The organism is Butyrivibrio sp. YAB3001 (genome assembly GCF_900112195.1).
Taxonomy (GTDB): Bacteria; Bacillota; Clostridia; order Lachnospirales; family Lachnospiraceae; genus Butyrivibrio.
In genome coordinates, this window is record NZ_FOKR01000010.1 from 1 (window position 1) to 57,671 (window position 57,671).

The window sequence follows — 57,671 nt, forward strand, 5'->3', positions numbered from 1 at the left end:
GTAAGTCTGCTATTTTCATTGATCTCTTTTAGCAGATCCAGATCTCTTAGTACAAGGTCTGACTTTGTGCAGATAAGTATGTCCGCACCACTGTCCTTTAGTTCTTCCAGAAGTCTTCTTGTATTTTTATATGTTTCCTCTAGCGGATTATAACCATCCGTAACTGTTCCAATGATCACCTTCTGGCCGGCATACTTCTTTGGATTCTTTATTTCAGGCCAGTCTTTCACATCCATGAAAGTTCCCCATTCCTCCGTATGCCCTGTAAAGCGTTTCATAAAAGATGCGTAGCAGTATTTACAGGCATGGGGACACCCCACATAGGGATTCACCGAATATCCTCCAATAGGAGTATTTGTGTCAAGCACACATATCATAACTTCCGATTTATCGTTCCAAATCATCAAGCCAATTAGGAGTAGAGCTTCCAAGGCAAATGCTGATTAAGCCATACACAGACTGGGATTATTGCAGCTGTTTTTCTTTGGATTCATCCGAAGCATAAATTGCTTTAAGTATTATTGGTGTCAGAATTGAACTCAGTATTATAAGGAGGATTACAGCGGTAAAGTATCTGCTGTCGATTATCTCAGCTTTAAGACCACGCTGTGCCACAATAAGGGCTACTTCGCCTCTTGTCATCATACCTACGCCAATCTTCAACGCATCAGAAGTGTTATATTTAAGGAGTTTTGCAACTAGACCACAGCCCACAACTTTTCCAAGCAGTCCAACAATTACAAAAGCTGCTGAGAATGCAAGAATTGTCATATCAACTGTCTTTAAGTTGGTCTGAAGACCAACACTTGCAAAGAATACTGGTCCAAAGATCATGTATGAGTTGATATCCATCTTTCTGTCAATATACTCGGAATTATCTAAGGAGCTTAAGATAATTCCGGCTACGTATGCGCCTGTGATATCTGCAACGCCAAAGTATTTATCAGCAACGTAAGACATCGCAAAAGCCAGAGCCAATCCCAGGATAGGGATTCTTCTGGTATGAGGCCATTTTATTTCTACTTTCTTCATAATCTTGAAAATGGCAATTCCTACTACAAAAGAAAGCACAAAGAAAGCAACCGTCTTGATAACAACCGTAATCAGATTGGCGCTTGGATCCTTAAGTCCAAGAACTGCAGTAAGAACAACGATTCCAATCACATCATCTATGATAGCGGCACTCATTATTGTTGTACCGACATCTGTAGAGATTTTTCCAAGCTCTTTTAACACCTGAACAGTAATGCTTACGGAGGTTGCAGTAAGGATTGTTCCTATGAAAAGAGCTTTAATAAATTCCATAGATCCGGGAGCGGCGAAGCCATAAAATGACATATAAAGTATGGCTCCAAAGACAAGAGGCACAGCAACACCGGTACATGCCAGTATTGTGGCCTTTACACCGGATTTCTTCAATTTATCTATATCTGTTTCAAGGCCTGCACTGAACATCAAAAGGATTACGCCAATTTCAGCCATACCGGAAAGAAAATCACCGGCTTCCACAAGATCAAACAGAGTGGGACCGATAATCAGCCCGGCAATTATTTCGCCTGCTACCTGAGGGGCGTGGAGTCGCCTTGCAATCAGGCCAAAGAGCTTGGCGCTGACAATTATTATCATAAGATCTCTAAGTATCTGAATTGTATCCATAGTATTTTTTACTCCTTTCGCTAAATGCTAATGAATGAGTATGCACCTTTTGACAGAGTCAGTCAAGTTTTTTTCTGTATGTTCTATCTGCCCTTATTAATCAAATCATCATTATCTTTTCTCTTTTTATGAAGTGGAATTAAATAGTCTTTATTGCATTTAGGACACATTACTTTTTCTCCATTCCAAAATTTTTTTTAGAAAACTTCTATCTATTTCCATGTATTCATCTCCTCGATAACTTACTATTTTATTTTGATTATTGGACCATCAATATTGGTTCTCAAATCCGTAGGACCAACAGCGAGGTAGACAGGACATGCAGTAGTCATTCTTAGCATAAGGCAGTTAACACCTCAAATGCATCTTTCAGGGTGCCTTTATCAAAGCCTTGATTTAACGCTATGGAACACCCTTTAATTTTAATTTCGATAGGTGAACTTGCAACTTTCATTGTAGAACTAGGCAATTCTTCTGGTGTTTGTATAAAAGTTACTTCATCGGTTGCGGCAGCTGCCTCAGCTTCTAAGACTTCTATAGGTACAAAATCAAATGTTTCAGTATCCTTATTATTAATCTCTACGCCATTAGAAGAGTTTTTTACTGAAATATTATCTTACAACCAGCCGATTCTTGTCTTAAGAATTCGTTTCCTTAAGCTGTTGTCTAAATAATATATGTTTTCTTTTTTCCTCATTTGCTACAATACAGCTATCATCCCATCCATATTTTCGACAAAGAGCCTTGTTAAATGCATAATGCGATACTGGTTTTTCCTCAGAAACATTAAGAATCCCGACATAATCATTTGTAGTCAGTTCAATAATTGCATCAGCCAATTCATTCACATCAACGATACTGAATTCAATATTATTGGCTCTGATATATATCTCTCCGGAGTCCACATGTTTTTTCAATGCAAGACTCCTATTATCCATTTCTCCAAAAGGATCAATGCCATAAATACTGCCAGGACGAACAATACAATAATTCGGCAACTTGCTGATAACTTGCTCAGACTTTATTTTTCCATTGAAGTAATGATGATTATAGCTTTCTTCCGTCCTAAGAAATGGTTCAACACTTTCAGACATGTTTTTCTCATAGGCAACTGAAGTAGACACAAAGATAAACCTTTTTGAACCTACGGCATCACAAAGGGCAGGCATCACTTTTTCAGCAATCTCTTCCTCACGTTCATGATTCATCACTGTCCAGATAATAACGTCAGGCTTATATTCCGTCACGAGAGCAGTCAGGCTGCTTATTTCGAAAACATCCAGTTTAATATAATCTCTATTTTTATTATTCTTGCTGTACGTTCCTAATACTTCATTACCACTATTCTTTATTTTCGAATAGATAGTGCCCCCAAGGAACCCACTAGCTCCCAAAATCAATACTTTCATACTTTCTCCATAAAACTAAATATAAAACTAATTTTATTTTGCCGTCTTGGCGTCAATCAACGAATAAAACCATTCTTTAAGATTATAAAATCTGTAACCAATTGATTCTGCTTTTTCAGTATAAAAGCTGAGCATATCTTCAATGCCATTTTCGTATCCATATCATCGATATTCATAGGTTTCTGATCAATCCCGCATTCGATTAGATATTTAACTATATCAACCTGTCCTAAATCTGCAGCTACTTAAAGCCAAGTTCCAAATGCAGTTTCGTAATATTATAACATGTTTCAAAAATGTCTCGAAAATCATTTGTTTTATGGAACAGCTGAAAAACAAGAAAATAGCCTATTCTGCTATAGTCATTATTTAGTAACTCTCTATTTCAAAAATAACAGACTCATTGCAATCCACACATTGGTATGGTCCTTTCTTCAAATCACCACCTCTTCTAAAAGCATAGATAAAAGGATATATTGCATTCATTGCAACCATGCACACATTATCGCTATTCTCCTTATCCAGCATACTTCCTTCAAAGCAAATCACATCGCCTACTTTATACTTGGGACATTTGCTTTCAATTACTGTAACTTTCACTTTATTATCTATGTATCCCATGCTAATTCCTCCTTCAATTGAAAAATTTTGCACCACCAATCTGCCTGTAATTACAATATTGTTGCGTCTCCTCTGCTCCACTTCTTTAATTGTCATACATGCACCTCCATTTTCAATTCATGAAGCAACTGTAGGCTATAAACAAGGTTTACAGTTAACAACTTTTTAAAAAAAACATGTGATTTCTTCTGCCGCAAATGATTACACGTGTTATTTAAGAAAACAAAGACTCTACCATTATACTGAATAGAAAATTTGCACACAATCATTATCGACTGTGTGCAAATAAGCTCGTAAAAACCAATCATGCTGATATTCGAGGGTTTTTATTCAGATATAAACGACTACCAATTATAAAAAGTCTACAACTAATATGCACTTTTTATGCATCTTCTTTATATTGCGCCCATTACTCACCAGTCTCGACTTCTTTTATAATAAGTATCTTTATCAGTTCTGTGAAGTCTGCTATTTCCTGGACAGTTGTGTATTCTTCAGTTGTATGTATGTTATGCATGGGACCGTATATATTTAGTCTGTCCATTCCGTGTTTTATCAAAGAATTTATATCACTTCCTCCAAAGGATTTCTTTGCCACGCCTCTCCTTCCCTGTTTCTCTAATGCTCTCTTATATCTATCCAAAGCACTTCCTTCTGCGGCTTCGGGATCTATCCTGTAAACGGTGATTCTTTCTTTTTTATCTATGCAAAGCTCTGCACCTGCTCTATTCGCTTCTTCTGAAAAAATGCTTTCTACTAAGTCTATTGTCCGATGTGCATCTTCATGGACACCGCTTCTTATCTCACCTTTTATAAAACAGTTTTCCGGAACAGCGTTGGTAATACTTCCGCCTTCTATTATTCCGATATTCAGCGTGGTGTGATCATCAGCCCACCCCTGCTTTATTCTGCTGATTGCAGCAGCTGCTACTGCTATTGCATTTATTCCCTTTTCAGGCTCATAACCAGCGTGGGAAGCCTTACCCTTTATATGTACTTCGAATGAAATGAGTGTCGGCTCGCAGGAGGAATAGACTCCATATTCTCCGCTGCAGTCGGGAGCAAAGGCTATCCTGGAGCGAATCCTTGAATAATCAAGAGCCGCACTTCCAAGGCCGTAAACCTCTTCTGCCACCGTAAACAGAAACTCTATTGGCGGATGATCCAGATTTTCCTCGATTACTCTGGTGTAAGCCTCGATAATTCCTGCTATGCCAACCCTGTCATCTGCTCCCAGGACAGTCGTATGATCGCTTGTGATTGTTCCGCCGTCATTTAATATGATCTTCTTATTGTTCCCCGGAGATACGGTGTCCATATGTGCACAGAACAGAATAGGCTCAGAGTCTGCATACTTTCCCCGCCCCTCTGCAAAGCCATACAGATTCCCACAGTTACCACCGATCTTACCGGCAATATCATCCTCGATAAGCTTTATTCCCAGCTTTTGGAACTCTGCTATAAGATAATCAGCGACAAGCCTCTCATTAAAGGATTCACCGTCTACCAGCGCAAGCTCTGTAAATCTGTCTACTACTCTCTTGTCATTTTCTCTCATAGAAAATTGCTCCTGCTTCTTCACAGTCATCTATCAAAATAATAGCCAATGATTGGACGGTCTAAAACACCATGTTTTTTAGTCATATCCGTTTTTTCCTTTCATACCTCTTTCACTGTTCTATCAAATCGTAATGGTTATAAAATTAACACCATAAATAAACGAGTATTTAATATCTTCAGCAAATGACTTCACTATCTTTATACCAATATTATCAAGACTATCCGACTCCTTGCTGTATTCGTATTTTGCAAAAGGATCTCGCTCTTTACTGCAGTCCTTTACTCTCATGATCATCTTATTATTCCCAAATAAGACAATATGTACATCAATGTTTGGGTTGTTTTCACCATTTGCCTGCTGGTAATCCAGAATATTGAAGACAATCTCTTCCAGAGCAAGACTGCAAGAACATGACTTCCTCTTTTCGGCAATGCCATTTTTGCAGATATCGCCAAACTCAGTTGATGCAGCCTTTGCATCTAAAGTTGACCCAATATGAAAATCATATGTTTCGTAATCCCTATCTTCTTCAGCAGGCATAACCAGAAGTTTATCAACAATACTTTTATTCTTCCGTCCCATAATCAGCGCGGCAAGGGAAATACATTCCATGGTTTTTGTATATGGATATACAATACCTATCGCCGCAAGCTCAGCTACTCCCAGTCCTCTTGATGCGATAACCCCATCACAAAGAGACCCTATAGAACCCGCCAGAAAGAGCAACAGGGCAATGACATATCCGCTGTTAAAAACACCGATAAGAACAGATTTGTTTCCGTCTTTTTCAATACCAGGCTTAATCATAATCCTTACTTTTCCCTATTCACAGCCTGTAAAAACGCTGTGCTCACAACCAGGTAAATAATGTAAGTGATCAGTGTTCCAAAGCATACATCAGAAAGAAAATGGTTTGTCATATGAATTCTGTTATAGCCGTAAAGCACAACAAAGCATGCTGCAATCACAAAACAGACAATATTCTTTTTCTCTGAACGTTTTTTAAGAACATCCGAGAGCATTGGCAGCGAAAACATCATGCTTGCTATTGTCATATTTCCGCTGGGCCAGCTCTTATAACTGTCATTTGATCCGGCGAGATTAGGAATCATCTGCCACCAGTTTCTGAACTCCGACATAGGGTCATCAAGGGTTATCAGGTACTTATATCTTGGTCTTGATGCTACCTGCTTGAGCCAGAGGTTTGTATTATCGGCTACAATCCCGGCTACCAGAATAGCTGCACCTGTCATTATCAACTTGTCCGGACTCACATCATCAAATACACGATAGCAGACAAATGGCACCCAGGCATACAGTACTACCCAGAATCCCCAGCTTACTACTGATAAAAGCGGTGATGCATCTCCCGCTGTATATCCAAACAGTTCTCTTACCTTTGATCCGTTGTAATTATTGCTGTAGTAAACAGCCATAAAGTATGAGATCAGCATTATTGTCCAAGCCAGCATTTTAAATCTGTCGCCCTTTTTCATGAGCCCCTTAAAGATACACATCCCAGCTGCAGGATATAAGCAATAGGAAAAATAAGAACCATAGGTAGCAAAAAAGGTTCCAATGTCAGTCTTGTTCGCCAGTGCTACGTTAATACTGTAATCAAAAATAGAGCCCACTATAATCCCTAAAATACAAATTACTATCACAAGATACGCACAAATCCTTGGAACAGCCATAACTTTCTTGTTATCCATTCGTCTTATCTCCTCCGATGCTTTATATACCTTCCCTCATTTTTCCTTCTCCGATTGAATTCAGTTGCTCCACTTGGTCTGCCATATATTCTCTATTGTTTCCTGTTTAGTCTTTCTGATAAGATAGCATCCTGCTCCAAGAAGCGTCACCGAAACCGCCAGTATAATCACATAATACGAAATACCGACATTCCCGCTATCAGAAACTACAACGCCCTTTTCATTGATGGTTGGATCTGTAACAAAATTGATAAAATCATACACAGCGTGAGCAATCATTCCCGGGATTACCGATCCGGTCCTCAGATATATTCCGGCGAGAACAAAACCGCCACAGGTTGCCATGAATGCTTGTATCAGAGTCATGACAGGATCTGCTCCTACGAATATATTTGTCAAATGGAGCGGTCCGAAGATGACAGATGAGATAATTACTGCTGCCACTGCCCTATTCTTCACCTTCAGATATCTCATTCCTATAGGAATAAGCATCGCCCTGAAAATGGTCTCCTCACTAATGCCAGCCATTAGTGCCAGGCACACGAAAGAAACTGATGGTTTGAAAGCAAGTCCACTATATACAGCATTTATGATTATGCATCCGATAATAAGGATTGCCATCGCAGAGGATACCATAAGTATCTCTTTTACCGGAACATGAGCCTTAAACACGCCATCAAATTCAGGCGAAAACCACTTATTATAAACGATCAGAAGAACCAGGGACAGAGCGGAGACAATAAGTGCGCTTACTACTCCCTGTGGCTGGCCGCTCAATTGAGTTAATAAACCCAGCGGAACTGTCAGTATCATTGCGATTACAGCATTTTTTTCACATAATGAATGTTTCCTTACTTTTTTTTTCATAACCAATTCTCCTTACCAAACGCTAATTCTATCTTCAGGAGCAAGATACATTCCGTCTCCTTCCTTAACGTCAAAGGCCTCATAAAACTCATCAAACTGCTGTACAACTACATTAACTCTCAGATAATACAGCGGGTGAGGGTTCTGGGTAAGTTGTGAATAGTCTGCTTCATAAGTGCAGATTTCTTTCCACATATTTGCGTAGCTTTCAAAAAACAGTTTGTAATTGAAATCTTCCTCCTTTGAAGCAAGGAGCAACATTGCCTTAAGCCCTGCTATATCCGCAACTGCCTCTCCCTGAACAATGCTGCCGTTTACTTTTTCATTTCCAAATGCGGTTATTCCGTTATAATAATCAATCAGCTTTTGTGCTTTTTTCTGAAATGCCGCGGTATCATCTTCGGTCCACCAATTATTATAGTTCCCGTCCTTATCAAACTGAGAACCACTTGGATCAAATGCATGACTAATCTCATGGGCAATAATAGTTCCAACTGAGGCATAAAGCTGCTCCTTTGACATATCTTCCCTGTAGAAATCACCATCAAGGATTCCAAGCAAAATATTTATTGAATTGTTTGTGGCATTGTAAAAAGCATTTGTTTTAAGTGTTGAGTTATCCCATAAATTTCTGTTTACTTCACCTCCGGTATTAGCAGCATTAAGCTTGTAATAGTAATCCTCCACAGCTATACTGGCTTCAAAATATGAAAGATTGTTAAGATCAAGATCGCTCAGGTCCTGATATTCTTTTGGCTCAATAACATTAATCCCGATGGCATCAAGCTTATCCATGGCATACTGCCTTGTTTCATCAGATAGCCATTCTTCATTTGAAAGCATCTCTCTGTAAATCGCACAAGTCTCTTTGCATATTTCCGTGATAGTATTCTTTGTTTCTGTGCAATCATACTTTTGTATATATATTTTTCCGATAGATTCAGGCAGGGACTGAAGTACACAGCGATATGCATATTGTTTATCAGCAAGTACACCTGCCACACCTTCTATTTTATTCGTCGCAGAAATGCTGGCATCAAAAGCCTGCTTGTCAAGATATTCCGCGCATTTAATAACTCCATGAACTATTAAGTATGCTTTGATATTCTCTGCATTTTCATCTGTATATAGCTCAGATATCTTTTTAATATTTTCCGGTAACATGCACCAAATTTTCTTTGTGCTGCCAAAGCCCCTTACTTTAATGAATTCTTCCATAGGAAAATTTGGTGTAAGACTATAAAGCTCTTCCGGATCATAGTAATTGAGTATCGTTTCATATATATCAGGTTGCTGAAGTTCAGCATTTGTTAAGATAGAATCTGCAAGTGCAGTTTCATATGCAATAGCATTATCATAAAGCGCATCAGCTTCTTCCCTGGAATACCCCATTCTTACATATATTTCTGAAAAAAGTTTCCTGTATTCCGTATCTGCTATTTCTCCTACTACACTTTTGTTTTTGTATTCAGCAGAATCATCTAAAATTAGGTCACCAAAATTAAGTGCCGTTACATACTTTGTAGAATCAATAAGATCAGCAGTGTTGACTATTTCAAAAATAGAAGGTAAAAATACAGACCTGTTGGGGTCGCAAAGATATTCTGAAATATCCCTGGTACCGGACAGGGCTTCAATCTCTTTCACAATGACTTCAAGAGGAGCAAGCGCTTCTTCATTCCTCTCATCCCAGTTAAGAAATCCCTGATATACAGCTCTGACCAATTCAGCATCGTGCCCTGTCAGAGTGTCATCATCCAAAGCTGCAATAGCTTTTTCCTCTACAATTTCGCCTATTTTCGTAAAAGAACTATATCTGCTGTATCCTTCAGGAATATCATGGCTAATTATCCAGTCATAATTAATTGCCACGTTAAAATCATCTTTTTCAGATAGCTTTCCGGTATTTATTACATTATCCTTAAGATTGGAATCTATCCATGGATCACCGCCATTTATAACATATGCTCCGCCATCCGATTCTTCGGCTGTTTCTTCGGATGTTTCTTGCACAGTTTCTTCAACTGGTAACTCATCACCTTCTTCAGTATAATGCTCATCTGATGTGCTTACATCTGCAGCAGAATCATCCTGCGATTTTTCATCAGAAATGGTGTCCGGAGTTTTTTCCCCACAGCCTGCAAGAAACATACTTCCAATCAGCAATATAACCAATATCTTCTTTGCCATCATAATCTCTCCTTACCATTCTCGTCTGATCTTTTCAAAATCAATAGTCTTACCGACTTTCTTCCACACAATAAACGTCAGAACTGCATTTATTGCAGCAATTATAAAGTATGTGATGAGGATTCTCACGCCATCTTCACCGGTATTAATATACGATGAACCCGAATCTCCAACCGGAACAAACAGGCCTTCTGTATAACCTGCAAAAAAATCAAACAGTCCGTGAGCCAGGCCGCAGGCCCAGATATTTCTTGTCTTCCAATACAGTATAAGGAGGGCCAGACCAAAAACGCCTGATTCCAGTGTTTTGGCGACCGCCTGTCCCCATGCAACAGGCGATGAGGGATCAAATCCCAAAACATGTGCAGCTCCGAATACCAGTGAGGAAACCACTGCACTCAGAACAAAGACATATTTCTTTTCCCTGAACTTATAGATAATCGCATCGTTTATAACTGCCCTGAAAGCCAGTTCCTCAAAAAGTCCCACAGAAATAAACATAAGAAATATAATGATAAATCCCAATATCGGATTTTCCTTCAGGGGTACCTTTTCTTCTATATTCGAAATCAGCAATACAGAGCCCATGATAAGGGACATCAATAAAAATCCAATGGCGTTCTTGATGACATATCCTGTAGAAACATAGCAGGAGGCAAGCGTCTTATCTCCGGATATCTGGTACAGGAAAAAGCACGACGCTCCGCAGAGCAAAGTCCTCACTATAAAAAACTGGAAATTTGTCTCTGTAGGTACCGTATTGAAACACACAACCACGTATACTATGCAGAGCGCAGCAGTTATCAGTGGCGATTTTTTCATAAATTCAATATACTTTTTAAGCATTGGTATTCTCCTGCTCTGTACTGTTTTCAGCAATGAAGGAAAGCGCTACAAGGTTTGCGGCATTTTTCTTAAGTCGTCTGAATATGTAGAACTGGAAAAAGAATATCGGAATTACCGCAATTAACACCATACCAGCACCAATATATGTTGTTCTTTGTATTTCCGCTGTCATAGTCTCTACATTATCCCCGGCATGTATGAGCATGTTTGCACCAAAAAAATCAAAAACAGTATGCCAAACCACAGGGACAAAAAAAGCAAGAAGATATTCTTTTAATACAGACCCTCTGCCTGTTACTTTGTTATATCTGGCAAGTCCAAGATGTCTTCCCATGGCAAGCCCCAGCATCATATGCACTGTTATACCCGGCAACCTCATCAAGAGAACAGGAAGACTGACACTATATACAAAGTCTTCTATAAGAATAAACCCGAATCCGACAGCACCTGCTATCAGCATATATTCATATACATTTCTAATTTTTTTCCTATAGATGCATAATACAATAAGCGTAATGATAAGTTTTGCCAATTCTTCATTCAGCGCTGCAGAAAAAAGCGCATGATTGAAACTGGCAAGTAATAGAGGTCCATCTGTAGGTACAAATCCGGTTACAGCCCTGAATGTAAGTCCGATTATCAGGAAAAAGACAAATGAAAGCGGCACTGATAATAGTCCAAGTAATACCGGCAATAATGCCTGTCCTCTTGAAATTCTGTAATCTCCTTTCCAGGCAATCATATTCTTATAAAGAATCCCCACAATAATCAAACTTAGAACAAAACTGATAATCGATGTCATATTTTTCTCCTTTCTTTGTTGGTTGCTATAACTTAATACAAATTATGGATATACTCAGTCAGAGCTTTTCTGCCAAAATAATGCTCCGGCTGATGGATCACCAGATCAAAAGCCTGTCTTCAGGAGCAAGGTACATATTATCGCCTTCTCTTACATCGTAGGTTTCATAAAACTCTTCAAACTGTTGAACAGGGACATTTGTTCTTAGATAGTCTCTTGGATGCTCATCCTGTAAAAGGTTAGTTAATTCAGAACTGTAAATAGCAAGATTAGCATTAATCTGAGCATACTTTGTAAAAAATTTATCATAGTTAAATCCATCTACTTTTGAAGCCATCCTAAGAGCACATTGAAGTCCGGTTATATCAGCCACCATTTCGGTATCAATATTCGTACCTATGCAATTGTAATCTCCAAAGACAACTATACTATCAAGGTAATCATCCAGCTTTTTTACACGTCTCATAAATTCTGCCTTATCATCTTCTGTCCACCAGTCTTTATATTTTCCTTCAGCATCAAACTGTGATCCATAGTTATCAAAAGCATGTGACACTTCATGTCCCACCCAGAATGCTCCAATTGAGGCGTACATCTCTTCCACGTCCATATCACTTGAATAGAAAGGTTCTCCCATCATTCCTATGATCATGTTAATAGTGTTGGCAGACGGATCATACCCGGCATTGCAGGTTAAAATATTAAAGCCTTCTGCCCACATGTCCTTATCAAGGTTTTGACCTAAACAACTCATATCATGCTTTGTCTCAGCCATCCAGATGCGCCTGGTAGCTTCAATAAGTGAACAATCAGAAATATCAATATCGGAAGTGTCTCTGAATTTATCCGGGTAAGCAGCATGAATGGCTATCTTATCCAGTTTTTCAATGGCTTTTTTCTTAACTTCATCCGAAGCCCAGCTATTCTCATTAAGCAGCTCTCTATAAGTATCGATAACCTGCTGACACAAATCTTCCATTCTCTTTTTGTCTTCTTCAGATCCGTACTTTGCAATGTATACTTTCTGCATTGATACCGGAAGTAAATCTGTGACAATATTATAAGCGTTCTCTTTATCGGATAATGTCCCACTTGTACCAAGATACTTGGCATTCAACTCATTTGTTTTATCGTAAGTTTCTTTATCGAGGTATTTTGCATACTTTGAAAAATAATTGAATAGCAAGATTCCCTTGATGCCATCCAAATTGTCATCTGTGTACACCTCATCAAGAGTTTTAAAATAATCAGGAGTAGTAACAAGATATATGCCATCATATTTATATCCGACCGCCTCAATAATGGCTGCTATAGGAAGCTTCACAGAAAGTGCAGCCAGTTCCTCAAAGCTCATCTCATTGTTTACCTTATCCAGATATCCTTCACCTTTCTTCTCCATTGTGGTATATATTGATCCTGAAAGCTTTCCTTCCAATTCAATCGCTGCATCAAAATACTTAACAGCATCCTCCGATGACATTCCCAGTTTCCCCGACATAAACGAAAACAATTCTTTTCCCGAATTATAATAAATATCTCCAATTTCTGTCCTATTAGAATACTCAGCAGAATCTTTCAGAATAAGCGTCGGTGTATCCACGCAAAGCAGGTATTTACTCGGATCATTAAGGCCGCTTCTTACAGCATATGCCATAAAATTGTAATACTCAAAAGCCGTATCTTTGTCCGTGATAAGTCCGCTTATGTCATCAACACTACTTGCTTCGAGAATTTTCTCATAGCCTTCTTTTATATCCGTATATCCGGCTTCATTTCTGGCATTCCAGTCTAAAAGCAGATTATTATATGTGCGGACTACTTCAGCATCATGGCCTTCTATGGTCTCATCTTTAAGCAGCTCCATGCATTGTTTTTTTATTTCAATTTCCCGCTCATGGTAATGAGACCATATCGTATATCCATCTGGGATATCATTCTCCAAAAGCCATCCTTTATTTACATAGAGATGAAAATCATCCTTAGGAGAAACCTCCATGTCAGGAGTAACATTCTCTTTTATGTCCGAGTTTATCCACGGATATCCTCCTGTCGTTACCGTCTCTTTTTCCTCTTCACCTGCCGGTGCGTCTGAATTTCCTTCACTGACGGACATATCTGTTTCTTCATTTTCAGTGCTTTCTTCCACCACTGATATTGCTTGCGGCGCTTCATCAACAACCTCCAAAGGAGCCGCGTTATTACCACAGGCCATAATAGTTTCTAACATAGCCATACATATAATTGATACCACTCTCTTTTTCATGCTAGAAATTCCTTTCTTCTCCACCTGTTAAAATCAGAAGTCCAGCTCTTTCTTCCTAAAGAGCAGATATGCCAGAATGATCGAAATTTCAGAAATCAGACAATCTTAAACACGATTTCTGACTCAATTTCCTGCTGATGATATTCCGCTAAGTTGCATAAATACTACATATTTATTGTAAATGATATTGTTTCATATAGTCTACTAACCGGAATATTGTTTTCCATTTTTAAGAGATTTTTTATATTTTATTTCGTTTTGTTTTGCTTTACACCTTCTGTAGAATGTGCTATGACTCATGCCTGCTGTCTGCCGAAATGAACTCCCTTCTCCTTGGCAATGGCTATAGATTCAGAAACTCACGCAAAATTAAAAGACCTGGCCGAATTGAGGGCAGGTCCATTAATGGTGAAATTGTATATTTAATTAGACAAGCTATTAAGAAGAAAGAGCAGGAATAAAGATAACTATATCCCAATCATTCTGTCCAATCCAGAACCATAAGAATCTTAAGCAGTTCTGCGAAGCTGACTATTTCCTGAACAGTTGTATCTTCCTCAGTTGTATGTATGTTATACATAGGACCGTATACATACTGTACAATCTATCTTTCCAACTCATATGAATCCTTTCTTCATTTCCCACCGCCAGCAGTCAGCCCTCTGACAAAAAATCTTCTAAAAAATGGGTAAACAATTATTATAGGCAGAATTATCAGACTGGCCAATGCCATTCTAAGTGACTGCGTAGGTACATCGCCCATAACAGCACCACTTATGTTCTCATTAGATGTAATGTAAGACGCACTCTTTTCCATGTTGTACAAAATGTACTGCAGCATATACAGCTCGCTGTGCGCTGAATCCGTATAGATGAGATTCTCGTACCAGCTATTCCAGTATGAAAAAGCTTCAAATATGCCAACGGTAAGTAATATAGGTCTCGACATTGGAAGAACAAACTGATAATACAGCCTGAATTCTGAAGCCCCTTCAAGTCTTGCAGCCTCCAAAATCTCCTCGGGAATATTCCTTAAGAAATACGTGCGCATGACGATGATATACCAGCTTGAACAGGCTATGGGAAGTATCAGAGCAAGATAAGAATTCTTCAGGCCAAATAGCTGAGTATTGACCGCATAAGATGCCGCCAGACCACCACTGAAAAACATAGGAATCATGACACCAACTGTCAAAATATTTCTGTGCCTGTAGTATCTGTTACTGATTACATATGCCATGGTGCTTATCAGAAACAGGGACAGTATCGTACCCACTATGGTAACTGCGAAAGTTACCCCAAAAGCTCTTAAAATATTACCTGCATTTTTAAAAATATACAGATAAGCGCCGGCTGACCACTCTGAGGGCAAAAAGCTATACCCTTTTTCTACTATGGATTTCTCCGACGAAACTGATATAACAAGTATTAGTACAACAGGTAAAATCATGCAGGTTGAAAGCAGCAGCACAAGAATGCTGAGGACTGCATTAGCTCTTTTTCCAAGCCCCTTTATATATCCTCCGGATGTACTTTTGTTCATATAGCGCCTCCCTCCGGACTGATAGCCTTAACCATGCGGTTAGCGACAATAAGCAGCAGACAGCCGATTCCATTCTGTATAAGACTGGCTGCTGCTGAAAACCCGTAATTTGACTGTTCCATAAGTGCTTTATAGACAAATACGTCGATTGTCTCTGTAGTACTTAAGATTGAACCGGCATTTCGGGTAACCTGGTAGAAAAGGCCGAAGTCTGTGGAAAGTATATGCCCCAGATTGAGGAGCATCAGAACAACAACCATCGGCTTAAGCTGCGGAAGGATAACATACCTGATAACCTGCCTTACTGTCGCTCCATCTATCGCAGCACAGTCAAATAGAACGGAATCTATAGCACAGATAGTCGCATAATAGATAAGCATGGAATAACCTGATGTTTTCCATAGCTGCACGAGAACAAGGATAAATGGCCATACCGCTGGTTTGAGATAGAAGTTTACCGACGACATTCCCAGATTTTCAAATACCGCATTTAACATCCCTTTGTCTGCCGAGAGAAAAGCATAGACAAAATAGCTGACTATGACCCAGGACATAAAATGCGGAAGAAGCATGCATATCTGGACAATGGATCTCACCATACCCGAATGAAGATAGGATAGGATCACTGCTATGGTAACAGGAACGACAATCCCCAAAATCAGAAATGCCAGGTTGTAAAGAAATGTATTTCGCACCACCCTCATCATCTGTGGATTCAGCATCAGAAAGCGGAAATTGGACAGCCCCACCCATTTGCTTCCAAAGAACAGGCTGTAGAAAAAGTTTCTCCCCGGAACAAGCTGATATCTCTTGAACGCAAGTACAATTCCAAATACCGGGAGATAGCAGAAGGCAATATACCAGATAATCGTAGGAAGGCAAAGAAGTGTAAGCTCAATATTTATTTTATTATTGCTTATCCTCTTTTTCATACAATTCCCTATACTGAGCGCAGCTCTTTAAAAGCTCATCATGAGTTCCTTCTGCCAGGATCTGTCCATCCTGCAGATACAGTGTCATATCCGAATCACGGATACTGTCCACGTAATGTAAGGTGTTAACATCGTTTTCTGACAGTGAGAAAATGCCCTTGCCTATGATAGACATATATTTTGCGAATAAAAAGCAGTCAACCATATCATAAGAGTCATACTCTGCAGGCATAATACGGAAGAACTTCTTTATGCGCTCAAATGGATTATATACTACATTCTGCTGATTAAACCACGTGAAGAAGCCCGCTTGAAAACAATCATATGTTTCCGGGCGTCGATCAACATACATTTTCGATATTATAGGCGTTTTATCTGCTTCTTTAGAAAGAATAGGTGAATAAAGATAACTTATATTTGAAGTGTACACTTTCCCATATTTTTCAAAAGATCTATTCTGCATTTACTCCACAAGCTGTGAATCTTCTGGCCCTGGCTGCAAGAAGCGATATATTTCGGATATAGAAAGGTCCTGTTTCAATATTCTTTTCGTTTCGGAATACAAAATTGACATCATTCTGTAAGCACCACGCCGACTGGCAGGCAACCTTCACATGATCCTTACTATCATCAGAACTGCAAAGATATGCAACACCTTGATATTCTTCTGTTCCGTCTTTATATTTTACCCATGCATTGAACAGAACCTTTGACTCCTTCCCTCCTATATAGACAGTGGTTTCCAAAGGATATTCACAGTACCACTCCACATCAGCTATCTTCTCGTCATCTGTAGACACCATCACAGCATCAAATAATTGACTATCCAGCGCCGCCTGAATTGAATATGCGATTATTGGCTTGCCGCAAAACTCTTTTATATTCTTGCCAGGAATCCTTTTGGAGCCGCCCCTTGCGGTAATAATAGCAACCGTTTTTACCATATCATCTCAGTCCCCATCAATAGTACATCTCAAACCATCTTTATCACTGCTGTTTCCGCATATGTAATCGGGTCAGAATGCATAAAGAACAGCGTACCTCTTCTTGGCGCGTACAATGTTTCCATTACTGAACCATCATAGGGATTTATGATCTCAGCAAGAGGAGTCCCCTCATCCACACTGTCTCCCACTTTTACAAGCGGCTCAAATATGCCTGATTTTGCAGTTCTGACACTAATCAGCTCCTTATCACTTATAACTATTGACGGGTGATCACCATTTTCCTGGTATTTTACAAATCCAACGCTTTTGCAGAATCTAAGAATAGACAGCACTGCCTGACCGGCACTCTTTTTATCAATCCTACTTGTTGTAGATGTATAGAGGCTGTAAGCTTTTGTGTTCCACACCTGCCAGTTATAGTTCAGCGTTGCCGTATCATACGGTCTGACAGTTCTTTTTACAACGTAAGGCATTCCAAACTTCATTGCCGTTATAACATCAGAATATCCTTCATCCATTAGTCTCACATGTGGTATAAACTCACCCGGCATGTAAAATGATGTAAACTGAATCCCATACTCGTAATCTTTTATCTGAGAAAAAATGCCGTCGGCAATTCTCTGGGTAGTCTCCCCTAGGTCATACCCTGGGAACATTCTGTTTATGTCAGTATTATCAATAGTCCAGAATCGCTTCTGCGTATTAATCGAATATGGGTTACAGCAGGGTATAATCAGAATTTTGACATCAGGACGAATTCGTCTTTCTTCCTCAAGCTGCCTGAATTTTTTAACAAGCTGGGAACAACAGTATAACTGCTGAACTTCATTTCCCCGCATGCTTCCGACAATGCAGAGAGACTTTTTGCCCTTTCCAAATTCAAAACCTGTTATTCTGAAACTGTCTCTGTACAGCCCTTTGATCTCATAAATAATCTTCTTTTTCATACAGCCATGACTTCCTTTTTAAGCAGTCTGCCAATGAGCGATCCTTCATCAACAATCGGGTATTCTCTTATGGTAAAAAGAATTCCGTCTACAGGACTTTCAACATTTTGTAAAACCTGCCCGGAAAGCGGATCAATAATCCTCCCAATCCTGTCGCCCTTACAAAGCTTCTCCCAGTGCTTCACATCAGGGATAAAAAGCCCACCTGATGCCGCATTGAGAAAACAGACATCTTCAGCATTCTCAGAAACAATAGGCTTTCTTGGTGCTTTCGTTTCTCCGGTCCACATTCCCATATAATGCATTAGCCCCAGTATCCCATCCACAAGCTGGTCACCGTACTCTTTTGTTATACGCATCCCAACGCCCATCTCAACAACAAGGCATGGTGTTCCCGCATGGTTTAGGCTGTATGCAAACGTAGACTCAAGAACAGTACTTGCTTCATGTATCCAGACAAAATCAACATTGCAATGCTTTGCAAGTGGAACAAGTTCTTCTTTATGGAGTCTGTTGATTCTTATTTGCGGAATCTCAGTAAGATAGATATTACTTGCATGTATATCCAGCACCACAGCGGATCCTGATACATCCTTTAAAATATTTGCAGCAAGTAATTCTGTCATATTGCCTTCTGTATTTCCCGGAAATATCCTGTTCATATCAAGGTCAAAAGCTGGTATCCCTCGGATCACCGAGTCTATCCCAAGTGGATTCATGGCAGGGTAGATGTCAACTATTCCCTTAAGGCACTTTTTGTTTTCCTCTATCTGCCTTGCAAGTTCAAAGCATACATACTGCCCTTCAAGCTCATCTCCGTGTATTCCTGTAACAATGCTTATTCGCTTCGGAACACTTTCAGAGCCATCCGGCAATATGCGTCTTTTTTTTATTCTTAAAACTTCATCAACTGGTAGTGCTACCTCTGCTACAGTTTTTATCATCAGAACAATGCTCCTCTGCTTATGATGCTCTGTCCGGGGCTTATCTCAGATACATTCACATATATATCCTGTGTCTGCTCTCCTCCCCCATGCATAATCCCTCTATTAATCTGGCACTCATTTGCATCCCTGCCACAGCCTATTTTTATGTGTGAGTCTTGCACCAGAATATTATTTGTCGGGTCAAGGCCATACCATTTTCCATCATCTATAACTTCCACCCATGCATGAGATTCACCCTCTCCTATGATGAGTCCGGTTACGTATCTGGCTGAACATCCTGACATATTAAGGAGTGAGATCATGATATGGGAATAATCCTGGCATACTCCCCTTCCAATCGAAAAAGCTTCCTCTGCCCCTGTATCGATTCCGGTACATCCTTTTTCATAAACCAGGTATTCATGAAGTTTTTCCATTATATGCTTTGCCTTATCAAGTGTTTTTTTCTCGTCAAAAGAAGGCATATCAGCCCTTATGGATTCCAAATATTCCCGTAGCCTTTCTCCTGGAACAGTAAGTCCATGACTATGCCTGTATATCATCTCTTCAGTTTCAGTTGAGGCAGATTCATGCGTCGCACATCCGCATTCTGCATCACCCTTAATGTGATATTTAAAATATGAATGCGGTATCTCATTGCTGCCATATATGTATCTGTTTCCGTGGGAATCGGTAGCCCATTCTGCTTTTGTTTCTGGTATCATATCGATCTTTATATTCGATATTTTCTGTCTGTCACTATCCTTTGGGATACACTTTATAGTGTAGCAGCACCATGAAACATCAGCAGAATAGCGGATTTCCATGCAATAATCAAAATGAAGTTTTTTCACGACATCACATCCTTAACCCTTAGGCAATCAACGTCTCTACCATTCTTATCACACCGTAATAATCTACTTCCTGTTCTTCCACAGCCTTGCGGATTTCCTCGAGTCTGTCTTTTTTTATGTCCATACCGCTCTTTTCAATCCTTGGAATCATTCTGTTTGCCTCTCTTACCAGCACCTCTCTTCCAAGCCCCAGCCTTGCATAAAGATCGAATCTTTCAATCCTTTTTCCGGACTTGATTATGTTCCTTACGTGATCATCATCCAGCTTGTCATCTATCATTCCCCAAAACGCCAAAATGTCATCTATTACAAGCTGAAGCTCAATGAGCGGTGCATCGCTAAGCTTTGCCTTGTTCATCTCATATATCGCAAGCTGTATATATGAAAGAGACTCTGAGCCAATGCTTTCCCTCAGCACAATGGCATTATCATAGGCTCTGATGAGATTACTGATAATTGAGTCAGGATTATTCTCATCAAAGGGATAAGACTCCATAAAATCCTGCTTGTCCTTGTAAATATCCGGTATATCAATCATCTGGCAAAAATCATGATAGCTGTCACGGATTTCATCAATCATGGTGTCATAGCTTTTGAAATAACACCTAACCAACGTGTACACCCGCTCTGCATATCTTCCCAGCCAGTATAATCTGTTTGTCTGTTCTACTGAGATAATACCCATGTATCCTTAAACCCTCCTCCCTGTGAAGAATTTACAATGAATGAGTCAGGATTCCTTGAAAAACGCGTAAGACCACTTTTCCATACAAGTGGCTCATCTGCCATCAGCACAAATGCCCTGAGGTCTGCTTTTCTTGGAACCATATCATCGCCTTCAAGAATATCCAGATCCTGGAAGTCGATGACTTCCTGTGCGATAAACCTTCTTGGCTCTGCCTTGAGAAGGCTTATAAAGCTCTCCTTCTGCTCCATTGTCATTGAACTGCCAAACACCACTCCATAGCCACCCGCTTCTGCCACATCCTTGAGTACCAAACTGTCAAACTTATCAAGCACATATTTCATATCTTCTTCATAGAAGGGCAGATATGTCGGTGCATTCTGGAGTATTGGCTCTTCGCCCAGATAATAGCTGATCATTTTGGGGACGAAATAGTAAATGCCTTTATCATCAGCAATACCATTGCCCGGTGCGTTTATCAGGGCAACGTTGCCTTTCCTGAAAACATCATAGATATGAGGAATTCCTATGACAGACTCGGGGTTGAAATTCATAGGATCAAGGTATTCATCAGAGATTCTTCTGTAAACAGCCCCGACTCTCTCATGCTTTCCATCAGCAGTTATAAAGTATAGCTTGTCATTTTCCACGATCAGCTCAGAACCGTTGGCAAGATGCGCTCCCGTCTGCTCAGCAAGATAAGAATGTTCAAAATATGCAGCATTATATCTTCCGGGTGTTAGGATAACTGTGTGTCCCCCGACATTCACATTATCCATAGTCCGCCTTAGGAGCTTTGCATAATTTCGGTTGTCTTCAAGCCTGACATCATTGAATGTTCCGGGTGAACTCCTTCTACAGAGCTCCCTGGCTATCATGGGATACGAAGCTCCTGAAGGAACACGCAGGTTGTCCTCCAATATATACCACTGCCCGTCTTTACCTTTTACAAGGTCGATTCCTGATATGTGGGAATAGATTCCTTTTACCGGGCAAACTCCCTCGCACTCAACCATATAACCACTGGAAGCAAAGATAAAATCCTCAGGCACAACGCCGTCCTTTACAATCTTCTTGCCACTGTATATATCCTTAAGAAAAAGATTCAATGCAGTAACACGCTGTTTTAGCCCCTTTTCAAGGTATTCAAATTCATCGTGTTCTATAACCCTTGGTATGGCGTCAAAGGGAAAAAGCTGCTCCTTAAACTCATTATTCTTATAGATTCCAAATTTCACTCCATACCTTGCCAGCAGTGCATTGACATCATCTGTATGTTTTAGCAGGTTTACATTGTTCATAGGCAGTTTCCTTTTTCTCTTCGATATTTTCTAACTCTTCCATTTTCTTCATATATCTGTAATTCAAAGCAAGTCCAAGCATAATTCCTATTAAGGTATCCAGAGATCTGTTAGCAACGAATATGTATGGGTTTTCATCCATAAGATGATTTACGACTATGCTCAGAAAAACAACACATGAAAAATATGATGCTTTCTTCTGCTTTATAACAACAGTTGTATATATTATGGGAATCAATGCTATTGATATGATGCAGTAATGAAGAAAGCTATCACCAAGTTGCGGGACTCTTTGTTTTATCAAGATATATATCAGCCCATATGCAGCTCCTATGCCCGTCCCAACTGTCCTTTGAAGCGCATTTTGAACTGTGTTTTTTGTCTGGTTCTGTATGCACCATAAAACTGCCAGTGCTGAATAAAACGGTGCTCCCTGTTTTCCCCTCATGAAATAAATAGCAAAGCAGATAAGCACTCCTAATGCTGATTTTATAATCCGCATCCCTATATGCGGAACATGTACCATGCCCTTTTCCATATATCAGTCAAAAACACTCCTCACAACTCCACACAGAATATCGGCGCTTGTATCAGCTCCAAACTTTCCGGAATCTATGCATATATCTCTGTTGTCAAAGATTCCTGCTATATCCTTACAATATTTACGCCTGTAATTCTCGCGGGCTTTATCGACATCCTGTATCATTCCCCTTGCAGTATGTTCAACAATATCCCTGTCATAAAATTCTATTCCCAGTTCAGCGGCCATCTTCTGAGCTATTGTTCTTCCCATCGCGCCAAACTGTCTGGAGATCGTAATTACATATTTATCCATTGTAGGCCCATCCTGTCTGCCTTCTCTCCTCCAAAACCGGAGTTTTTTTCACTTTTACAGTCATTTTCTTTTTCTGCAGATTCCTTACTGTCATGGAAATCGAAAAATTGATCACAAAGTAAATGGTTGCAGCAAGACCAAACAGTACAAATACGTCAGATACATTTATCGAATTAAGTCCGTTATACCTGTTAGCTGCTGACAAAACCTGCTTGGTCCTTGCCATAAGCTCAATAACTGCAACATTTGCAAGAAATGAGCTGTCCTTGATAGTTGTTATAACCTGGCTTAAAAGTGTAGGGACAATTGCTCTGAATGTCTGAGGCAGCACAATATACCACATGATCTGAAGCATGGAAAATCCCTGCGATTGCCCAGCTTCAATCTGTCCATGAGAAACGGAATTCAATCCGCCCCTCACTATTTCGGCAATAACACCTGATGTATATAAAATAAGCGCCACAGCAGCCTTAAACAAAAGCTTGTTGTTTACTGAAGAAAGACCGAACATCTGCCTGTCTACAAATCCCGGTGCAGGACAGAATACAACACATATGAAGATCCAGAATAACAACGGTGTGTTTCTGAACACTTCTATGTATATTACGGAAAGAGCCTTCAGTACTCCTGTCTGTTTACCTGTACAATAATTCCTCATAAGTGCCAGTACAGTTCCTATCACTATACTGAAAAGTACTGCAGCAACAGATATTATCAGTGTAAAGAGCACCCCCTGAAGTATGAATTTTATAATTGCCGGATTTCTCAGCATTGAAAGGCTGCCATCCAATGTGTTCATATCACGCCTCCTTTGGTGTGCCGTTCTGGAATACTTTCTGATCCCTCTTCTTTAATGATGTCTCCCACATCGATGCAAAGGATGAAAGAGGGAAACAGATCAGGAAGAATATTACTCCACATACGATATATGCTGGAGCATACGAGCCACCTGTGTTTTCTCCTGTAACAAAGCTATACGTAAGCGATAAAAGATCTGCTCCACCCACTATGTATAAACAGGAAGTATTTTTAATCATGTTCACAATTACATTTGTCATCGGTGGCAAAATCACTTTTATACTCTGTGGGATTATGATGTAAAACATCTGTCCTGCATACCCAAATCCCTGGGACTGGGCTGCTTCGAACTGGCCCTTCGGCACCGACTCTATCCCTGCCCTTATAACTTCTGCCATGTATGCTCCGGTATATATACCAAGTGCCAGGAATCCAGTGACTATAATTCCAGGACTGTGACCAGAAAAAGCCAGTGCATAGTATAGAAAGCACATCTGTAAAAGGACCGGTGTATTCTGAATCACCTCAACATACACTCTGCTGATACTCTTCAGTATTTTTCTATTACTTGTTGCCATAAGTCCAAATATGATTCCAAGCAAAAGAGCTATCAGGAGCGCCACCACGGCTGTTTTCAATGTATTTGCAAGCCCGAGGAGGAATGTCCCCCGATAAATCCATATTTTATTCCATGCTCTTGGTGAGAATAATCCAGACATTGCCGGTCCTCCGTTACTTAATCAAGTCCATTTTCTGAAACAAGTTTAGCAATTGTTCCGTTATCAAAGCTCTCGGTTACAAGATCCTCTGCAACCTTTGAAAGGCCTGATTCCTTCGTGGTTGCGATACCATAATTCTGTGGTGAGAACTCTGCATCGATATAAGATCTTCCCTCTGTCTTGTATATAGCAAGTATGGACTTATCGACACAGAACGCATCAACTTCACCGGCACTAAGTGCTGTAGAGATTGTTGGATAATCATCATACTGCTGGAACTTTATACCATCAGTCCAGGTGGCCGGATCAAAGCTTTCTTCATCAAAGCCATCACCACTTATAAGACCTTTTTCAATCATTGCTTTTACAAGAGCCTTAGCTGATGTTGATCCGGAAGAGACACCTACAGTTGCATCAGCCAAATCATCAAGTGTCTTAATTCCTTTTGAATCCTCAACAAGAACGCTTACATAATCTGTATAGTACGGTGTCGTAAAATCCCAGCTCTCTTTTCTTTCATCAGTGATTGTGAATGTAGCGAGTACACAATCAATATCTCCTGAATCAAGAAGCTCAGTTCTCGTTGCAGCTGTTACGGCTGTAAACTCCACATCAACTCCAAGCTTACCTGCCAGAGCTTTTGCAAGTTCAATTTCCATTCCTGTATACTCACCTGTCAGCGGATCTTCATAGCCGAAGCCAACTACCGCATTCTTAACGCCAACCTTCAGGACACCTCTATCAACAATTGCCTGTACATCCGCTGCCACACTTTCATCGGCTGGCGCTGCTGCCAAAGGTGTCTCCTGGGAAGCCTCTGTTATCTCTGTTACTTCTGGTGGCTCTGAAGCACTTCCACAGGCAACAAGCATCGCCCCCATGATCCCCGCTACCACTGTGCTTAATAATCTTCTCTTCATAATTTTTTCCTCCTCGTTTTGTCTATAGACAGTACAGATAAAATACTCTGTACATTGTCATCATCTGATTATCTTTCCCAAAAACTGTTTAACTCTCTCGCTCTCTGGGTTATTGAAGAAATGTTCCGGCGTTCCCGATTCTATGATCTGCCCGTCTTCCATGAATATCACCCTATCAGCCACCTGCCTTGCAAATCCCATCTCATGTGTTACTACAACCATCGTTATGTTCTCTTTTGCAAGTTTTATCATTACATCAAGTACTTCCTGAATTGTCTCGGGATCAAGCGCTGATGTTGGCTCATCAAACAAAATGATCTTACTCTGTGAGCAAAGAGCCCTGGCAATTGCTATTCTCTGTTGTTGTCCCCCGGAAAGTGTCGTCGGATATACATCTGCTTTATCCTTTAATCCCACGATATCCAGATAATGGTATGCCAGCTCATCAGCTTCTTTCTTGGTTTTATGATGAAGCTTCATAGGTGCAAGTGTAAGGTTTTTAAGAACAGTCATATGTGGATAGAGATTAAACTGCTGGAATACCATCGAAGTACTTTCGCGAACCACTTTGGTTTTATTCTTTGAAGTCAACTCAGTCCCGTCTATATAAACATGTCCACTACTTGGTGCCTCCAGAAAATTCATGCAGCGAACTGTTGTGGATTTTCCTGATCCGGACGGACCAATAATTACCAATTTTTCTCCCTCTTCAACCTCAAGATTCACATCTTTTAATACGTGAAGATCCCCAAAGCTTTTATTTACATTTTCCAGCTTGATCATTGCCATAGCTTATTTTTCCTTTCTCTATTCGAATGTCGCCCGCGACATTCGTGCACCGAGCGCGGTTGCATTTATGCAACTATTTCCTATCGCGCGAGTGTGCATCCATGCGGAGTATTTGGCCTTTAGGACAAAAGATGGCGCTCCGGTATCAAGCCGAAACGCCATTGTCTCATTGCACTTATATAGGATTAGTTATAATGAAAAAGAATAAAAGAAAAGGCGCTCCGAAACACTGTGTGAATCAAAACGCCTTTGTTTGTATACAAGTATACGGTTTGTATTTATTTTGACAATTGCCATTTTATACAAAAATTTTGCGACAATATCCTGATCTTATCATTATTTTTGCCAAATCAAAGCTCCTGACAATGTTTCACAAACTCCCTGAATATCAGCAAAATGCTGTTTAACAGCCTTACTTATATTAACTTCCCTAAATGATGCACCTATCTCTTTTATGAGCCTTACTGCATTTTCATATGTCCTGTCTGTAGTACCAAAGCCCGGCATTGTGACTGCTATAATTCCATTTCGATTGAAGGTCAGATAGTCAAAGGCCTTTGCAATAACAAGAAATGCAAGTGTCGAGTCAAGGCCGCCTGATATACCAATGACTGCTGTCTTACATCCGATATGATCAAGTCTTTTTCTTAATCCCATTGCCTGTATGGTAAGGATCTCATTACATCGCATGTCGCGTTCCTGTCCCAAAGCAGGTACAAACGGATTGGGATCAATATATCTTGTCAGTTCTGCATGTTCCTTATTCAGTGAGAATACCACGCGGGTATACTTGACGCTGGAGTCTGCCTCATATGTTGTCATACGTCTTCTTTCAGCTTCAAGATATTCCAGATCAATCTCTGATACGATCATATTTTCAGAGAAACGTTCCGATTCACACAAAACATTTCCATCATATTTTAATCTATAATGTCATTCTGAAACCTTGACAGATGCTCATATGGCAAGATAAGCCTTCCCCTGTATAATCCACATCCGTCATTTACAAGTTGATTGTTTACCGCCCCAAACATATTTACATCAACCTTGGCCAGATCAAGCCCCTGCAACAGCATTCCCCTCTCATAAGCCTCATCAAAATAAGTGCATTCCCCCGAAGGTACTGCATCCCTACGGCTTCTCTCTTTATCCTGTCTCTTCTCATATCCAAGGTGATGTGCCGGTCCTATCTCAGCATAATCATCCATCTGTTTGGTACGCATCTGCACTTCAAGGTAAGACCTGGACTGATTATCATAGAAGGTAATGTGAAGAGATTTATATCCATAGGGACTAGGATTCTTTATATAGTCCCTGTAATATGGCCTTAATGATTCTGTTATCATCTCAGAAGGTTCTTTCCCTGGTATTCCATAGATTTCTGACGTAAAGCCTTTCTCTTCCAGAAACCCCGGAAGCGCATTGGCAATCTCGTAGAGATACTTAAGTTCTATCTCCTCTCGTTTTTCACCATCCTTAAGGTGACAGACAGGCATGGATATAACTATGCGATAAGCAATAAGATCACGTATGGGACCAATCTGTTGTTTAAGCTCTGTGATACTTGGGAAAGAAGTGTTTTTCTCATAGTAATCATATACATGTTCTACTATGTTTCCATTGAATTTCTGTTCCGCTCTTATAAGCGATTTGATTCTTCCCTTAAAAGTAAACGCTAGAAAAGGGTATTCACTTGACATATATTTGTAAAATTCCCTGAGTCGCTGGGACTGAGAAGTAAGGAAATCATTATGTTCAAGAAGTTCCATCAGCTGCAAAAGGAAATTACAGTGAATCATATCCATACCATTTTGTGTCTTTTTAGCATCTTCTTTCAAATCATTGTGATATCTCTGCAGAATCTTTAAGACTGTGTCCCCTGAATACAGGTAATCATTCAATGTAATCATTCCCCAGATCCTCCCTTTCATAAATCTTACCTAACAGAAAAAGGCAAAGACACCATCATCTCTGAAAGCGTCTTTGCCTCTAACCAATATAATATCACAATTATATACATCATCATGCAAGAAATATACAGATTGTTAAGATATTTGTAAGCATTTTATACTACTGGAAGTATATTGTTTTCTTTCCCTTCTTCCTCAAAAACAAACCTGCAATTCTTTACGTGACCTTCATTCCACTCAGTAAAACTAGGACACTCTGTATTAAAAGTTGATGTTCCCTCTTCTAATCCCTGCTTGTAAATCTCTGATATTGACCCCCAGTCTTCATCTCTCATTTCTCTAATCACAGCATTCCACCTCCGATTTTTTTATCGCATCATTATAGATATTTAATGCCTCTAAAACCTGACTCTGTTTTTCCTTTGGAATCATTGAAAAAACTCTCTCAAACTTCAAATTCATATCTTTTTCTATTGTATTGAATCTTGCCATTCCTTCATCAGTCAGATTAAGCACTACACACCTGCGATCCCTTTTCGAAGCGGAGTCTGTGAGGGTAGTTCATTCATTTTCAGATGTAGTCAAAGATTCCTTGAATAGCGTCTGTGATATTTATAATGTCATGATAATGTATCCTATCAATCATCGAATAACCCCTGATATTTAAATCAAGGAGTGCCATTTTTTCGCATTGCACATAACCCTCTACATCTTCAGTTTTGATATGTATATGTAATGGTCCTGCTTCCCCTTTTTCAAAAATAGGACAGCCGATTATTTCAAAGGTCTGATTAAAGAAATCCTTACTCACAATAAGAACCGGTTTCTTGATATGTTCAATCTTAAGTATATCCCCCTGATGCAATTCTTCCTTCATTCCCAAATCTCTCTTCCTACCGGTTCACCCCAGTCAAATTCACCGTCTAAATGGAGCTGCCCACCATATTCTGCAGCACGTTCTTCCAGCGTTCTATGTCTAAATGGTTTAACAAGCATTATCATGCCATCAGATACCTTGACATCGAGAACATCATCAACTGAAATAGCTGCTTCCTGAAGCACTTCTTTGGGTATTCTAATTCCTTGACTATTTCCCCATGCTTTAACTTGAGCTTGCATAAGCAATACCTCCTTTGTATATACATTGTATATCCCTAAGGTAAAAAAATCAACTTATTCATCATTCAGGTTAGTACATTATATTTTTTCTTTAATCTGATAAATTGCGCTTTCAGGTGTCTTGTCTTTTTTTAGCTCTATGATCATGGCTGGAACATTGGGTACATATGGAATATAAACCACATCAGCAAAGCCTTTTCCTGTTGTCATTTCTTTTACTACGGTATATTTGTTTAGTGCAAAAATATATGCAAGGTAAATAGCGCTCTGGAGAGCATCTTCATTATTATAGCTGCGGTTGGATGTCACATGAATGTGGCTGGAATCAAGAGCCTCTTCTTGCAGCCTAACTCACTTTTTCTGCCCTTATTCTTTTGGATAAGCATACCCATAATAGTATTGGCAAACCCTGTCCAGTTCGCTTTATTTTCTGTGTCACCTTCTACGTATACTTTAAATAGACTCTAAATAATTGTTATAATGATTATTATGATTTTAAAAATCACTTAGGAGGATTAAAGAAAATGAACTTTAGGTTTGCAAAACTATTATCAATTGCTCTTGTACTTACTATGTTAACGGCCACATGTGCATTGACCGGATGTGCTTCTGATCAAAGCCCTGAAGCACAGGTATCAAAAATAGTCTCAAAAATGACTCTTGATGAAAAGATAAGTCAGATGATAATTCCTGCAATACGTACCTGGAATGAAGAAAATGTAACAGATCTGAGCGCAGTTCCGGAATTAAGCAAAGCTCTAAGGCGCCATCAGTATGGTGGAGTCATCCTCTTTGGAAGTAACATAACAGGAAATGCGCAGGTCACAAGACTCCTGCATGACCTTCAGGAAAACAACAGAATGATAGAAAATACTTCTATCCATATCCCTTATCTGACACCGGTGGATGAGGAGGGCGGAATTGTGGTAAGGCTAACCTCTGGAACTCGAATGACAGGAAACATGGCTATAGGCGCAACTGAGGATGCAGAAGGAAACGCTCTTAAAACCGGAACAATTCTTGGCGAAGAACTTGCGGCCCTTGGCTTTAATGCTGATTTTGCACCGGACATTGATGTCAATAACAATCCCAATAACCCAGTAATTGGAACAAGATCTTTTTCCGATGATCCTGCCTTGGTTGCTAAGCTTGGAACAGCCTACACAAAAGGTCTTTCAAACAGCCATATTATTGCAACATATAAGCACTTTCCCGGCCATGGTGATACCGGAGTTGACAGTCATATAGGAACTCCTTCTGTTGAAAAGACCTATGATGAGATAAAAGAAACTGAGCTTGTGCCCTTCAAGTCTGCGATAGAAAATGGCGCTGAAATGATAATGACAGCCCACATTACCTACCCTCTTATTGATGAGGAAAAAACCTTTGGCGATGGCGTGACACGAGGCTTTTATCCCGCAACCATGTCAAAGAAAATGATAACAGATATTTTGAGGACTGATATGGGTTATAACGGTGTAGTTGTAACTGATGCTCTCGAAATGGATGCCATAGATGAAGCCGGACTCGTTCCAGGAGAAAAGGGTTCCGCTGAATATAGCATAAACATTGCCAAGGAGGTTATAAACAGCGGTGTTGACCTACTTTTGCTCCCGCGTGATATTACTGACCCAGAGGCAGTTTCTTTTTATGAGGAATACATTTCAGGAATTGCTTCCAAAGTTAAATCCGGAGAAATAGACAAAAAGAGAATTGATGAAAGCGTTAAACGTATCCTGACACTTAAGGTTAAATACGGATTTTTGGATAATACGGCAAATCCTGATGTTGAACAAAGAATTGCAGACAGTACAGCAATTGTCGGTTCTTCGTCCCATCATGAAGCTGAGATGACCATGGCAAAAGAGGCTATTACCGTCGTGAAAAATGAAGACACCGTTCTTCCTGTTTCATCGGATGCAAAAGAGATTTTTATTCTTGGAAGATTAAATTCAGACTCTGCCACACTTCAATACGCTGTGGATAAACTTAAAGAAGGCTCTTATATCGGCTATGATACAACCGTAAATATTGATTACTACTACGATTCCTCTGCTGATGTAAAGCTTCATTATACGGATGAGGTAAAAGAAAAAATATCCAACGCAGACATAGTAATAGGCTTTTCGTACGCTTCCGGAAGCAGTGCTCTGGATATAGAAAGCCCACAGTATATAGGCCTGAGAAGCGCAATTGATGATACTCATGCTGCAGAAGGTAAGTTCATACTTGTGAGTCAGAATCTTCCTTATGATGCAGCCATATTCAATGATGCAGATGCCATAGTGCTAGCCTACATGGGCTCAGCTCTTGGAACTGATCCCACTGATAAAACAGACAGCGGCTCAGGCTCCAAAGCAACTAATGCCAATATCGTAGCTGCTATTGATACTATATTCGGAGAAAATAATGCCAAGGGACATCTGCCTGTTAATGTTCCTGAAGTAATCAAAAACAGCGATGGAACGCTCAACTACGGTAGTAATTATCTCTATGAAAGAGGATTTGGTATAACGTACTAAATCTAGCGTAAAAAATCGAGGACTATTGCGACTTAGCATTACTGATATTGTCATCAAACGCTCCTGAAATCACTGTTTCAGGAGCGTTTGCACATATACTTTTTCATCCTTATTCTTTATCCATCATAAGCTCCCACAACTCTTCATCAGTTAAATGCTTTTTTATTCGAAGGATTAGGTGTACTTTATTGCCTCCGGCTTCCTGCTGGAACATTCGCTGCCATTTATAAAAATGAGGTCCATCGCCCTGAAAACGAAGATAACTCATAAGACCTTTGGCAACATAGTAGGATTGCCTTATGTCTGCTTCACAATCATTTTCAAAAAAGCCTTCAAATATACCATTTTCAGTGGCTCTCATTTTGGTATAGCCTTCTTGGAATGCCTTTGCTGCAAGTCCTGCTTCGAAAAAGGCTTTTAGAAAAACAGGACTGCCGGAAGTACTATTATCAAGTGGATTTAATTCATCTTCCTGCATTTTTGTATCAGTCAGGCAGTATGTCATGGCTTTGCAGGCATGCAATGCCCCAAGATAGCCGTAATAATGATAATTGACCTGCCATATTAAAAGTTTTTCAAGGAGGTGTTTCTTATCATCCGTAAGCATGTCTTTTACCATTTGGCACTTATTCAGATATTCTTCATATCCGTTTACTGCGCCTTCTATGACATTAAGATAATCATCAATCTGTTCTTTTAAAGTCTTTTTATCTGAAAACCAGCGCCATTCGTCTGCGGAAGCTGTAATAACAGGATTATTCTTATTGAAGCCGGTAATAAAGGCGGTTATCAAAGATCTGGCTCCATGGTTTGCAAATTGCTCTCCTGCGTGATCATCCTCATTTGGTCCGTAGGAAGGGCAAAACTTTGGCCATAATCTATAGAGTTCTGCTACTTCTTCAGAATGTGAACTACCAAAATATCTGTCGCAGTAATCTTTTCTGATATTTAAAGTAAACTGTTCTATTTCATTATCTAAATTTGCTGTACAACCATCAGCAACATGTCTTAACTCCGAAAGCTTTCCATTCTCATCTTTCCAGCAATTTGCTATTAAATTTAAATAGTAAGCATGGGGCTTGATATTTGAACAGTTGATGATCCAGAAATCATCAGCATTTTTCTCATATACATTGAGTAATTCTTTTACCACAAATTCGGGAGAATTCGGAAGCATTGTCATCTGCGCAGCTGCCTGAAGGTCGTAAAAAGATGCATGATAATAGATTCCATGTCTTCCTTTGGTACCGGCTTCAGGAAGGGCATAAACTCTAGGGTTATGGTTGCCCTGCCTGCGTGAGACCATCTTACCAAAACCGTTGTCAGCCCAAATAAAGATTATGTCATCGGGAAGATCGATAAAACCTTTTTTGTACAGTTCCATGATCTCACCGTAGAGATTACTGCAAAAAATTGCATTTTCGTCATAACTTTTTACAAGATTATACTGTTTACGAATAAGCCTGCTGATAAGCGCTCCTCTTTTTTCATCTGTATCATAAGTTGGATCATCTAACCAGAATGGTCGGTCGCCCTGCCCTCTAAAGCCAAGATTCCAAATTACCTTGTAGTTCTTTTGCTTCTCTATTGCATCTATCCAGAGTTTTTCAAAAAGTTCTGGATATTTATCGTAAGATGCTTCAAGGTCCGGGTAAGCTCGCGCAAACATTTGTGCTCCGAGAGGTTCTGCGTGGTGATGTGTGATCCAAAGACCCATATCAGAGGCAAGTTGATTATAAATATGCGCATTTTCATCTGTTCCGGGAATTACCATATTTCCGCCACAGCGAAGAAGCGCTTCAAAAGCCATTCTCCAAGGAAGCAATGTATCTCCATTAGGATTCCAGGAATCAATAAGAACTTCATCATTTACAAACCAGCCTCTGAATCTAACAGGAAAAGGCTTGGATGCAAAGTGATAGTTATCGTCAACTTCATAGACATCTTTTTTTACAAAATTCTGCTCGTTCCAAAACCAGAATTCATTTACTCCGAGAAATACTTTACTGACATGGTATATTCCATAAATGAATCCAAAATCATCAGAAGCAGAAATCTCAAGACACTGGCCTTTTTCTTCGCAGTTATCTACGCCTTTTAGCCTGATCTCAAAGCACTGCGCTTCTACGTAAGGCTCTTTTTTTAATGATATGCAAATTCCTTTATTGTCAGACTTGGTGCATGTATTGGCTATATCTCTTTCAAGGGAAGTTATAGCGTATTGCACTGCTTTAGAGAAATTATTCTTGTCTGCTATATATGTATTACTTGTAATCAGGTTAGATTTATCTTTTGTACTCATTTTTTCTTTGACAACTCCCTTATAATGACCTTGGAATCATACTCTGCGTTGTCTGGCAACTTCTGCTTCACCACTTGTTATGCTACGCTTTTTTTGCAAAATCTGTCAAATCTGTATTGTTACATCTACGGTATAAATAATAGGAGCAATAATCACAGTCCATGAGAATATTGCTCCTGAGAGAAATCAACTACAAGATCATCGTTCCCTGCGTAGGCATACATTCCCACAAGTGCTCCGGTAAATCGTTTTCCTTTGCTAAGACCTTCATCGCACAGGTAAAAGACATTGCTGAGATTCTTGAATTCTTTTTCGCAGTCAGCACCATCAAATTGATATAAAAGTTTTCTTTCGAGGTAATTGGTAGTCATCTTTAATCGTATAGTTTTTATATCTGAGGCAATCGCTTCTTTAGCCAGTTCAAATCTATCTTCATCTCCAATATGTTCATTGGCATAAAGATAAAGATTGCCGTCTCGGGATGTTATTCCGAACTCAAGATAGGTATTTTCATCATAATATCCCGTAATTCCTGCGTTCTGGCCGTCCGACATCTTTGGAATAACAAGCGTTACTTCATAAATAAAAGAAAATGATGTCTGTCTTCTTAGGACTAAGTTTCTACTCTCTAAACTGGAAAGCGGTGCTCTGCTTCCTCTGATTGAAAATATGCCGGTTTCTTTGTTATATAGGACATCTCCCTTTTTAAATGGTCTGGGAGTCATATAGTCAAAAGGAAGACCGCACTCAGAAATTTTAAATTGATCATCAAATGGTGCATCCTTAAAGGGCTTTATCTGCATTGCCGATGGACCTTTGAGATTATTTACAATAGGCCATCCATCTGCGGTCCAGGTGACAGGATCAAGAGCCGTTTCGCGTCCAAGAATGCTGTAACCATCACCTATAGTCCTTCCGCATAGATAGACCATGTACCATCTGCCATCCTGAGTCTCTACGAGATCACCATGACCGCATCTTTGTATTGCCGCATCAGGATTATCCTGCCTCATTATGGGATTATAAGGACACGGTTCATAGTTGCCAAAAAGCTCTTTTGACCTGGAGACTGTAACTCTGTGTCCCAGTCCGGTTCCTCCTTCTGCTTCGAGAAGATAATAATAACCATCTTTTTTATAAAGATGTGGTCCCTCTGGGGCTCTTTTGTGGTCACCGTAAAAAAGAAGCTGTGCTTCAGATATTTTTCGAGTTCCGTATTTATTAAGCTCAAATATTCTGGCACCTCTGTTAAGAAGCATATATCTTTTCCCATCATCATCATTGAAAATGCTTGGGTCTATGCCATCTTCATCAATGAATACCGGCTTGGAATATGGCCCCTCCGGATTTTCAGAGTACAAAACCACCTGTCTTCTGTAGACAGGCGGAACATCATTTAATCTATATGTGGCTGTAATGTAGAATTTTCCCTCGTAAAAAGAAATGTCGGGCGCCCAGTAACCTCTTCCACCCTCAAGTTCATCAAGATATGCCCAGTCCGGGGTTGTTATGGCATGACCTATTATCTCCCAGTGAATCAGATCCTTAGAATGGGATATCGGTATGCAGGGAAAAAAGATGAACGAGGAATTGACCATGTAGTAGTCATCACCCACGCGACATATGGATGGATCAGGAAAAAAGCCTGATCTTACAGGGTTCTTATAGTATTCATCATATTTATGACCATAACGTTTTTCGAGGTAGTTTTCTATTTCTTTTCCCTCGGACTTATGAACAATGTCCCAACTGGTTACAAGATCATGGTCTCCTTCAAAAGGATCCATCCCACATCTCTCAATCAGATATCTGAAAAGCTCGATATTCCCGGACTCTGCGGCATAATGAAGTACATTTCTATGTGAACTATCATATTCATTAAGGCTTATCCGTGAATACTCAACCAGATACTTTACTAACTCAAGGCTTCCCTTTTTTGCTGCGTCAAATAAAGATTCTTTACTGACAAGATTTGGATCATTAATAAGAATACTTTTAACTTCATCAAGATTGCTTTCTGCAATTGCTTTTGATAAATCCATAATTCCTCTTTTCCTTGGATGTTTTTATGTCTACTCTTTTTATTATAAGCAAAAAGATTCTTCAAAGAAAATCGCATTGACTACGTTTTTTATGTTTTTACATCTTCTTTTTTCTTTTCCCTATTTGCTATATGAGATTAATCGTTAAACATGATTTTCACCAATTTTTGTACTGTAAGTTCGTGAATTTTTATTTCATGTAAGCGGTTACATTGCGATGAATACTGTGCTATGATGAGTACATGTTTTTATTGAGTGGGGGCTCAAAAACTATGAAAAAGTGTGTGGAGGAAAAGAAATGCAGAACAAATTATTTTCAAAACTAATTGTAACTGCAGCTGTAGTCTCAACTGTTGTTGCAGGAATCTTTGCGCCAAGTTCTAATATTACAGCACAGGCAGCATCAACGACTTCGGTTTCAAATGGATGGTATTACATCAAAAACGTCAACAGTCAATTGTATGTAGAAGTGGCAGGATCTTCTGACGCTAAGGGGGCTAACGTTCAGCAGGGACAAGGTACTGGCACTGCTAATCAGAAATGGTATGTTGAGAATAAGGGGAACGGGTACATAACCATTAAAAGCGGCATGAGCAATGGCTATTATCTTGATGTAAACGGAGGCAAGAAGGTAAATGGGACAAACATTCAGGTGTGGCCTTCTAACGGAAAAGATTCACAGAAGTTTAAAGCAGTAACTATTTCAAATGGTGTTGTAGCTCTTACAACCAAATGCTCGTCAGGTAAACAGGCTGTTGATGTTTACGAATGGTCAACTTCAGCTGGTGGAAATATAGCTACTTGGGAATATAACGGACTTGCTTGTCAGCAGTTCAAATTTGAGTCCTGCAATGGCAGTTCAAATTCCGGTGGTGGAAATAATTCGGGCGGTAATTCAGGAAGTGGCTCAGGAAGCGGAAATCAGACTCCATCAGGCAATACCATTACAGTAAAAAATGGTGGAACAAGCCTCTCTGACGCGATAAATAAAGCAAGCAAAGGAACAACAATTGTAATTGACGGAACCATAAAGAGCGGCGCAGTTAATCTTAAGAGTGGTGTGAACATTACAGGTAAGAACAACGCTACAATAGATTTTTCATCGACTCGTGGAAACTCAGGAAGGGGAATCACAATCTCCGGATCTGGAAGCACTCTTTCAAATTTCACAGTTAAGAATGCTGCTGACAATGGTATCTTTATCGATGGAAATAATAATACTTTTAGAAACGTAACCTGCTGTTACAACAAAGATGCAGGATTCCAGATTAGCAATGGCGGATCTAATAACAAGTTCTATAGCTGTTATTCACATCATAACGCTGATCCCAAAGGCGAAAATGCTGACGGTTTTGCTTGTAAGCTTCATTCCGGAGCCGGAAACTATTTTGAAGATTGCGTAGCTGAATATAACAGTGATGATGGCTGGGATCTTTATGCAGCTCACGGTGCTGTAACATTCAAAAACTGCAGAGCTAATTACAATGGGTATTGTGACGGAATCTATGGCGATGGTAATGGATTCAAGCTTGGAGGTGTTGATAACAAGACTCCAGGTGTTGCAGCGCACATTGATCCTCTTAATCATGTGTTAGAAGGATGCTCAGCCGTAGGCAATTATGCATCCGGTTTTGACCGTAACAACCAGAGTGGTGTTGTAACCATGAAAAAATGTATTGCTGATGGTAACAAGAAATACAACTATAACTGGCCAAAGGAAGGAACTCCTTCAGCTCTTGGCAAGAAGGTTACATTTGGTACAGCTATTATAGACAGCTGCACATCAAAAAATGGAAAGAACAACCTTAAAGGAGCTACATTAAAGGGAAATTGCTCAGGATTCTGATCATATAAATATTTAAAAACAAAACTGCTCAGCTTTATGAATGATAACATAAAGAATGAGCAGTTTTTAATATCAAATTTATTATATAATAAGCATAAGTTCATTTTATAGAGGAATAAAATATGCCTGAAAAGAAATCTGCTAAGACTAACACTCAAAAATTTAATTCTATTACAGATCAGCTTCCTGATTTTACGCATCAGTATTTTTACTCAGGGACATCCGGCAAAGCAATTCTTACAAGAATATCCTATGCGCTTGATATCAAATATTTTCTGGAATTTGCTGTGAATTACTATCCTTATTTTACGGATAAGCAGGTAAAAGAACTTTCAATTGAGGATATCAGGCAGATAAAGGCCACAGATATTGATGATTTTCTTACCTGGATGGATGAAAATCAGCACCTTTCAGAAAGAACACGCGCAAGGCGCAGATCATCGATATCGGGAATTTTTGAATATCTCATAAATACTGAAAGAAAGCTGGATTATAACCCAGTTGCAGGTTCTTTATCAGTAGAAATCCCAGAAAATGAATATGTAATCTATCTGAATATTGATGAACAGGAGCAGCTCCTTAACTGTATCCGCTATGGGACAGGATTAACTCAAAGGCAACTTATATTTCATGAAAAATATAAGAAAAGAGATCTGGCAATTGTATTTCTTTTCCTGGATACCGGACTTAGAATATCAGAGCTTCAAGCCCTCAATGTTAATGATGTGATTATCTACGAAGATCTCATAGATCCTGAAAAAAACGAGTGTTATGTTTTAGCTCTCAGGAAGGGGAAAAAGAAATCCGGAACTACATCTAAGGTATATTTTTCGGATGAATCCAAGGAGTATATTACAGAATATCTGGACTCTCGCAAGGTACTTGGTGAAAAGTTCACGGAAAACACGCCTCTTTTTACCACTAATACCGGAGACAGGTTGTCCATTCGCGAAATCCAACAAATGCTGAAAAAGTATGTGGCCGCGTCTTTAAAAAGAACAGACATCAGCGTCCACAAACTTCGTTCCAGCTTTGCTATGGAGTTTTATAAGCATGAAAAAAATATTCTGGTGCTTCAGCAGCGCATGGGGCATCGATCAATCAATGCTACGAATATCTATGCCAGAGCCAGCGACCGCGAGGAAGCAGTCAAGAATTCAAGAAACTGGCGGAATAATAAATAATTACTTCTTTGCAAATCTTTTTACAAAGAATCCAAATACGTTACGTACCAAAGGTCCGGCAAAGAAAATCTGCCAGCAAAGGGCCATTGGGAAGTTGAGTGCTGTAGTCTGTAGCCATACTGCTACAATTTCTTTTCCTGAGTTTTTGAAAAGTAAAGTTGCTGCAAAGCTCATCAGTGGGCACATGAGGCAAACTGACATGGCAGAAATGGCAAGAATGATCATGATCATTGGATCCTTACCGGGGGTTACAAATCTGAAAGCAAGCTTCTGTGCGAGCTTTCCTACAAATAATAATTCTAAAGCTATGGCTATTGGCCACATGATCAATATTTCTTCAAATGCTGCGAGAAAAACAAAGTTCTGCATTCCGCCAACGTTAAGTGCGATGTTGTAGCAGATCATTGCATAAACCATGACGAATGCCATGAAAATGGTGAAAATTACATCCTGAAACTTATTTTGTGGTAACATATTAAGGTTCTCCTTTCAAAAAAAACGGGGAAGACTTAAGCGTGTTGTTCGTTAGCACTCGGTTCGAGTGTGCGTTTCCAATGTTACCAACTTTTACATCTTCTAAATTTTGTTTAGCAAGGTGTGATTATAGCAGAAAAAATTTCATGATGTAATACCTAAATTTTTGAATTTATAGGAAATTAATTTTTATCAGTCAGGAATGAGTAAATTCTATTCCGATAATCGGGCACTGTATCAAATGCGGCGTGACCGTATCCTTTCATTACTGCTGCGGTATCTTTTGCCATCTCATGTATTGTGTATTCTTTAGGGATCTCTTTTCCCCATGACCGAATTTAAAGTAATCCATATGAAAATCATTTACTGCAATAGTCATTATTTCAGCCATTACTAATCTCCCACCATAGAAAAAAGTATTCATTTAAATCATACTAAATATTTTGTTTTTCGTTTTAGATATTGTAGTTTTTAGACTGTAGCAGTGTATAGTGTCCGTCAAATATTTCTTTGCAGATTTTAAGTTCCAGTTCCTGGCGGTGTCTGAAATGTTCAAGCAATGCATCGGTACCGGATATTCCTTTTTCTTTTGCATAAGGAGAATTGTCAAAATACCACATCATCAAAGGAAACCACATTTCATTTCCTTTATCATCTGAGCGCTCTTTTCGGATGACATCAATATTTGATGCTATGTCATCTGTTTCAAGATACATTATTTTGTACTCTTTTCCCGTAAGTGCTTCTTTAACTTCCGCATAAAAATCTAATATTTCCTGGTCAGTCTTTTTCTGGAAAAGAATCATATCCTCAACGATATTTTGAAAAAGAGAACACTCAAAAATATTGTTGTCGCTGTTCCAATTTTGAAGTCTTCTCAAGATAACATCTTTGAAAGATTCTGAGTTTAAGTTGCCGTTATAGATTTCATATTTCTCAAGATCTTTGTGAAAGCCCGGAATATCTGTAATAATCTTTGTATAGCAGATGATCTTATGATCATTTTCAGTAAAACTCTTCTCTTCTATTTCACTTCTAATATCATTGTATTTTTCAAGAATATCGTTATAGGTTGCTTCGTCCACATAAGCACACCATGCAAGCTCGACCGGAGAATAATCGCCTTCGCATATAGCTCTATGATCCGGATACTTCTCAGAAAGCCTTTTCACAAGTGTACTCTTACCGCTTCCTTGTAATCCCTCGATAAAATAGTTCATGCCATGCCCCCTTATTACTGATGTATATTGAGCTCATTGATAAATATTTCCAAAAAACTTTTTTATTCAATGCTGAGATTCTTGCAAGTATAATAGCTTTCCACCTCTTCTCGAGTCTCTTTAAGTGCTTTTTTCATGCTTTCATTTTGAGTGGGGAATTCAAACATTTTGTAAAGATATCCCTGCTTTTTAGCAAGTTCCCAACTCTTGGGGTATACAAGCTCAAAGGTAAGAGCAATATGCCCTATCAAGTGCTCAGCAGGTGAGTCCATGACGTCGCGGTTGACTGCGTGATGCTCTCTTACCTGCTCCATAACCTTTTCAGATACACCTGATGAAAACAAAACTTCTTTGGTGACGTTGTAGATTTCTTCCATTGGAGTTTCAACATTTACTCTGAGAATGTCCACTTTGTCTGCATCGCGAAGTATATTACAAAAGATGAGTGTTTTCCCTGCTATTGATTCATCAATCCTATATTTATTATGTTGCCTTATAACGATTTCTAACTCTTTGTCCCAGGATCTGTCATCTGCATAAGCCTTTATAAGCTTATCATCTCCAAAGAGAAGATCTGCTCCAAATTCTGCGTGGTCAACAGATTCTGAATCAATAAAAGTATTAAATCTTTTAACCTGCTCAAATCTTCCAATATCATGCAGCATTCCGGAAAGCCATGCAAACTCAACTTCATCGTCTGATAGTGATATAGACTTTGCAATCTGCTCACAATTATCTGCAACTCTGTAAGTATGTGCAATCTTAAGCGCTATCTTAGGATCTGAGGGATTGTAATTTTTTACATAAGAAGCAAACTGCTCCTTTACTCTTTGACGGTCAATCATCATTAAAATTCTCCACAAAAAAATAATTCATTTAAAATTATACTACATACAAAAATATACATACAAAAAAGGAATCACTCGTCATTTGAATGATTCCCTTTTTGCTATATCTTTACCAAATAATTAGTCTGTCTTCGGGAGCAAGGTACATGTTGTCGCCGGGCTTGACGTCGTAGGTTTCGTAGAATTCATCGAACTGCTGAACAGGAACGTTGGTCCTTGAATAGTTCAGAGGATGTGCGTCCTGTGTAAGTGCGGAAAACTCCTGGTTGTATCCTCCAAGGCTTGCGTTCATTTGGGCATACTTGATAAAAAACTTATCATAGTCAAAATTCTCAACCTTGGAAGCCATGCGGAGCGCGCACTGAAGTCCTGTCATGTCCGCAACCATCTCAGTATCAATGTTTCCGCCTATAAAATGATGATCTCCAAAGGCGATTATTGTATCAAGATAGTCATCCATCTTTTTAACACGCTTATCGAATTCTTCTTTATCTGCTTCTGTCCACCAGTCTCTGTAGACACCTTCAGCGTCAAACTGAGAGCCGTTACTGTCAAAAGCATGGGATATCTCATGCCCTACCCAGAAAGCCCCGATGGAAGCGTAGAGTTCTTCGATACTCATATCACTTGAATAAAATGGTTCACCCATCATTCCGATTATCATATTTATGGTGTTATCAGAAGGTGAATAGTAAGCATTGCACTCAAGGATGTTCATGTCCTCTGCCCACATTTCCTTGTCTATCTTTTTACCAAGAAGACTTGTATTATAGGCTATTTCACTTTTATTGATCCTATCAAGAGCTTCATTTAGTGTGCAGCCTGAAAGGTCAATATCTGAAGTGTCCCTGAACTTGTCAGGATAAGCAGCGTGGATTACTATCTTTTCAAGCTTTTCGATGGCGTAATTCTTAACTTCCTCAGAAGCCCAGGTATTTTCGGAAAGGAGCTCTCTGTAGGTGTCGATAACCTCACGGCAAAGGTCTTCCATCTTTTTCTTATCTTCTTCGGAACCATATTTAGAGATATAGACTTTCTGCATGGAAGCAGGAAGCGCGCCTGCCACAAGATCGTAAGCCATTTCTTCATCAGATATCATTCCACTGATGCCATAGTATTCGTTTCCAATATCATTTAGAGCATCATAAGTATCCTTATCAAGGAAATTTCCGGAAGAATTGAGGTAATAAACAAGCATCACATCTTTTATGCCCTCGATGTTTTCCTGAGTATATACTTCATCCAGAGCCTCGAAATATCCGGGGTTCGTTACAAGGTATACTCCATCGTACTTATATCCGGTAGCTGTAAGCAGTTTTTCAAGAGGAAAATTCTTGGATAAGGCTACAAGTTCCTCAAAGGACATTTCATTGTTTATTTTGTCGTAAATGTCTTCGCTGTAATTTTCTTCAGTGGTGAAGATTTTTTTAGCAAGAATCCCTTGAATATCGATGGCTGCATCAAAACGCTTACTTGCTTCGTCCTCGGACATGCCCATTTTTCCTGCTATATAGGTAAAAATGTCTTTGCGATAGCCATAAAGAAGGTCGCCATAATCCGTTCTTTCCTTGTACTCTGCTGAATCTGACAGAAGGAGTCTGGGAGTTCCTATACTGCACAGATATGTGTTGGGATCATTAAGACCAGTATCTGCCCCGTATCCAACAAAATCATAAAATTCAAATAGTGTATCCTTGCCTGTTAAAAGCTCAGTGATATCATCAATTGTCTCTGCTGCAAGTATCTTGTCATAGAGCTCTTTTATTTGTGATACACCAATGGCATTTCGCGTATCCCAGTCAAGGACCAGATTATTATAGGTTCTGATGAGATCAGCATCATGTCCCTCAAGACTGTCATCTTTAAGCAGTTCCATGCATTTTTCTTTGACCGCAAGGCCACACTCAGAATAGTGAGACCATGTGCCATAGCCATCGGGAAGCTCAGTAGACAGGATCCAGTCCTTGTTTGCATAAAGATGAAAATCATCCTTAGGATCTGTCTCCATGTCGGCAGTGATGTTTTCCTTAATCTCAGAATCTATCCAGGGTTTTCCACCTGTGGTGACCTGAGCGCCTTCTTCAGCTTCTAAATTCTCGGATGGCTCTTCTGTTTCGATTTCAGTGCTTGCTTCAGTTGCACTTTCTGCCTGATTCGAGCTGTTGTCATTTGTTGTGGTTTCTTTTTCCTCTGATTCAGGTGGGTTATCCACAGTTGTCGCCTTACCACAGCCATAGATTCCGCCTATCATAGCGATTGTCAGTAGTATTGCTACCAGCTTCTTTTTCATAACATCTCCTTTGTATATTACTTTATTTAATAATGTTAATCCGTACATCGATTTTACCATTATACGTATATTTTTATAAAGTATAAAATATGCAATCCAGCAAAGGGGCTCGCCATCTCTTTAATAAGCGTGATCAACAAATATCTCTTTTATCCAATCAATTCTTCTGTTCATGCATTTTTCAACGATTGAGCTTTTCAGCGCTGACTCATAACCATGACAAGCTCCGGAAATTTGATGTACTTCTGCTGAAATTCCTTCTGAGACTAATCTTTTGGCAAACTTATGTCCCTCATCTCGAAGGCAATCATATTCAGCAACTTCAACATACGTTTTTGGGAAAAAATTAAGAGATTTCAGTTCAGAAATAGAATAATAATTTCCATGTTCAGAAGCCTGCTCTCCCAGGTACAGGTTCCAAAACCATTTCATGCAACGCGAATCCCAAATAGGTGTGTCCGTAAATCTTTTCATGGATTCCGTGATCATTCTTCTATCAAGGACCGGGTAAATCAGCATCATTCCTTTTGGAAGCGGAAAGCCTCTGTCATTAAGCATAGTAGTAATTGCACCTGAAATATTGCCCCCGGCACTATCTCCGGTAACAATGGTCATATCTTTATTGATGCCTAATTTTTCAGCAATTTCAAGTGCCCACACATAAACGCTATAACAATCCTCGACTGCAACAGGATATTTGTGCTTGGGTAACAATCTGTAATCCGGAAATATAACTTTGCAATGTGCTCTTTGAGCATACCACTTTGCAATCTGATAGTGCGCCTTAGACGCGCGGAGGATAAATCCTCCTCCGTGGAAAAAGAAAATACAAGGGAGTTTTCCGCTATATTGTTTTGGTTCAATTACAAGTGTAGAGATTTTTTCCCCGTTATATCCCGGTGCATCATATTTTTTGACATTAACATATTTATCCGATTTGCATTTATTTAATCTGTATCCAATATTTATAATCGGGTATAAACGTCCAATTACCGTTCCGCTACATAGTGAAAATGATCTCAATTCTTTGTCGATATTGTATTTCATACCTTGATTACTCCCCACCTTTTTCATAACTAATGTTATATAATGCCTTTTACCCTCGTTGTGGATTTATACTATTTCCCCTGACGCCATACTTATAATTTAGTATCCAAAAATTTCATTTCTTAATTCAAGGTATCGTTCAACAGTTATTTCCTCATCCCCAAAATGACACTGTGCAGCTTCTGCGTTAAATTCGACATAATCCCAATACTCTGCAGTTAAAGATGTGGAATCTACAATTGCGCCATTTCCGTTATACTGGTCCATTAGGAAAATTTCCCTGCCTCCATGGGAATTGTCTACATGACAGATGTATGTTTTATCGTTATAGTTTACGTAGCAAAGCTGACCTGCTGTGCCCTCCCCTTCAGCAAGCTGGTACACTTTGCCATCTCTTGCATCGAGGTACTTGCCGCCATAAGGACCATTTATTATAAGTTCTTTAACTCCGTCGTTATCAAGATCTACTCTTTCTCCGACGGTATAGCTGTAGAAATCTTCAGGATCATTTGGAAGATCAGTAATATAATAAGAAAAATCTTTTCCATCTTCATAGGTGGCATTTACTATGATTTCTCCGGCTATTGCCTTTGCAAAAAGTTCATCAGCTTCTTTTTCCAAGCTATCCGCTGCTGCTCCGTCGTCAATAGGAGCTACATCCGACTCATCATATGTACTTCCGTATGCGTATTCGCTCCACTCACTGAATTCCCTATTATCACCTTCGCACCTGTATGCCCTGACCTTGATCCTGAAATCAAAATAATCCTGAGCCCCGGTAACATAGGTAGTCTGGGATGTATCTACTTTCTGCTCTTCTTCCGGTTCACGATATGTATCTTCTTTGTAGAATTTATTTTCCTCTATAACTTCATATCCGTCAGCCCCTTCAACAGGCTTCCACTCAAAACGTACAGAAATCTGATCTTCTCCGGGTTCAGTGCCACCTGCATTAACTGTTGGCGTTGCCAGAGCAGTGACAGCTGTTGTTTCCTCTGTGATTGGTTCTACCTGCAGGTCTGGATTGATGTCTTGCTCGGATGGTTGCTTGCCACAACCTGACAGTGTGATAATAAGTGCACTTGCAAGTGCAATAAAACTTGATTTTCTCATAATTATAGTTACCTCCTGCTGATTATTCTATCATAAATCGGAGAAAAAATAGGTTTTGAATCGGAGAAAAATGAGGATTTCAATCGGAGAAATGTAACAGTTTTATCAAATATAGCAGAATAAGATGTCCCGGATAAAAAACATAAAATAGCCACTTCTATGATTTTTAACATGGTGCCGTCAAGAAATCGTATTTTCTTTGTTTTCTCCATATTATCACTCCTTAATCGCAACCCACTTAACATCCGATGGCTCGGTGATATGGTCTGCGAGAAGATTCTTTAATCCTTCTTCAGTTAAAGTATACGTCTTTGTGCAAACTTCTTCTATATACTTTCTGTCATGCGAAATGCTGATTACTGCCCCAGGAAAAGAGGCTATCATCTTTCTTATAACAGGACCGGAAAGTGGCGAAAAGTTTCTGGTGGGCTCATCCAATATTAGAACGTTTGCATCTGATAAACTCATCTTAAGTAAAAGCACCTTGGCCTTCTGACCGCCGGACAATTCTTTTATTGGATGTTCCATTTCATCTGCAGTATATTTTAGTGAGCCAAGATATGTTCTGATGCGGGTTCGTATTGCCTTATCGCCTGTGTCATCCAGAAATTCTATCGGTGTGGCATCGAGATCAAGCAGTTCTTCGTAGTTTTGAGGCATATACTGGACCTTTAAATCTTTTCTGCAAAACAACTCATCAGCTATTTTCTTTAGAAGCGTTGTCTTACCAATTCCATTATTGCCAATAATGCAGATTTTCTCAGGCCCTCGGACTCTAAGAAAAATATCTTTTGCAAGGATTTTTGATTCGTCAGGCGTCTTTAGCTCATCAAGTTTGTACTCAATTACTGTTTTTCCGGCGGGCATCATGGCATTTTCATCACCAAGCTTAAAAAAGATGGCTTCTTCCTGCTCAGGCATTTTTGTCATGTTTTCATCTTCTTTTTCAAAGTGCCGTCCCATTGCCTTTACAGTGTGCATCTTATCCTTGAGATTTTTTCCAGGTGCATCCCGCGCACCCTTGGAAATAGTTGAAAGTGCATGTTCAACACTGTTATAAACTCGTGCATATTTTTCATCACGACGTTTTTTCTCTTTTTTGTCGTTGATTGCCTGCTGTTCCTGTCTTTCGAAGTTCTCAGCTCTTCTTTCGATATAATTCTTATAATTGTCCCTTACGACTGTATATCTGCTCTTGGTTTTCCTCATGATCTGCTCGATGTGAACTATCACATTTGCAGTATTCTCAATAAGCGTCTCATCATGTGATATAAAAAGAACTATATGCTTCCATTCATTGATGAGCTTTTCCAGAAGTTCAAGCGTGCTTATATCTATGTCGTTTGATGGCTCATCCAGCAAAAGAACTGTTGGCTTTTCAATTAGAAGCCTCATGAGCTGTGCCTTTACCTTCTCGCCACCTGACAAACTGCCCATTTTCTGGTCACTGTAAAAGAAATCTGTTGGCACTTGGAATTTTATAGCCATTTCAGATAATTCTTTTGGACTTTTATCATAAAAAAGCTGTGCCTTCGAAAAATACTCATAAAGCGTTTTTTCTTTATCTTTTTCCGGAAGTTCCTGTGGAAGATACCCCAGGGCTTCTCCGGCAGCTATTCTTTCCCCTTCACATTCCGAGTATTCTTCGGCAAGTTCAGGATCATAGATCCACTTCATCAAAGTGGACTTGCCATTTCCTTCCTCACCAATGATTACTGCTTTATCTCCGTCATTTAATACCATATTGAATTTTTCTAAAATAATCCGCAGGTCTTTGCGATGTGTTATAGTCAAATCCTTAATCTGTAGCATATATCGCCCTCCTGTTCTGCTGCAAAAAAAAGCCTATTCTGCATACGCAAAATAGACTCACACAAATAGACCTACTATGACAGTATGGCTAAAAATGCATGATAATCCAGTTTAAGCGTACACAAAACAGCTGCGCCAGCAGCTATACCAAAATCATCGTGTTCACTCAAGCTAAATTATCTAATAATCATTTTTTCACCTAAACGCCAAGCGCTCTTTCTTTATATTTTTTATTCTTTTTTATACTATCATTTATAACAGGTGGTTGCAATCGTTTCTTAGATAAAAAGTGCATTATTTAACAACAGGTTCGATTCTTCTTGCAATTACTACAGCGAGTGAAAGCTTTAACAGATCAGGAATGATGAATGGGAATACGCACCATCCAAGTACAGTGATCAAGCCGATATCTCCACTATTCTGCATATAGACATGCATGAACCAGGCTGTTCCAAATGCATAACATACTGCAAGTCCAAGGACAAGTGCTACTACTTTAATAACAATATTTTTCTTGAAGAATCTTGTAAAAAGGATGTAAATGAGACCGATAAACAGGAATCCTAAGATATATCCGCCTGTATTTCCCAAAAGAATTCCGATTCCTCCGCTAAATCCTGCAAAAACAGGTACTCCGATTGCTCCAAGAAGAACATATATAAGTGTTGCCACTGTTCCTCTTTCGCCTCCAAGCAGCAATAATACAAAGAACACTGCAAATGTCTGAAGTGTAAACGGAACTGCTGTGGGGATGCTTATCCAGGAACATATCGCTATCAGTGCTGCCCCGATTGCAATATATACCAAATCTAATACTTTCATATTTTCTCTTGTCTTAACTGCTTCTGTACTACTCATGATGTCTTATCCTCCAACAAATATCTATGATTAGGCTCGCCAAATACAAATATGAAGATAGCATAACAAAAAATAATTGTCAACCTGCAATGTAATTGAGGTTGACAATTATCAAATATCTTAAACGGCATCTTCTTTGAGAGCTTCTATGATGTTATCATCCTTGATCTTGTTTATGCTAAGAGCCATGCTTATTCCCAGAATACCAAATACTGCAACCACGATAATTGCGTACATGAGCAGGTCTGGATTAAACGTAAACAGGCTGGAATCAAAAGTTTTGTACATGAGATAGCTCAGCAAAAGAGAAATCGGAAATCCCCATACGAGCGCCTTTATCCCATAAAGGAGAGTTTCAAGCCTTATCATCTTCTTAAAGCCTATATTTTCAAGGCCAACTGATTTGTACATGGCAAATTCTTTTCTCCTAAGAAGGACTCCTGTGGAGATTGTGTTTACAATATTTGCAATAGCAATTAGTGTTAGAAGAATTGTAAAGCCGTACATTGCAGTCTTAAGTAAAAGAGTTATCGCATCCATTGCCTTCACAGCGTCTGTAAGGTCTGCGCAATAATAGCTATGATATCCGTTGTTTTCCAAAAGGGAATAGATTTTATCGTGCACTTCTTCATGCGTGGATGTTTCTACGGCAAGGTCTATCGTTAGCCTGTCTTCGGGAAGGACTTCTTTTGCCTTCTCATAGTACATGGATACCGGTACAAAAGTTGCAATGTTGGTCTTGGGAATCAGATCCAAAACCTTGTTGTTTGCATTATATTTCACAAAAGCTGCAATCTCGATAGCTGGAGGATTTCCCTGCTTTTCATCATAGTGAATAACCTGCCCAAGAATGCCATCATTAAAAATTTCACTGGGCTTTTTTTCATGGAAGAAGTCATTTAACAGGACACCCCTTAGCGTATCGCCATAATAGTCAGCTTTGTTAAGATTATTATCCTCAAGAATCCTGTTAAAATCCTCATCGTCTACCACTACGACATCCATCACGCTGAAATCCAACTCGGTAAATGCCGGTAAAAGAAACTTTGAATCAGCTATATCTGTATTAGCGAGCTCGACTGTAGATTCAGGAGCTTTCTTGAATAAAAACTGAATCATGCTTGCACTGTATACATCATCAACTCCTTCAATATCAGTGATGGCACTGCGCAATTTATCACTTTCATTATAGGCGCAGGAAGCCACAATCTGGTAAGGAATATCAAACTCATACTGATTGGCTCTGACAATTGAGTTGCAGAAATAATTGATGGAAAGGAACAGAATAATTGAAACTGCTATGGTTGCTGTAATAACTTTCCCTTTCACACCATTTCTTTTTATGTTCTTGTAAGCAAGTTCCCCTTCATATCCAAAGATTTTTCTTATAAGAGGATTTACACGAAGATTTCTTGCTTTTACTTTGACTGTGTTATTCTGCCTAAGGGCATCTATAGGCATAACTTTGGCCGCTCTGATAGCCGGAATAAATGTAGAGATAAGTATCGTAATTGCTGCGAAGAAAACAATTGCAGCGATAGCTGAAGGCGCACATACAATAGGAATGCTGCCCCTCATTCCTTCAGCCCCGGCAAGCATATCTGCTTCAAGAATTTTCCTTCCAAGAAAAGACAACGTGATTTTGGTTCCTATATATCCAAAGAAAAGACCAAGCGGTATTCCGACAAGTCCAAGGATAAGTCCTTCGTAGTATATTGAGAATCTCTTTTGCTTTGATGTAGCTCCGACACTTGCAAGCATTCCAAGATAGCGCATTCTCTCTGTAAGAGACATACCTATGGAGTTGAAAATCAGGATAACCGATGTAACTATAACAATTCCAAGAGCCACAGCCATCATTACAAAAAATGACTTATAAGTCCCTCCGCTTTCTTCAAATGCAAAGCAGCTGAGGAGATATTCTGTGTTGTAGGCACGCTTTTCAATTCCGTATTCCGAAACGATATTCTTGAGCTGCTTAAGCGCGGTATGATCACATTTTTTTAAGGTGATGATTACCTGAGACTTGATTTTATCAGGAAAATAACCATCATCCAATCCTCTAAGAATATCCCAGCCATCGGTTGGTCTGTTTCCGTGAAGAATTGCAGTCACCGTGCATGTTTCAATTCCCAAAGACTTAAACTTTTCATCAGATCTGTAGTTTCCCGCAAGATATATAAAGCCTTCCAGATCATCATCAATATATCTGTAGCCCTGTTCAAATGTAAGGGTGTCTCCAACTCTGAGATTTTCCAGCCCATTATCAATAAGGAACTGCTCTTCAACTGCTATCTCGGAAGAGTTTTGTGGAAGCTTACCTTCATATTCAGATACTACTTTCATATTTATGAAGTCTGCGTTCACATGATCTATATTTCCGACTCTGAACCTATTTTCCTTATCGTTTATAAGCCTTATTCCGGTATTATTTTCTTCCACTTCACGAAGTCCAACCGAAGCAATCCTGCTATCATTGATAAGTGATGTATATTGCTTACTGCTAATTTCATCAAACTGTGCGTGTACATTTCCGCCTGACTGTATTGCCAGAAGTCCAAAGAACTTAAAGAATGAAAAAACGCCAAGGACTATCGCACTTATAAGTGCTGTAGATGCTGCAATTCCGAGGATTGTTACGATGGATCTTTTCTTGTTTCCTAGAAGATGTCTTAATGTAAGTTTTGAAATGATATTCATGATGCCATCACCCCTTCCTTCTTGCTATCATGGGTGATCCTGCCGTCTTCAATCGTAATTACCCTGTCCGCAGAAAGAGCTATCCTCTCATCATGAGTGATAATGATGACGGTCTGGTTATTTTCCTTATTGAATTTCCGTAAAAGAGATATGATTTCCTTACTGTTCTCAGAATCCAGATTACCTGTAGGTTCATCTGCCAGTAAAAGAGCAGGATGATTCATCAGCGCTCTTCCGATAGATACTCTTTGCTGCTGACCACCGGAGAGCTGATTTGGCAGATGGGATAATCGTTCCTTTAATCCAAGCTTTTCAACCAGGTCACTTAAGAGCTTTTTATCCGGCTTTTTTCCATCAAGCAAGATCGGAAGTGTCATATTCTCTTCCACGTTCAGGATAGGAATAAGGTTATAAAACTGGTAGATAAGACCTATATTTCTTCTGCGAAAGATTGCAAGCTTAGTCTCATCAAGTTTGCCGATGTCTGTTCCGGCAATGTTACAGGTTCCCGATGTGGGAACATCTACTCCGCCAAGGATATGAAGAAGTGTCGATTTTCCGGAACCGGAAGGCCCTACTATTGCAACAAACTCTCCCTGTTCTATATCAAAAGAAACATCTTTAAGTGCATCTACTCTTGTTTCTCCTGTTCCATATACCTTGCAAAGGTTTCTGATTTCCAAAATGTTCATTTTAATTGTGGCTCCCTTCTCATGATTTTGTGTTTCTGAGATAAGGTTATAACTTTATCATTACAATCAAGTGACTTTAATATTACAGAATTGTAAGATTTGATTTTCATTAAATGATCGTTTTATAAAACTTCACGGAAAACTTGGTTCCGGCTCCTTCTGTGCTTTCCACAACGATATCGCCGTGCTGGCCGTTCATAATGGTCTTTGCCAGAGCCAGGCCTATGCCGACACTGTTTTTTCCTGCGTTTTTCCCTTTATAGAATCGTTCAAAAATATGCGGAAGATCCTCCGTGGAAATTCCACATCCTGTATCTTCTATAATTATTTCATTGTAGATATTTGTGTCAGATGCGCTGATTGTAAGCGTGCCTCCGCTTTCCATATGTTCAATACAGTTTTTTACAATGTTCTGGATAGCTTCTATGGTCCAGTTTATATCGCAATTAATGTCAAAATTTGCAGCAGCCACATTATTGTCTTTTGACGCATCCAAATATATGCATGAGCAGGTGATATCTTTAAGCTCCATCTGAATTTCAAAAGGTTTTATAACTTCCCTGACAAGGGCATCCACTGCAACTTTCTCGGTTTTCATCGCTATTGTTCCGGCATCGATCTTTGACAATTTCAAAAGTGTCTGAATAAGCCAGTTCATTCTGTCAAGCTGGTTTGATTGTGTCTGCAAAAACTCAATACGTTTATCTTTATCGTCTTCCGATTTTAAAAGGTCATTCATGACTATCATAGATGTCAGCGGAGTTTTTAGCTGATGACTGATATCAGCTATTGCATTGGACAGAGCCACCTTATCTTTTGTTAAAAGATTTTTCTGATAGTTTAGTGTTGTGGTGGCTTTATAGATATTGGTTTTAAGGAGAGATATCTCGCCCTCTTCCTGATCAAGAATGTTTAGTGCTTCACCACCTGCAAGAACACTTACAAGGTAAGAGTTTAGAGCATCCAAATCTTTATATCTGCGGATAGTCGTAACAGCAAACATTGTAGTAAGCGTTATTCCAAGCATGAGCATTATAAAAAATGCAGATACACCGCAAAAAGCATATCCGCATATAGAAGCAGCAACTGTTAGTACAGCTGCTGCAACAATCATATATTTGAATTCCTTATTATTCAGCATACAAAGTATCCCCAAACTTTTATCTGTATTTATACATTGATGAACGAAATCCGCAGCAGGCGCGGATTTCTGTATGTTTATTTAAGAATATATTATATAGTTCAAATTTATATTGATTATTTCTCCACAATATATCCCAGGCCTCTTACGGTTTTTATAATCTGAGGATCTGCAGGATCTTTTTCAATCTTGTCTCTAAGTCTTTTTATGTAGACAGTAAGAGTATTATCATTTACAAAATCGCCGCTGACATCCCACATGTCCTCAAGGAGCTGACTTCTGGACATTACATTTCCTCTATTGTTGCAAAAAGCAAGGAGCAGTCTGTATTCAAGAGCGGTAAGTTCAACTATTTCTTCTTTGCCGGTAGTGTCATCAAGTATACCAACCTTGGCTTCACTTGTATGAATGCGGACATTTTTTATTGAAAGGATTCCGTTTCCATCAGAAGCAGAGGCGGACATACCCTTACCACTCCTTCTAAGAACAGTCTTGATTCTTGCCATAAGCTCATTTATCCTGAAAGGCTTACATACATAATCGTCAGCCCCCATCTCAAGGCCCATGACAACATTGACTTCGGCATCACTTGCTGTCAGGAAGATTACCGGAACGTCTTCTTTTTCTTTGATGAATTTGCAAACATCATAGCCATTCCCATCCGGAAGGTTGATATCAAGTATGCATATATCAAACGTATTTGTTTTCCATGTTGCAAGTGCATCAGCCTTGGTACGCACATGGATGGCTTCATAGCCCTCTTTTTCCAAAGAGTATTTAAGTCCCATTGCAATTGCATCATCATCTTCCAACAAAAATACCTTCATCTCAGATTCCCCTTACCTCCACTGCTTGCGCATTTTCTTTATGCTCAGTAATAAGATTATTAAATAAATAAAAACATTTAGCTAAGTCTGATTTTATACTTTTCAAGATTTACGTTATCTTCCTCTAAAAAGACTGTTTCTACGTATTCTCCGCCATTGGCAAGGATGGTTTTCTTGCTTGCCTCATTATCAGGAAGACAACTAACATAGATTTCCTCAAATCCGAAGCTTGAAAGGAAATCTAATGCTTTTGCAAGCATTCTTTTTGCATAGCCTTTACCTCTTTCGGAGGGGCGAACTGAATAGCCTACATGCCCTGTATATTTCTTCATTCTCTCGGTTAGAACATTGTGAACCTGCATGCAGCCTACCATTTTCATATCGGATTTTCTTATGACCAAGAGCACATTTCCCCATGCGCCATGTTCATCCGCTTTTCTCCTTGGATTTGCCCAGCCTATGCAATAATCAACGTATTCCTGAATATCGGGCATTCTTTTCATAGAAAAGCATCCGTCAAAAGATGAATCTGCGTCCAGCATTTCCTGCCTGTAAGCTGCAATTTCTTTTGCATAGTCCATCGAAGGTTCTACAAAAAGAAGCTCTTCCTCAGAAAAGTCCTGTCCGGGAGCGTATACGACACTGAATTTCTCGCATATAATGCGTGATTCCTGATTAAATGGCATATCTGTTTCATCAAGGCATTCCTTGAAAAATTCAGTGTGTACATCGCGCCAATATTGTAGCGATCTATCGCCTTCACCTTCTGCATATGCATGGAATGGGGGCACATCGCCAAATGCTCTCACATACACATCATAATTTCTGATCACGCATACAGCCTCATCGTTGCTGTCTAAGATCACGCTATAATCGCCCGGCTGTGGAATCTCATCCAGAACATCTTCCATGACATACTCATCGTAAGAACTGGCTGTTCCAAATTTTTTACCCTTTAAAACCAGCTGCGCAAGTTTGTCAGTATCTCCTTCTTCAATTCCACCAAAGCCCCATGCCTCATAAGGTGTATTGATATCAATATTCTTCTTAGAGCAAAATTCTGCCCATAATTCTTTTTCTGTCATCGTGTCATCCTCCTGTTGTCGTTGAAATGATTCAGTAGTGGCCGTTGTAAGCGTACATGGCCATTATAAGGTATAGACGAAGCTAAGGTAAAGTATTATCATTTCTTTTTGGAGGAAAAACAATGTTTGAGCCATTCTTTTTGATCCCGTTCATTTTTGTGGCGGGTGTATGGGGATTCTTTTTATTGAATTTTGCAGGGAATAATCGAAGATTTTTAAAAGATGACCTTATATATAAAAATGAGAAGCAAGTGAAAGATGCTAAGAGTTCCATGAGAATAATTCATCTTATGGCGCCGGTTTGGTTTATTGTGGTTGCTGCGGTAATTCTTTTTTTGGTAAATGCCTATCATCCGTTTATTCGATTTAGCGTTGTAGGCGCAGCACTGATTGCAGGAGGTGTTTTCTTTACCTATCTTGGGTGGGCGCTTGGAATGATCTTCAAAGGAACCAAGGATGCTCCGGGAGATAAGGATGCGAAGTTCTTTTCCAGAGCATTCATGATTTCCTTTATGAGTTCAGGTCTTATACTGGTGGCATTTGGAATAATGATATGCATGTCGCCTTTTGCATGAATTTTTATCTGTTGCAATAACAAGTGATTTTTTTCGATGGCATATGATGCCTGATCACAGGTTCCCTTCTTTTGAATTATAGGAGCCACGTATATAATTTCCTATATCTGTTATACAAAGAAGCGTCACTACAAGAAAAATACCGGGAATCAGTATTATCCACCAAGAGCTTGTCAGAAGAGCTTTTTCTGACAAGCTAAGCATACTTCCCCAGGTTATGATCTCAACCGGGAGGCCAATTCCAAGGAAACTCAAGGTCGACTCGGAAACAATGGCGCTTCTTACACTCATTACGATCATGAACATGATACTGCTCATGAAATTAGGTGCAAGATGCTTAAACAGCACATGCATAAAGCTTCCGCCCATCATTTTGGAGATTAGGACGTATTCTTCGCTTCTTATCTTTCTTACTTCTGCGCGGACAATCTTAGCAATGCTCATCCAGCTGGTAATGCCTATAATGACAGATATTCCAAGGAAATTTCTCTGTCCTAGGGCAGCCTGCATAAATACAACCAGAAGAATCGAAGGAATGCTAAGAAGAATCTCCGTAAATCTCATCATGATATTATCGACAGTTTCTCCGGCAACTCCGCTCAAAGTTCCATAAACAACAGCTATAAACGAAGATATAACTGTAGCTACAGTACCGATAATAAGGGACTTTCTTCCTCCGAACCATATCATCGACCAGATATCTCTGCCAAGCGTATCTGTCCCAAAGATATGTCCGCTTCCCGGTGCCCTGTTTATTTCATCAAGAAACATTCTGGATGGATCATGTGTCATGATAAGTTCGCAAAAAAGACATCCCAGAATAATAAGCACAAGAATTACAACAGATAATATGGGAATGCCTTTGATAAACGGCTTTCGTGCTTCCTGCGTTTCATCTTTTTTGCTATATTGTGTTCCAACTATTTCAAAATTATTCAAAACTTTATTTACTTGCATCATCCATCATCTCCCGATGAGAAACTATTTCCATAAGATCTTTCATCTTATCCTGAGCTTTCATTCGCTGATCAATCTTTTCGCTAATGGTCTGACCGATTATGTTGCCGATAATTACAACGATTCCTGTTATCACCGTGAGCACCATAAGCATGTTGTAGTCGTGGTATTTGGCGCTTTCAAAAGAAAGAGTGCCAATGCCCGGGTATGAGAAAACCATTTCAACTATGTATGTACCTTCTAAAATGTGATTCATGGAAATGGCCATAATGGCAATCATTGTAGGCATAAGATTTCGTACACAGTGTTTCCACATTACATTTCTTTTGCTGATGCCCTTTGCTCTTGCAAGAAGCACGTACTCCTGCCTGATTTCCTCAAGGAGCTTATTTCTTAGCATATATGCGTAGTACCAGAGGTGGCTCATAACAACGACTATTAGTGGAAGAATTAAGTGCTCAATCCTGCTTCCTATATCGTTAGCTCTTCCTATGGCATAAGCGCCGCTACTTGGCAAAAGATGCCACATAACCGCAAAGAATAAGATGAGGACCAGTGAAAGCCAAAACTCTGGAATACAGCTGGTAATTGTTCCAATTCTGCAAATGATCCTATCCGCAAGGCTGTTTTCTCTATATGCGCATGCAACGGCAAGAAGGAGCGCCAGCCCAAAGGTTATGACAAAGCCTATGCCTCCTAGTAGTAAGGTGTTTAGAAGTCTTCCTGCAATTACCGTCATAACATTCTGTTTATATTTAAAAGAAATACCAAAATCTCCTGAAAGAGCCGCTTTTAGCCACTTAAAATACTGCCCGATGATCGGTCCGTCAAGACCAAGTCTCTCATAGGCGTGCATTCTTTCAGCAGTACTCATTCTCTCAACCCTGTCTCCATAGTAGGAAGCAAGCGGGTCTCCCGGAGCCAGCCTTGACATAAAAAATGTGATAAGAGAAAGCAAGAAGACGGAAATCAGCACAATAATTA

56 protein-coding genes (1 of these 56 running past the window's edge) are annotated in these 57,671 nt (G+C 39.4%); 4 read left to right on the forward strand and 52 right to left on the reverse strand.

The window, feature by feature from the left end:
* The 34 genes from BM086_RS11315 to BM086_RS11475 all read right to left on the reverse strand — a co-directional run.
* Positions 1-404, reverse strand: a 404-nt coding sequence (locus BM086_RS11315; RefSeq protein ID WP_334292758.1) for a radical SAM protein, incomplete at its 3' end; no start/stop codon positions are given.
* 61 nt (positions 405-465) lie between these two features.
* On the reverse strand, positions 466-1,656 hold the full coding sequence (locus tag BM086_RS11320) for a cation:proton antiporter (RefSeq protein WP_092326526.1): 1,191 nt from the start codon (positions 1,654-1,656) through the stop codon (positions 466-468).
* Between the two features lie 638 nt (positions 1,657-2,294).
* Positions 2,295-3,065: an NAD-dependent epimerase/dehydratase family protein gene (locus BM086_RS11325; RefSeq protein ID WP_092326528.1), complete on the reverse strand. Its 771-nt coding sequence runs from the start codon at positions 3,063-3,065 to the stop codon at positions 2,295-2,297.
* Positions 3,066-3,434: 369 nt separating this feature from the next.
* A complete protein-coding gene (locus BM086_RS11330; protein WP_242952178.1) occupies positions 3,435-3,782 on the reverse strand; it encodes a TIGR04076 family protein in 348 nt (115 codons plus the stop codon).
* 313 nt (positions 3,783-4,095) lie between these two features.
* On the reverse strand, positions 4,096-5,244 hold the full coding sequence (locus BM086_RS11335) for a M20/M25/M40 family metallo-hydrolase (RefSeq protein ID WP_175560231.1): 1,149 nt from the start codon (positions 5,242-5,244) through the stop codon (positions 4,096-4,098).
* A 123-nt stretch (positions 5,245-5,367) separates the two neighbouring features.
* Positions 5,368-6,054: a hypothetical protein gene (locus BM086_RS11340; RefSeq protein ID WP_092326534.1), complete on the reverse strand. Its 687-nt coding sequence runs from the start codon at positions 6,052-6,054 to the stop codon at positions 5,368-5,370.
* A gap of 5 nt (positions 6,055-6,059) precedes the next feature.
* Positions 6,060-6,959 (reverse strand): phosphatase PAP2 family protein, encoded by a 900-nt coding sequence (locus BM086_RS11345; protein ID WP_092326536.1) that lies wholly within the window; start codon positions 6,957-6,959, stop codon positions 6,060-6,062.
* A 60-nt stretch (positions 6,960-7,019) separates the two neighbouring features.
* Positions 7,020-7,826: a CPBP family intramembrane glutamic endopeptidase gene (locus BM086_RS11350; RefSeq protein WP_092326539.1), complete on the reverse strand. Its 807-nt coding sequence runs from the start codon at positions 7,824-7,826 to the stop codon at positions 7,020-7,022.
* Positions 7,827-7,838: 12 nt separating this feature from the next.
* Positions 7,839-10,019 (reverse strand): M13 family metallopeptidase, encoded by a 2,181-nt coding sequence (locus BM086_RS11355; protein WP_092326542.1) that lies wholly within the window; start codon positions 10,017-10,019, stop codon positions 7,839-7,841.
* A 9-nt stretch (positions 10,020-10,028) separates the two neighbouring features.
* The gene (locus BM086_RS11360; RefSeq protein WP_092326544.1) at positions 10,029-10,862 is read right to left on the reverse strand and encodes a CPBP family intramembrane glutamic endopeptidase; all 834 of its coding nucleotides are present in this window, start codon (positions 10,860-10,862) and stop codon (positions 10,029-10,031) included.
* The gene (locus tag BM086_RS11365; RefSeq protein ID WP_092326547.1) at positions 10,855-11,664 is read right to left on the reverse strand and encodes a PrsW family glutamic-type intramembrane protease; all 810 of its coding nucleotides are present in this window, start codon (positions 11,662-11,664) and stop codon (positions 10,855-10,857) included. The genes BM086_RS11360 and BM086_RS11365 overlap by 8 nt, the downstream gene beginning before the upstream one ends.
* A gap of 97 nt (positions 11,665-11,761) precedes the next feature.
* Positions 11,762-13,927 carry a M13 family metallopeptidase gene (locus BM086_RS11370; protein WP_092326550.1) on the reverse strand — a complete coding sequence of 722 codons (2,166 nt, stop codon included), beginning with the start codon at positions 13,925-13,927 and terminating at the stop codon, positions 11,762-11,764.
* A 634-nt stretch (positions 13,928-14,561) separates the two neighbouring features.
* The gene (locus BM086_RS11375) at positions 14,562-15,470 is read right to left on the reverse strand and encodes a carbohydrate ABC transporter permease (RefSeq protein ID WP_092326552.1); all 909 of its coding nucleotides are present in this window, start codon (positions 15,468-15,470) and stop codon (positions 14,562-14,564) included.
* Positions 15,467-16,402, reverse strand: a complete 936-nt coding sequence (locus BM086_RS11380; protein ID WP_092326555.1) for an ABC transporter permease subunit — start codon at positions 16,400-16,402, stop codon at positions 15,467-15,469. Before BM086_RS11380 ends, BM086_RS11375 begins: the two co-directional genes overlap by 4 nt.
* Positions 16,380-16,865 (reverse strand): ABC transporter ATP-binding protein/permease, encoded by a 486-nt coding sequence (locus tag BM086_RS11385; protein WP_092326557.1) that lies wholly within the window; start codon positions 16,863-16,865, stop codon positions 16,380-16,382. Before BM086_RS11385 ends, BM086_RS11380 begins: the two co-directional genes overlap by 23 nt.
* The gene (locus BM086_RS22055) at positions 16,855-17,346 is read right to left on the reverse strand and encodes a cytidylyltransferase domain-containing protein (protein WP_207650981.1); all 492 of its coding nucleotides are present in this window, start codon (positions 17,344-17,346) and stop codon (positions 16,855-16,857) included. Before BM086_RS22055 ends, BM086_RS11385 begins: the two co-directional genes overlap by 11 nt.
* A 29-nt stretch (positions 17,347-17,375) precedes the next feature.
* A complete protein-coding gene (locus BM086_RS11395; protein ID WP_022766012.1) occupies positions 17,376-18,296 on the reverse strand; it encodes a M14 family metallopeptidase in 921 nt (306 codons plus the stop codon).
* Complete coding sequence (locus tag BM086_RS11400; RefSeq protein ID WP_092326560.1) at positions 18,293-19,240, reverse strand: M14 family metallopeptidase; 948 nt, start codon at positions 19,238-19,240, stop codon at positions 18,293-18,295. The genes BM086_RS11395 and BM086_RS11400 overlap by 4 nt, the downstream gene beginning before the upstream one ends.
* Positions 19,240-20,076 carry a transglutaminase-like domain-containing protein gene (locus BM086_RS11405; protein ID WP_092326562.1) on the reverse strand — a complete coding sequence of 279 codons (837 nt, stop codon included), beginning with the start codon at positions 20,074-20,076 and terminating at the stop codon, positions 19,240-19,242. Before BM086_RS11405 ends, BM086_RS11400 begins: the two co-directional genes overlap by 1 nt.
* Positions 20,077-20,095: 19 nt before the next feature.
* On the reverse strand, positions 20,096-20,761 hold the full coding sequence (locus tag BM086_RS11410; protein WP_092326565.1) for an alpha-E domain-containing protein: 666 nt from the start codon (positions 20,759-20,761) through the stop codon (positions 20,096-20,098).
* Positions 20,743-22,062: a circularly permuted type 2 ATP-grasp protein gene (locus BM086_RS11415; RefSeq protein WP_092326568.1), complete on the reverse strand. Its 1,320-nt coding sequence runs from the start codon at positions 22,060-22,062 to the stop codon at positions 20,743-20,745. The genes BM086_RS11410 and BM086_RS11415 overlap by 19 nt, the downstream gene beginning before the upstream one ends.
* On the reverse strand, positions 22,028-22,564 hold the full coding sequence (locus tag BM086_RS11420) for an FUSC family protein (RefSeq protein ID WP_175560232.1): 537 nt from the start codon (positions 22,562-22,564) through the stop codon (positions 22,028-22,030). Before BM086_RS11420 ends, BM086_RS11415 begins: the two co-directional genes overlap by 35 nt.
* 39 nt (positions 22,565-22,603) lie before the next feature.
* Positions 22,604-22,897 (reverse strand): cytidylate kinase family protein, encoded by a 294-nt coding sequence (locus BM086_RS11425; RefSeq protein WP_092326573.1) that lies wholly within the window; start codon positions 22,895-22,897, stop codon positions 22,604-22,606.
* Positions 22,890-23,696 carry an amino acid ABC transporter permease gene (locus tag BM086_RS11430; RefSeq protein WP_092326576.1) on the reverse strand — a complete coding sequence of 269 codons (807 nt, stop codon included), beginning with the start codon at positions 23,694-23,696 and terminating at the stop codon, positions 22,890-22,892. Before BM086_RS11430 ends, BM086_RS11425 begins: the two co-directional genes overlap by 8 nt.
* A gap of 1 nt (position 23,697) precedes the next feature.
* Complete coding sequence (locus BM086_RS11435; RefSeq protein WP_092326578.1) at positions 23,698-24,414, reverse strand: amino acid ABC transporter permease; 717 nt, start codon at positions 24,412-24,414, stop codon at positions 23,698-23,700.
* A 17-nt stretch (positions 24,415-24,431) separates the two neighbouring features.
* Entirely contained in the window at positions 24,432-25,334 is a 903-nt protein-coding gene (locus BM086_RS11440; RefSeq protein ID WP_242952179.1) for a transporter substrate-binding domain-containing protein, read from the reverse strand.
* A gap of 60 nt (positions 25,335-25,394) precedes the next feature.
* On the reverse strand, positions 25,395-26,117 hold the full coding sequence (locus BM086_RS11445) for an amino acid ABC transporter ATP-binding protein (protein WP_092326881.1): 723 nt from the start codon (positions 26,115-26,117) through the stop codon (positions 25,395-25,397).
* A 342-nt stretch (positions 26,118-26,459) separates the two neighbouring features.
* The gene (locus tag BM086_RS11450; RefSeq protein WP_242952180.1) at positions 26,460-27,026 is read right to left on the reverse strand and encodes a hypothetical protein; all 567 of its coding nucleotides are present in this window, start codon (positions 27,024-27,026) and stop codon (positions 26,460-26,462) included.
* A 17-nt stretch (positions 27,027-27,043) separates the two neighbouring features.
* Positions 27,044-28,033: a guanosine polyphosphate pyrophosphohydrolase gene (locus tag BM086_RS11455; RefSeq protein WP_092326584.1), complete on the reverse strand. Its 990-nt coding sequence runs from the start codon at positions 28,031-28,033 to the stop codon at positions 27,044-27,046.
* 155 nt (positions 28,034-28,188) lie between these two features.
* The gene (locus tag BM086_RS11460; RefSeq protein WP_175560233.1) at positions 28,189-28,380 is read right to left on the reverse strand and encodes a GNAT family N-acetyltransferase; all 192 of its coding nucleotides are present in this window, start codon (positions 28,378-28,380) and stop codon (positions 28,189-28,191) included.
* Positions 28,373-28,549 carry a hypothetical protein gene (locus BM086_RS20955; protein WP_175560234.1) on the reverse strand — a complete coding sequence of 59 codons (177 nt, stop codon included), beginning with the start codon at positions 28,547-28,549 and terminating at the stop codon, positions 28,373-28,375. Before BM086_RS20955 ends, BM086_RS11460 begins: the two co-directional genes overlap by 8 nt.
* A gap of 55 nt (positions 28,550-28,604) precedes the next feature.
* The gene (locus BM086_RS11465) at positions 28,605-28,910 is read right to left on the reverse strand and encodes a type II toxin-antitoxin system PemK/MazF family toxin (RefSeq protein ID WP_026504512.1); all 306 of its coding nucleotides are present in this window, start codon (positions 28,908-28,910) and stop codon (positions 28,605-28,607) included.
* Positions 28,907-29,152: an AbrB/MazE/SpoVT family DNA-binding domain-containing protein gene (locus BM086_RS11470; RefSeq protein ID WP_092326587.1), complete on the reverse strand. Its 246-nt coding sequence runs from the start codon at positions 29,150-29,152 to the stop codon at positions 28,907-28,909. The genes BM086_RS11465 and BM086_RS11470 overlap by 4 nt, the downstream gene beginning before the upstream one ends.
* A gap of 78 nt (positions 29,153-29,230) precedes the next feature.
* Positions 29,231-29,461, reverse strand: coding sequence for a PD-(D/E)XK nuclease domain-containing protein (locus tag BM086_RS11475; RefSeq protein ID WP_175560235.1), 231 nt, complete (start codon positions 29,459-29,461; stop codon positions 29,231-29,233).
* Positions 29,462-29,676: 215 nt separating this feature from the next.
* On the opposite strand from BM086_RS11475, the gene BM086_RS11480 reads away from it, so the two are divergent.
* Positions 29,677-31,674 carry a glycoside hydrolase family 3 protein gene (locus BM086_RS11480; RefSeq protein ID WP_092326592.1) on the forward strand — a complete coding sequence of 666 codons (1,998 nt, stop codon included), beginning with the start codon at positions 29,677-29,679 and terminating at the stop codon, positions 31,672-31,674.
* Positions 31,675-31,783: 109 nt separating this feature from the next.
* Here the strand turns inward: BM086_RS11480 and BM086_RS11485 are convergent, their stop codons facing one another.
* Both BM086_RS11485 and BM086_RS11490 read right to left on the reverse strand, forming a co-directional pair.
* The gene (locus tag BM086_RS11485; RefSeq protein WP_092326594.1) at positions 31,784-33,976 is read right to left on the reverse strand and encodes a glycosyl hydrolase 115 family protein; all 2,193 of its coding nucleotides are present in this window, start codon (positions 33,974-33,976) and stop codon (positions 31,784-31,786) included.
* A gap of 152 nt (positions 33,977-34,128) precedes the next feature.
* A complete protein-coding gene (locus BM086_RS11490; protein ID WP_092326597.1) occupies positions 34,129-36,018 on the reverse strand; it encodes a family 43 glycosylhydrolase in 1,890 nt (629 codons plus the stop codon).
* A gap of 298 nt (positions 36,019-36,316) precedes the next feature.
* Between BM086_RS11490 and BM086_RS11495 the strand changes: the two genes are divergently transcribed.
* Together BM086_RS11495 and BM086_RS11500 are read left to right on the forward strand one after the other, a co-directional pair.
* A complete protein-coding gene (locus BM086_RS11495; RefSeq protein ID WP_092326600.1) occupies positions 36,317-37,864 on the forward strand; it encodes an RICIN domain-containing protein in 1,548 nt (515 codons plus the stop codon).
* Positions 37,865-37,986: 122 nt separating this feature from the next.
* Positions 37,987-39,048 (forward strand): tyrosine-type recombinase/integrase, encoded by a 1,062-nt coding sequence (locus BM086_RS11500; protein WP_092326602.1) that lies wholly within the window; start codon positions 37,987-37,989, stop codon positions 39,046-39,048.
* Here BM086_RS11500 and BM086_RS11505 read toward each other — a convergent pair whose 3' ends face one another.
* The 14 genes from BM086_RS11505 to BM086_RS11570 all read right to left on the reverse strand — a co-directional run bounded on the left by BM086_RS11505 (position 39,049) and on the right by BM086_RS11570 (position 55,155).
* Positions 39,049-39,522: a DUF2798 domain-containing protein gene (locus BM086_RS11505; RefSeq protein ID WP_092326605.1), complete on the reverse strand. Its 474-nt coding sequence runs from the start codon at positions 39,520-39,522 to the stop codon at positions 39,049-39,051. It abuts the gene before it with no gap.
* 265 nt (positions 39,523-39,787) lie between these two features.
* Complete coding sequence (locus BM086_RS21620) at positions 39,788-39,913, reverse strand: hypothetical protein (RefSeq protein WP_255367813.1); 126 nt, start codon at positions 39,911-39,913, stop codon at positions 39,788-39,790.
* A 64-nt stretch (positions 39,914-39,977) separates the two neighbouring features.
* Positions 39,978-40,742: a hypothetical protein gene (locus BM086_RS11510; RefSeq protein ID WP_092326608.1), complete on the reverse strand. Its 765-nt coding sequence runs from the start codon at positions 40,740-40,742 to the stop codon at positions 39,978-39,980.
* 62 nt (positions 40,743-40,804) lie between these two features.
* Positions 40,805-41,590, reverse strand: a complete 786-nt coding sequence (locus BM086_RS11515; RefSeq protein WP_092326611.1) for an HD domain-containing protein — start codon at positions 41,588-41,590, stop codon at positions 40,805-40,807.
* A gap of 109 nt (positions 41,591-41,699) precedes the next feature.
* The gene (locus tag BM086_RS11520) at positions 41,700-43,880 is read right to left on the reverse strand and encodes a M13-type metalloendopeptidase (protein ID WP_175560236.1); all 2,181 of its coding nucleotides are present in this window, start codon (positions 43,878-43,880) and stop codon (positions 41,700-41,702) included.
* A gap of 120 nt (positions 43,881-44,000) precedes the next feature.
* Positions 44,001-44,927, reverse strand: coding sequence for an alpha/beta hydrolase (locus tag BM086_RS11525; protein ID WP_175560237.1), 927 nt, complete (start codon positions 44,925-44,927; stop codon positions 44,001-44,003).
* Positions 44,928-45,026: 99 nt separating this feature from the next.
* Positions 45,027-46,040: a hypothetical protein gene (locus BM086_RS11530; RefSeq protein ID WP_092326619.1), complete on the reverse strand. Its 1,014-nt coding sequence runs from the start codon at positions 46,038-46,040 to the stop codon at positions 45,027-45,029.
* A gap of 216 nt (positions 46,041-46,256) precedes the next feature.
* Positions 46,257-47,852, reverse strand: coding sequence for an ATP-binding cassette domain-containing protein (locus BM086_RS11540; RefSeq protein ID WP_092326624.1), 1,596 nt, complete (start codon positions 47,850-47,852; stop codon positions 46,257-46,259).
* Positions 47,853-48,146: 294 nt separating this feature from the next.
* Positions 48,147-48,710: a biotin transporter BioY gene (locus BM086_RS11545; protein ID WP_092326627.1), complete on the reverse strand. Its 564-nt coding sequence runs from the start codon at positions 48,708-48,710 to the stop codon at positions 48,147-48,149.
* Between the two features lie 120 nt (positions 48,711-48,830).
* Positions 48,831-51,410 (reverse strand): ABC transporter permease, encoded by a 2,580-nt coding sequence (locus BM086_RS11550; protein ID WP_092326630.1) that lies wholly within the window; start codon positions 51,408-51,410, stop codon positions 48,831-48,833.
* Entirely contained in the window at positions 51,407-52,102 is a 696-nt protein-coding gene (locus tag BM086_RS11555; protein ID WP_092326632.1) for an ABC transporter ATP-binding protein, read from the reverse strand. The genes BM086_RS11550 and BM086_RS11555 overlap by 4 nt, the downstream gene beginning before the upstream one ends.
* 109 nt (positions 52,103-52,211) lie before the next feature.
* A complete protein-coding gene (locus BM086_RS11560) occupies positions 52,212-53,243 on the reverse strand; it encodes a sensor histidine kinase (RefSeq protein ID WP_242952181.1) in 1,032 nt (343 codons plus the stop codon).
* A 116-nt stretch (positions 53,244-53,359) separates the two neighbouring features.
* Positions 53,360-54,070 (reverse strand): response regulator transcription factor, encoded by a 711-nt coding sequence (locus tag BM086_RS11565; protein WP_092326635.1) that lies wholly within the window; start codon positions 54,068-54,070, stop codon positions 53,360-53,362.
* A gap of 77 nt (positions 54,071-54,147) precedes the next feature.
* Positions 54,148-55,155, reverse strand: a complete 1,008-nt coding sequence (locus tag BM086_RS11570; RefSeq protein ID WP_092326638.1) for a GNAT family N-acetyltransferase — start codon at positions 55,153-55,155, stop codon at positions 54,148-54,150.
* A 122-nt stretch (positions 55,156-55,277) separates the two neighbouring features.
* Here BM086_RS11570 and BM086_RS11575 point away from each other — a divergent pair, with 122 nt between their 5' ends.
* Positions 55,278-55,730: a hypothetical protein gene (locus BM086_RS11575; protein WP_092326641.1), complete on the forward strand. Its 453-nt coding sequence runs from the start codon at positions 55,278-55,280 to the stop codon at positions 55,728-55,730.
* 54 nt (positions 55,731-55,784) lie between these two features.
* On the opposite strand, the gene BM086_RS11580 is transcribed toward BM086_RS11575, so the two are convergent.
* Entirely contained in the window at positions 55,785-56,690 is a 906-nt protein-coding gene (locus tag BM086_RS11580; protein WP_092326643.1) for an ABC transporter permease, read from the reverse strand.
* Positions 56,674-57,671, reverse strand: the 3' portion of a protein-coding gene (locus BM086_RS11585; RefSeq protein ID WP_092326645.1) for an ABC transporter permease. Its footprint extends 46 nt past the window's final position; only the last 998 of its 1,044 coding nucleotides appear in the window; its start codon lies beyond the right edge, outside the window; it ends in the stop codon at positions 56,674-56,676. Before BM086_RS11585 ends, BM086_RS11580 begins: the two co-directional genes overlap by 17 nt.

What these genes read in the sequence shown, in the direction of transcription:
- BM086_RS11520 (WP_175560236.1), bottom strand. Translation starts at nt 43,880, where the DNA reads ATGAAAAAGAAGCTGGTAGCAATACTACTGACAATCGCTATGATAGGC.
- BM086_RS11470 (WP_092326587.1), bottom strand. Translation starts at nt 29,152, where the DNA reads ATGCAAGCTCAAGTTAAAGCATGGGGAAATAGTCAAGGAATTAGAATA.
- BM086_RS11395 (WP_022766012.1), bottom strand. Translation starts at nt 18,296, where the DNA reads ATGAAAAAGAAGATTATTTATGAGATCAAAGGGCTGTACAGAGACAGT.
- BM086_RS11410 (WP_092326565.1), bottom strand. Translation starts at nt 20,761, where the DNA reads ATGGGTATTATCTCAGTAGAACAGACAAACAGATTATACTGGCTGGGA.
- BM086_RS11510 (WP_092326608.1), bottom strand. Translation starts at nt 40,742, where the DNA reads ATGAACTATTTTATCGAGGGATTACAAGGAAGCGGTAAGAGTACACTT.
- BM086_RS11335 (WP_175560231.1), bottom strand. Translation starts at nt 5,244, where the DNA reads ATGAGAGAAAATGACAAGAGAGTAGTAGACAGATTTACAGAGCTTGCG.
- BM086_RS11545 (WP_092326627.1), bottom strand. Translation starts at nt 48,710, where the DNA reads ATGAGTAGTACAGAAGCAGTTAAGACAAGAGAAAATATGAAAGTATTA.
- BM086_RS11485 (WP_092326594.1), bottom strand. Translation starts at nt 33,976, where the DNA reads ATGAGTACAAAAGATAAATCTAACCTGATTACAAGTAATACATATATA.
- BM086_RS11500 (WP_092326602.1), top strand. Translation starts at nt 37,987, where the DNA reads ATGCCTGAAAAGAAATCTGCTAAGACTAACACTCAAAAATTTAATTCT.
- BM086_RS11515 (WP_092326611.1), bottom strand. Translation starts at nt 41,590, where the DNA reads ATGATGATTGACCGTCAAAGAGTAAAGGAGCAGTTTGCTTCTTATGTA.
- BM086_RS11425 (WP_092326573.1), bottom strand. Translation starts at nt 22,897, where the DNA reads ATGGATAAATATGTAATTACGATCTCCAGACAGTTTGGCGCGATGGGA.
- BM086_RS11570 (WP_092326638.1), bottom strand. Translation starts at nt 55,155, where the DNA reads ATGACAGAAAAAGAATTATGGGCAGAATTTTGCTCTAAGAAGAATATT.
- BM086_RS11440 (WP_242952179.1), bottom strand. Translation starts at nt 25,334, where the DNA reads ATGAAGAGAAGATTATTAAGCACAGTGGTAGCGGGGATCATGGGGGCG.
- BM086_RS11345 (WP_092326536.1), bottom strand. Translation starts at nt 6,959, where the DNA reads ATGGATAACAAGAAAGTTATGGCTGTTCCAAGGATTTGTGCGTATCTT.
- BM086_RS11435 (WP_092326578.1), bottom strand. Translation starts at nt 24,414, where the DNA reads ATGTCTGGATTATTCTCACCAAGAGCATGGAATAAAATATGGATTTAT.
- BM086_RS11525 (WP_175560237.1), bottom strand. Translation starts at nt 44,927, where the DNA reads ATGAAATACAATATCGACAAAGAATTGAGATCATTTTCACTATGTAGC.
- BM086_RS11400 (WP_092326560.1), bottom strand. Translation starts at nt 19,240, where the DNA reads ATGATAAAAACTGTAGCAGAGGTAGCACTACCAGTTGATGAAGTTTTA.
- BM086_RS11340 (WP_092326534.1), bottom strand. Translation starts at nt 6,054, where the DNA reads ATGATTAAGCCTGGTATTGAAAAAGACGGAAACAAATCTGTTCTTATC.
- BM086_RS11490 (WP_092326597.1), bottom strand. Translation starts at nt 36,018, where the DNA reads ATGGATTTATCAAAAGCAATTGCAGAAAGCAATCTTGATGAAGTTAAA.
- BM086_RS11360 (WP_092326544.1), bottom strand. Translation starts at nt 10,862, where the DNA reads ATGCTTAAAAAGTATATTGAATTTATGAAAAAATCGCCACTGATAACT.
- BM086_RS11430 (WP_092326576.1), bottom strand. Translation starts at nt 23,696, where the DNA reads ATGAACACATTGGATGGCAGCCTTTCAATGCTGAGAAATCCGGCAATT.
- BM086_RS11325 (WP_092326528.1), bottom strand. Translation starts at nt 3,065, where the DNA reads ATGAAAGTATTGATTTTGGGAGCTAGTGGGTTCCTTGGGGGCACTATC.
- BM086_RS11320 (WP_092326526.1), bottom strand. Translation starts at nt 1,656, where the DNA reads ATGGATACAATTCAGATACTTAGAGATCTTATGATAATAATTGTCAGC.
- BM086_RS11365 (WP_092326547.1), bottom strand. Translation starts at nt 11,664, where the DNA reads ATGACATCGATTATCAGTTTTGTTCTAAGTTTGATTATTGTGGGGATT.
- BM086_RS11370 (WP_092326550.1), bottom strand. Translation starts at nt 13,927, where the DNA reads ATGAAAAAGAGAGTGGTATCAATTATATGTATGGCTATGTTAGAAACT.
- BM086_RS11330 (WP_242952178.1), bottom strand. Translation starts at nt 3,782, where the DNA reads ATGACAATTAAAGAAGTGGAGCAGAGGAGACGCAACAATATTGTAATT.
- BM086_RS11415 (WP_092326568.1), bottom strand. Translation starts at nt 22,062, where the DNA reads ATGAACAATGTAAACCTGCTAAAACATACAGATGATGTCAATGCACTG.
- BM086_RS11455 (WP_092326584.1), bottom strand. Translation starts at nt 28,033, where the DNA reads ATGATTACATTGAATGATTACCTGTATTCAGGGGACACAGTCTTAAAG.
- BM086_RS11495 (WP_092326600.1), top strand. Translation starts at nt 36,317, where the DNA reads ATGCAGAACAAATTATTTTCAAAACTAATTGTAACTGCAGCTGTAGTC.
- BM086_RS11555 (WP_092326632.1), bottom strand. Translation starts at nt 52,102, where the DNA reads ATGAACATTTTGGAAATCAGAAACCTTTGCAAGGTATATGGAACAGGA.
- BM086_RS11530 (WP_092326619.1), bottom strand. Translation starts at nt 46,040, where the DNA reads ATGAGAAAATCAAGTTTTATTGCACTTGCAAGTGCACTTATTATCACA.
- BM086_RS11380 (WP_092326555.1), bottom strand. Translation starts at nt 16,402, where the DNA reads ATGAAAAAGAGGATAAGCAATAATAAAATAAATATTGAGCTTACACTT.
- BM086_RS11350 (WP_092326539.1), bottom strand. Translation starts at nt 7,826, where the DNA reads ATGAAAAAAAAAGTAAGGAAACATTCATTATGTGAAAAAAATGCTGTA.
- BM086_RS11375 (WP_092326552.1), bottom strand. Translation starts at nt 15,470, where the DNA reads ATGAACAAAAGTACATCCGGAGGATATATAAAGGGGCTTGGAAAAAGA.
- BM086_RS22055 (WP_207650981.1), bottom strand. Translation starts at nt 17,346, where the DNA reads ATGGTAAAAACGGTTGCTATTATTACCGCAAGGGGCGGCTCCAAAAGG.
- BM086_RS11385 (WP_092326557.1), bottom strand. Translation starts at nt 16,865, where the DNA reads ATGCAGAATAGATCTTTTGAAAAATATGGGAAAGTGTACACTTCAAAT.
- BM086_RS11445 (WP_092326881.1), bottom strand. Translation starts at nt 26,117, where the DNA reads ATGATCAAGCTGGAAAATGTAAATAAAAGCTTTGGGGATCTTCACGTA.
- BM086_RS11565 (WP_092326635.1), bottom strand. Translation starts at nt 54,070, where the DNA reads ATGAAGGTATTTTTGTTGGAAGATGATGATGCAATTGCAATGGGACTT.
- BM086_RS11355 (WP_092326542.1), bottom strand. Translation starts at nt 10,019, where the DNA reads ATGATGGCAAAGAAGATATTGGTTATATTGCTGATTGGAAGTATGTTT.
- BM086_RS11505 (WP_092326605.1), bottom strand. Translation starts at nt 39,522, where the DNA reads ATGTTACCACAAAATAAGTTTCAGGATGTAATTTTCACCATTTTCATG.
- BM086_RS11540 (WP_092326624.1), bottom strand. Translation starts at nt 47,852, where the DNA reads ATGCTACAGATTAAGGATTTGACTATAACACATCGCAAAGACCTGCGG.
- BM086_RS11420 (WP_175560232.1), bottom strand. Translation starts at nt 22,564, where the DNA reads ATGCGGATTATAAAATCAGCATTAGGAGTGCTTATCTGCTTTGCTATT.
- BM086_RS21620 (WP_255367813.1), bottom strand. Translation starts at nt 39,913, where the DNA reads ATGGCTGAAATAATGACTATTGCAGTAAATGATTTTCATATGGATTAC.
- BM086_RS11560 (WP_242952181.1), bottom strand. Translation starts at nt 53,243, where the DNA reads ATGCTGAATAATAAGGAATTCAAATATATGATTGTTGCAGCAGCTGTA.
- BM086_RS11550 (WP_092326630.1), bottom strand. Translation starts at nt 51,410, where the DNA reads ATGAATATCATTTCAAAACTTACATTAAGACATCTTCTAGGAAACAAG.
- BM086_RS11575 (WP_092326641.1), top strand. Translation starts at nt 55,278, where the DNA reads ATGTTTGAGCCATTCTTTTTGATCCCGTTCATTTTTGTGGCGGGTGTA.
- BM086_RS11465 (WP_026504512.1), bottom strand. Translation starts at nt 28,910, where the DNA reads ATGAAGGAAGAATTGCATCAGGGGGATATACTTAAGATTGAACATATC.
- BM086_RS11480 (WP_092326592.1), top strand. Translation starts at nt 29,677, where the DNA reads ATGAACTTTAGGTTTGCAAAACTATTATCAATTGCTCTTGTACTTACT.
- BM086_RS11580 (WP_092326643.1), bottom strand. Translation starts at nt 56,690, where the DNA reads ATGATGCAAGTAAATAAAGTTTTGAATAATTTTGAAATAGTTGGAACA.